Genomic DNA, 57671 nt, shown 5'->3' on the forward strand with positions numbered 1-57671 from the left:
CCTGGGCCTCCGGCTTTTTCAGGTCGAGGGTCAGACTGCGTTTGTTGGCGTTGATCGCCATGAAGGCCGGCGCCATGTTGCGGTCGACCCATTCCTGGCTGAGCTGGGCGCGTCGGTTGTCCTCGCCACCGATGGGCTCGATCTTGACCACGTCGGCGCCCAGCAGGGCGAACTGATAGGTCCCGAAGGGGCCTGCGAAGAACCGGGTGAAGTCGAGAACCTTGATCCCATCGAAGGGGCGGGGGCCCGGCGCGGTCATGCCGTCCCCCCGGCTGTGGCCTTCTTCAATTCCTTTTCCCGCAGTTCCTTGGCGACGATGCGGGCGTTTTCCGCCTCGGCGCGCAGCGCCGCGACCTCTTCGGGCGAGCGGCGGGCGATGTTGCAATAGTCGCCCTTCCAATCCGGATCGTCTGACCAGCGCAGCGGCGATTGCACCGTGGTGCGCGGGCCGGTGGCGCTTTCCAATACCCGCAGGCCCAGCTCCAGCGTCTCCGCCTGGGATTTCGGGTCGTGCGGCCGGCCGGCGGCGTTGCCCAGGGGAAAGTCACTGAACAGAAAACGCGGCACGCCGCAATATTCGACGATGTCCTTGGCGCAGCCCATGACCACCGTGGGGATGCCGTTGGCTTCCAGATGGCGGGCGATCAGGCAGAGGGTCTGGTGACAGATCGGGCAGTTGGGGATCAGGATCACCACGTCTGCGCCGTCTTCTTGGCAACGGTTGAGGATTTCCGGGCAGTCGAAATTGAGAGTGTGCTGCTGACTGCGGTTGGTCGGCGCACCGTGGAAGCGTTTCGTCAGGCCGCCGATCCGCCCGGTCGTCTGGGCGTCCCGCAATGCCGCCAAGGGGAACCAGGCGCGGGCGTCTTCCATGCTGGTATGGATCCGGTCGATGCCGACATGGGAAATGCGCAGGTCGTGTTCCGCCGCCGTGTCGCCGGAATAGACCTGATAGAACTTGGCGGCGGAGTTGTAGGGTGCTCCCGGTCCCTGCGGGCCCTTGTCCGGCTGATAGGGGGCCGCCGTGGTGATGAAGGTCACCTGCGATTGCGCCAGGGGCTTGGTCAGCGGCGTGAACGGCACGTCGATGTAGTGGGCCCAGACATAGGGGTTGTCGTAGCCCAGCGCGAGATACCATTCCCGCGTCCGCCGCATATAGGGGACGGGTTGATCCAGTTCCGGCGCGAAGGCCAATCCGCTGTCGCTCTTCGGCGCGGTCTTACTCGATGTCATCCTCATGCCTCGTGTCTTGGTCTCACGGGTCGGTCGGATCGCATGATCCGTTTGTTCTATTATATAGAACATCAATTCCATTAATCGGAAAGAATTTTATCGTCACCGCCGCACGCTTGCCCCGGCGTGTCCGCGATATACCCTACGGCGCCTTGGCCGAAACCCGGCACATGTAGCCCTTGAGGTTGGCGTGGTCCGACAGCGGGTCGCGCTGGGTCTCGTCGGTCAGATGGTTGACCGACGGCCAGGGGTGGAACGGCTGGGCCCGGTCCCAGCCGATGGGGATGAACACCGTGTCCAGGCGGATGCCCGCATGCAGCCAGGCCCGTGCCCGGATTTGGCCGTGGTCGGTTTCGACCGTGACCTCCCGACCGTCCTCGATACCCAGCGCCGCCGCCTTGGTCGGGTGGATCTGGACATACAGGTCCGGCCACATTTCCTGAGCCTGCCAGGAATAATGGGTCCAGGAATGGAAATGCGGGGCCGCCGGGCGGCCGGTGATCAGCTGCGTGTCGAAGCCCCGGGCCTTGAGGGCGCGGGCTGGGGAATCGGCCCCCGGCTGCACGATGCGGGACGTCACCGTATCGACCTGGCCTTTGGCGAAGGGGCTGCGGACGGTCGGGCCGGTGCCGTCGCCGCGCACCGCATAGGGCAGGTCGATGAGCTGCTCGCGGTCCGTATAGAATTCGGGCAGGGCGGAAAAGCCGAGAGCCTGGAACTTGGCTTCCTGCGCCTCGGTCCAGAATTCCAGTTTGCCGCTTTTGGTCGGGAAGCGGTGGCCTTCGGGGGAACCGAGCGCGGTCGTGCCTTCCAGGTGCAGGGTCTCGATTTCCTCGGCGTCTTCGTCGACCACGGGGACACGGACCCAGCGCCAGGGAACGGAATGCAGGCGTTTTTGCGTGCAGCCCTTCATCCAGGGATCGTTGATGCACATCTCGTCCCAGAACAGGGCGCTATCCTTGTACTTGTCCTGCAGCACGTCGTCGAAGCCGAACCGCTTGCCCAACTCGATCCAGATCCAGCCGTCGGCCTTGGCCTCGCCCGGCGGGTCGATCACCTTGTCGATCCAGACCACCCGGCGGTCCTCGCTGGCGCGGCTGATCTCGCCTTTCTCCACGCCTGTGGCGGCGGGCAGGACATAGTCCGCATAGGCGCTGGTTTCATTGGCGAACAGTTCGATGTGAACCAGCAGGTCGAGGGACTTGAAGGCTTCCCGCACCCGGTCCTGATGGGGCCAGGCCGACAGCGGATTGTTGCAGGTGATGAAGGCGCGGATCGGATAAGGGTCGGCGGTCTGCATGGCGTCGAGCCAGCGCGCCGGGTTGACCCCGGCCATGGGCTTTTCCGGATGGCGGATGCGGTCCGGCGGCGCGTTGGCGACCACCGGCGACGGCGTGCCGAAGTTGAAGAAAGCGCCGCCACGGCGCCCGATATTGGCGGTGATGGCGGCCAGGAACATCAGGGCGCGGTTGGTCTGTGTGCCGTTGGCGTGCTGGTTGACGCCACGCGCTGCGAAGATCACGCAGCCGTCGGCCCGGGCAATGTCCTCGGCCAATGCCCGGATCTGCGCCGCCTCGATGCCGGTGATCCCGGCGGCCCAGTCCGGCGAATAGCCCTTGGCCATCAGATAATCGCGCCAGGCGTCCCAGCCTTCGACCCAATTGTCGCAGAACCGCTGGTCCTGCAGATTGCGGTCGAACACGTGATGGGCGAGGGCCAGAGCCAGCGCCAGGTCCGTGCCGGGGCGGATGCCGAGCCATTGATCGGCCTTACTTGCCGTCACGGTCAGGCGCGGGTCGACCACCACCATGCGGGCCCCGTTCTTCAGCCGCCAGTCGTTGATCATGCCGAAATGGACGGGCCGGGATTCCGCCTGGTTGTCGCCGAAATAAACGTAGAGCGCGGCACTGCCCAGATCGCTCGGGGTATAGCTGTTGCCGCTGCCGAGCATGCCGATGGTCTGATCATAGGCGACGGCCTTGGCCTCGGAACAGAAGGGCTCCGTATCGGTGAAATTGGGCGTGCCCCACATCTGGGTGAACAGGCGGATGTATCCCTTGCGGGTCAGGGTGCCCGTGCGGGTGCCGGCGAACAGGGCCAGCGCTTCCGGCCCGTGTTTGGCGCGCACGACTTCCAGCTTGGCTGCGATCTCGTCGAGCGCCTGGTCCCAGCTGATGGGCTCGAACTTGCCTTCGCCCCGTTCGCCGACGCGCTTCAGCGGCTGGGTCAGGCGGTCCGGGCTGTTGTGAAGCTGCAGCAGAAACTGGGACTTGGGGCAGACCTTGCCCTTCCATTGCGGATCGTCCTCGTTGCCCGTCACGCGGATCACCTTGCCGTCCTTCAGGTGATACTGCGTCGGGCAGCAGTTGAAACAGATGGTGCAGCCGCCCGATACGATCTTGTCCGGGGCCCGTTCTTCGCGGGTCGAACGATAAGGAAAGGCCACGTCGTCCGGGCTCAGCGCCGGGCGCCGCTTCGGGTCGTCGATCACGGCCGGGCGGTGGCGGCCCGCCATCGTAAATCCCTCGGTGGCGGGGGCGCTGGCCTTGATGCGCTCGAGGAAGATGTTGGACGGGTCCAGAAGGAAGGCGTCGTGGTCGACGGCGCGGCGGCCGTCGGTTTCGATTTTTGCCAGGTGGTCGGCGCGGTCGCCGAAGGTGATGGCCTCGCCGGGGCAGACCGTGGCGCAGGCGGGGCGCAGGCCGACCGCGCGGCGGTCGTGGCACAGGTCGCATTTCACGGCGTGATGGTCGATGGCGTCATAGCCCATGGCGCCGTAGGGGCAGGCGATGACGCATTCGCCGCAGCCCGTGCAGCGGTCTTCGTTGATGCGCACGACGCCGGTGTCCGGGTCTTTGAAGATCGCCTTGGGTGCCACCGGGCAGGCACGCAGGCAGGCGGGCCGCTCACAGTGCTGGCAGGACAGGGTCAGGAAATCCAGGGCCGGTTGCGTGGTATCGCCGAGCCAGACCACGCGGTTGCGGTTTTCACCCGGGCCCAGGCCGTGTTCCGCCTTGCACGCTGCCTCGCAGCTTTTGCAGCCGATGCAGCGTTCCATGTCGATCATCAGGGACAGGCGGGACATCTCTGCGTTCTCCTACCAGGCCGCCAGATGCCACCAGTAAATGTCGCGCCCGTCGGCGACATATCCGGCGAAGAAGGTAACCAGGACGACGTGCAGGATCAGGCCCGCAAGGAACAGCCAGGCCAGCGCCATGTGGACCGGCCGCCACCAAGCCTGCAGCCAGGATACCGATCGACGGGCGCCGATCAGCCGTGCCTCTTCCCGGGCCAGTCGGGCATAGGCAAGTGATTTGACGGGGGCCCGCAGGAAATGCCGCAGGGTGGGTGAGAACAGGGCCTCGCTGGCCTGAGCATCAAGGTGCCGGAGCAGCGCTGCCTTCCTGTCGATAAGAGCCCGCAGCTTGGCCTTCAGACCCGGATCGGCGGCCTGGAACGGCGCCGATTTGCGCCCGAAGGTCGATGCCATGCGGGACGACACATGGACCCGCGCGACCACGCCGGTCAGGACCAACAGGACCAGGCACGCGACCAGGACGAGCGGCGGACCGGAAAATGCCGCGGCGGCATGGAGGGAGACCAGGAACATGCCGAGCAGGCTGGCCCCCACATGCAGGATGAACAGGCGGTTGGGAATTTGGCTGTGCCCGGCCCGTTTACCAAGGGAGAACAGGAAGGGTGCGAGCAGCAGGACCGCGCCGATCGCCGCCACGGGCTGCAGAATTTCCGTGCCCGGGCGCTGCCAGGGGGCCGGCAGGAACGGCTTGGCGATGAGAAAGCCGGCGATCGCCAGCACCAAGCTGGCGACCCAGATCAGCAGGCGCCGGTTCGACAGGTCGGGCCGCTTGGGCGATTTCGCCGGCGCGGGTGCGGCGGGGCTGGTGTGGAGATCCTGCGTGTTCGTGGTCATGTCCCCCAGGGTACGGCATCGTTCTTTATTGGGGAATATCCCCGGCGACGCTGCAGCGGATCATATGGCGATTTTCCGCCATGTCATAATCGGCGACCGCGCGGTGGCAGGTCGACCGATTGTCCCAGATCACCAGATCGCCGACCCCCCACATGTGGCGGTAGATGTATTGCGGCTGGTAGCAATGCTCGAACAGAAAATCGAGAACGCGGCGGCTTTCGCTAAAGGAAAGCTCGTTGATCCGACGGGTGAAACCGGGATTGACGTAGACCGTCTTCTTGCCCGTTTCCGGATGGGTTCGGATCACGGGATGGGTCACCGCCGGCACCTTGGCCCGTTCTTCCGCCGTCAAGGGCGGGCGGTCGGGCATATGGGCGAAGAAGGTGTCATAGGCGTTGGTGTAATCATGGATCGCGGTCAGGTCGCCGAGGAACGCCTGCATGGGTTCGGACAGATCGTCATAGGCCTGCGTCATGCTGCAGAACATGGTGTCACCGCCGTAGCTGGGAATTTCCTTGGAATGCAGGAATGACCCCTGGGTCGGGCGCGGCATGTAGGACAGGTCCGAATGCCAATACTGCCCGGCATAGATGGCGCCGATCGGCTTGCCGGCCTTCTTGACGTTGGAGATCAGAAGAACTTCCGGGTTTTCCTCCATGTTGAACTGCGTCAGCACGTGGGCTTCCAGCTGCCCGAATTTCTTCGACAACTCGACAAGCTGATCCGGTGTCAGGTTCTGGCCGCGCAGCACGATCACCTGATGATCGAGAAAAGCCTGGTACAGGGCCGGGAACAGGTTGTCGTAATTGTCGTCGGCAAGATTCAGGCCCTTGATTTCGGCCCCCCGGGCACCCGCCAGGCGTTTCACCTCGAGCCCGGATTGCATCGTGGTCATGGTTCCTTCCGGCATTGTTTGTTCCTTCGGCTCGTGCGTGTGTTTGAATTGCGGGGGAGTGTAGGGGCACCAGACTATGCCTGAGAAATACCTTTGATCGACCAAGATATGCTTAAATGATATATCAAGGTCTTCGATCATCGCCGGAGTGCATTTCTTGAACCTGAAGGCCCTGCAATACTTCCATGCCGCCGCCCGCTACGGCAGCATCGCCCAGGCGGCGGCCCATCTGCATGTCGCCCAGCCGGCCGTCAGCCGCCTGATCCGCAAATTGGAACAGGATCTGGGCGTGCGCCTTTTGACCCGCACGGCGCAGGGCGTATCCCTGACAGGAGAGGGCGATCATCTTCTCGCCCGCACGGCCCCGATCCTGAAACTGTTGGACCAGACACGGAACGAGGTCCGCAATTGGGGTCAGGAGCCGGCCGGGCCGGTGTCGCTGGCGCTGATGCCTGCCGTCGCCCCCCTGGTCGCGCCCTTATTGGTTCGCCGCGTGCGGGATCAGTATCCCAAGGTTCTGCTCAGCCTGTCGGAAGGGCTGGGCACCGTCATTTCCGATGGCGTGCTGACCGGCCAGTTCGACTTGGGCCTGTTCCATGCGGACCGGGAGGTGCCGTCGCTCGCGATCACCCATCTGTTGGATGAGCCCATGTTCCTGATCGGCCCGGAGGACGGAGCCGGCGGTGACCGGGAAGTGATCGACCTTGGCGAGCTTCCGAATTTCCCCCTGCTGCTGCCCGAAGCCCCCAACCCCATGCGCCGGATGATCGACGGGCTGACGGCGGACAGGGGGCTTGCCCTCGACATCCGCGAGACCGTTAATTCGACAGCCATGATCAAGGCCATGGTTGCGGCGGGGCTGGGCTATACGATCCAGAGCTACAGTTTTTTTCACGAGGAAACGCCGCAAGGCAGTCCCCGGTTTCGGGTCCGGAAGATCAAGGGGATGTCGCGCAACTGGTCGTTGGTCCGGCTTGAAGGCCGGCCCGCGGGCGGCGCCGTGCTTGCTGTCGCCGGGGTGCTGACCGGCATTGCCCGGGATTTCGCCGATGCCCATTACCGGCAGGCGCCGGCGGGGTGACGTTCAGGACTTGATGCGCGTGCCCAGGTCGAGAATGTAGGGCGAAGGCGGGATAAAGAAATCCTGATAATAGATCGGCCGGGTGTCGACGGAATAGGCCGTGACGTTGACCGTCGAGGCAAGGGCGCCGTCGGGCCAGGCACAGCCTTCGGTGACATAGGCCGGCGGCATTTCCACGCGCAGCCGCTGACGGATGTGGTGCACCGGCATGTGATGGTGTTCGGCCATGACTTCGTGGAAATTTGCGCCGTCGAGAGCGGAAAGCGGCGGGGTGACCAGTTCGGGATGACGGTCGGCCAGGGCGTAGAACACCGCGTAGATTTCCATCGCTGTGTCGATGGTGACGATGCGGTCGATCCGCACGACCTTGTCCCGGCCCTGTTCGAGGGCGGCGGACCAGGGTCCCTTGTCGCGGCTGACGCGGCGGTCGATCACGCGGGTATAGACGGGCAGCAGGTCATCGGGCCCGCCGTCTGCGGTGCGGAACAGAAAATGCCAGGGTTCCGCCACCTGATTTTGCAGCGAGGCGACAGTGGTGCCGCTGCCGCGCCGGCGGTGGATCAAGCCGTCGTCGACAAGGCTGCGCAGCGCCCGCTGCACGGTGCCGAGGGAACAGGGGGTTACTGCCGCCCATTCGCTTTCCGTCGGCAGGCGCGCCCCCGGAGTCCAGAAACCGTCGGCGATGGAGGCGGTGATCGCCTGGCGCAGGCGTTCGTGCTTCGGCATGTCGTCCTGCGCCGGCCAATACCGCCGGAGAAATTCTCCATATCCACCGGGCACGTCCGTCAGCATTCGCGCGAAATCTCCAAAATCATAACGGGTGTGATCGTGCCACATTTTTACGACGAGACGACCATCATGACCATCCCGCTTGACAATGCAATTAACTATATAGTTATTCGATTATCTCATCTCCAGCGCGCTTGCGCCAAGAAACCGGCGGGCTGATCGGATATCGGCCGCCAACACAGGAAACACTGCTTAGATGGAACCCAAAAATCTCATCATCCTGATGTCGGACGAGCATACCAAGGCGGTCACCGGCTGTTACGGGCATCCGTTCATTTCGACCCCCAATATCGACGCCCTGGCGGCCGGCGGCACGCGATTCGACGCGGCCTATACGGTTTGTCCGGTCTGCGTTCCGGCGCGGGCCAGCTTCGCCACGGGCAAATACGTTCATCAGATCGGCGCCTGGGACAACGCGACGCCCTTCGACGGTACGCAGGCCAACTGGCATGCGTTGTTGCGCGACCGGGGCCATCAGACGGTTTCCATCGGCAAGCTGCATTTCCGGTCGGGCGAGGACGACAACGGCTTCGCCGACGAGGAACTGGCCATGCACGTCATCGACGGCAAGGGCGACCTTTTGGGCCTGATCCGTGACGAAGACACGCCCAAGCGGGGGGCGTCATGGAAGATGGCCAAGCTGGCCGGCCCGGGCGAGAGCATGTACACGCGCTATGACCGCGACATCACGTCCCGTGCGCAATCCTGGCTGTACGAGGAAGCGCCCAAGCATACGGACAAGCCTTGGGTGCTGTTCGTGTCCTTCGTGGCCCCGCATTTCCCGCTGACGGCGCCCTCGGAACATTTCTACCGCTATTACAACCAGGATCTGGCGCCGCCCAAGCTTTATGACAAGCGCAATGCGCCGATCCATCCTTACATCGACGATTATCGGTCGATCTTCACCTATGACGAACATTTCACCACCATGGACATGGTAAAGCGCGCGCAGGCGGGCTATCTCGGCCTGATTTCCTTCATGGACGAACAGATCGGCCTGATCCTGTCCGCCATGGAAGACGCCGGCCTGTCTGCCGACACCAGGGTGCTCTACACCACCGACCACGGCGACAACATGGGCAATCGCGGCGCCTGGGGAAAATCGGTGATGTACGAGGAAGCGGCCGCCGTGCCGCTGATCCTCAGCGGGCCGGACATCCCGGCGGGCAAGGTCGTCAAGACGCCGGCGACCCATTGCGACATCTATCCCTTCATCATGGACTGCGTGGGCGCCGCCGATGGCGACACGCTGCCCGCGGACCTGCCGGGGACCAACCTGATGGACCTGACGGCGGGGGCGGAGCCCGATCGCGTCGCCTTTTCCGAATACCACGGCATGGGGTCCAAAACGGCGGCCTTCCTGGTCCGTAAGGGCGATTGGAAACTGGTCCATTACGAGGACTATCCGGACCAGTTGTTCAACCTGGCCAATGACCCCGAGGAACTTGAAGATCTGGCGGGTGATCCCGCCCACGCCACGGTGATGGCGGATCTTGCGGCCGAACTGCGGAAAATCTGCGATCCCGCCGCCGTGGACAGGGCCGCGCGCAAGACCCAGGCCCGTATGATCGTGGAAAACGGTGGCAAGGAAGCCATCATCAAGCGGGGCGACCTGGGCTTTTCCGTCCCGCCCGGCGTCCAGCCGATGTTTGATTAACACAGACGTGCCATCGTGGGTGCGGGTGCGCCCGCCCGAAGCTTTCGGGCAATATTTGACCAACCAGGAGACCGGAAATGACTGCCAATACCCCCTTCGCCATGGTGCCGCTGCCCGGCGTGCGATCCCAGAAACCCCGCAAGACCGGTCTGACTATGATGATGGACTGGGGGCTGCCCATGAACCGGGTGGCCGATTACATGGACCTGCTGGCCCCCTATGTGGATTTGGCGAAGATCGTGGTCGGCACGGCGCGGCTTTATCCCGAGGACTACCTGGTCAAGAAGCTCGCCCTTTATAAATCCTACGACGTGACGCCGTTCCTGGGTGGGCAGTTTTCCGAATATGTCTTCGCGACCCAGGGCTGGTCGGCCATGCAGGGATTCTTCGCCGAGGCCAAGCGCCTGGGCTTCGACGCGCTTGAGATTTCCGACAACTGCGTGCCGCTGGACGACAAAGAACGCGCCAAGATGATCAAGATGGCCATCGCCGAGGGCCTGGAAGTCCACGGCGAGGTCGGATCGAAGGTCGTCAACCAGACGCCCCAGGACCTGATCGATCAGACTCAGGTCTGTTTCGACGCGGGCTGCGAGATCGTCCTGGTCGAAGGGGCCGAACTGGTCACCGACGGTAAGGTCAACGAGGCCATGATGTCGGCCCTGAAGGACGGCCTGGATCTGAATCGCACGCTGCTGGAACTCACCGGTCCCTGGATCAAGGGCGTGACCCTTAACGACGTGTTCGAGTTGAAGAAGTTCCTGCTGGGCGAATTCGGGCCGGAGGTGAACTTGGCCAACGTCCAGCCCGATGATGTGATGGAGACCGAGGCCCAACGCTGCGGCCTGTCCGTGGTCGGACCCAAAACGCGGGCCGAAGCGGCGGAGTAGCCGCTTTTAATTGTATACAATTTACAGGCAGGGCATCTGCGCGGTATCGTCCTGTTCCAAGCACGAGTCCACGGACGATCTCCCATGTACAAAATCCACGGTTCCCACTGGGGAGCGTTCGAAGCCCGGGCCGAAGACAACCGCATCGTTGATGTCCGGCCCCTTGCCGGCGATCCCGACCCGTCGCCGATCCTGGGCGGTATGGCCGAAGGCGTACACCACGACTGCCGCGTCAAGGCGCCGGCCATCCGCGAAGGCTGGCTGAAGCATCGTGACCGGGCGCGGGGCGGCGGCCGCTTTGTCGAGGTGCCTTGGAACGAAGCGCTCGATATCGTCGCCGAAGAACTGCGGCGGGTGAAGGACGCCCACGGCAACGACGCGATCTTCGCCGGGTCCTACGGCTGGTCCAGCGCCGGGCGCTTCCATCACGCCAAAACCCAAATGCAGCGCTTCATGAACTGCTTCGGCGGCTATACGGCGCAGAAGCACAGCTATTCCCTGGCTGCCGGGTTGGCCATCCTGCCGCATATCGTGGGCGACCTGGCCCCGCTTCGCGGGCTGACGTCCTGGGCGTCGATCGCCGAGGCAACGGACACCCTGGTCGCCTTCGGCGGTATTCCTATCCGCAACACCCAGGTGGAGCCGGGCGGCACCGCATCCCATACAACCGTGCCCTGGCTGAAGAAACTCGCCGCGCGCGGCACGCATGTCGTCAGCATCACGCCCCTGCGGAACGACACGCCCGACTTCTTGAATCCCCAATGGATCGCCCCCCGGCCCAATACGGACGTGGCCCTGATGCTGGGCCTTGCCCATACCCTGATCGCGGAAGATCTCCACAATCCCCATTTCCTCGCGACCTATGCCGTCGGTGCCGACCAATTCCTGGCATATGTGATGGGCGATGGCGATGGTCAGGTGAAATCGGCCGATTGGGCATCGGAAATTTGCGACGTGCCGGCGGATACGATCCGCACGCTCGCCCGCCGCATGGCGGCCGGGCGCACCATGATCGCCACCAGCTATTCCCTGCAACGCGGCGACCATGGCGAACAGACCTTCTGGATGACCATGGCCCTGGCCTGCCTGCTGGGCCAGATCGGCCTGCCCGGCGGCGGCTTCGGCTTCGGTTACGGCAGCATGCACGGCCAGGGCAATCCCGTGCCCAAGATGCCGTCGCTGACCCATTCCGCCGGCACCAACCCGACGGGCAGCTTCATCCCCGTTGCGCGGGTCACGGACCTTTTGCTCAACCCCGGTGGGGAATACGATTTCGACGGCGAACGGCGGACCTATCCCGATACCAAACTGATCTACTGGTGTGGCGGCAATCCGTTCCACCATCATCAGGACCTGAACCGCCTGCTCGACGGCTGGCGGCGGCCGGATACGGTGATCGTCAATGAGCCCTGGTGGACGCCCACGGCCAAGCTGGCCGACATCGTGCTGCCTGCCACGACGACGCTGGAACGCAACGACATCGGCCATTCGTCCCGCGACCGCTTTCTGGTCGCCATGAAGCAGATCGTCCCGCCGCAGTTCGGCGCGCGCAACGACTTCGACATCTTCCGGGGCCTGGCCCAGCGCCTGAGCATTGAAGCGGCCTTTACCGAGGGCCGCGACGAGGACGCCTGGCTGCGCCACCTATACGACCAGGCCCGCGAGGGGGCCGGCCCGCTGGCCAACCGCATGCCCGATTTCGATGCGTTCTGGGAAGAGGGCATGCTGGAGCTGGAAGCACCCGAGAAGCCGCATGTGGTCTACGAGGCGTTTCGCGCCGACCCCGCCGCCAATCCCCTGCCGACGCCGTCGGGCAAGTTCGAAATCTTTTCCGAGGAAATTGCCGGCTTTGGCTATGACGACTGCCCGGGCCATCCCGTGTGGCGGGAACCGGCGGAATGGCTGGGCGGGACATCGGCAAAGACTTGGCCGCTGCACCTGATTTCCAACCAGCCCAGGCACAAGCTGCACTCCCAGCTTGATTTCGTCGGGCCGAGCCGCGCCGCCAAGCAGGACGGGCGGGAGCCCGTGTTCCTGTCGCCCGGCGACGCCCAGGCGCGGGGTATTCAGGATGGCGATTTGGTGCGGCTCTATAACGGCCGGGGGGAAACCCTGGCCGTGGCCGTGATCAGCGACGACGTGCGGGACGGCGTGGCGCAGCTGCCGACCGGGGCTTGGTTCGACCCGGTCGACTGGGCGGCGGCGGGTGCCCTGGAACGCCACGGCAACCCCAACGTCCTGACCCTGGACAAGGGCACGTCCAAGCTGGGCCAGGGGCCGATTTCGCATACCACGCTGGTCGAGGTCGAGAAATTCGAGGGCCTGGCGGAAGCGCCGGAGCCCTTCCGGTTGCCGGAAGTGCTGGTCCTGCCCGCCGCCGAATAGACGGAACTTAGAGCAGCTTCAGAACGCCCTTCAAATCCTTACCCTGGAAGGTCGGCCCCAGGGCCGGGTCCATGGGCAGGTCGCCCGTGCGGTTGGACCAGTAGCAGGTCATGCCGTAGGCGATGGCCCCGACCACGTCGCCCGCCCCGCCCGCGACATGCAGGATGTCCCGTGAACCGATGCCGAGCACGCGGGTCGGCAGTTCGTAGACCGAGGGATGGGGCTTGTAGAAACCCGCCGTTTCCGACGACAGCACATGGTCGAAGGCACCGGGGCCGAACACGCCGGCGACGCTGTCCAACTGATCCTGGTCGCCGTTGGACAGGATCGCCGTGGCGTAGCCCTTTTTCTTGATCGCCTGCATCACCGCCGGGGCCTCGGGCCAGGGCGACAGGGTGCCCCAGCCGGCGACCAGTTTCCGCTTCGTCGCTGCATCCACCTTCTTGCCGGACTTGCCGAGCGCATAGTCGAGACCGATGGACGTGCAGTCCTTGAACGGCATGCGGCCCTTGCCGAGGGAGTTGCTGGCTGCCGCGCGGCTCATCTGGACCTGGCGCCAGGTGCGGGAAAAGGCGGCCGCCTTGTCCTTCCGCATGCCCAGGGTCTGCTGCACGATGGCGGTCAGGCTCGATTGGATGTCGAGCAAGGCCGAAAAGACGTCGAAGGTGACGAGTTTGTAGGGCTGGGTCATGGCGGTCTCCTTAGTGTTCTTGCGGGGGCGTTGCGGGCAAAAAGATACCCTCTCCTCGGGCCGAGGAGAGGGTTTGAATGTTCACATATTCGCTATTGGGCTCGGTTGCTCTTAGACCGGGCGCGTGCCGCGGACGGTGGTCCGGTGCATGGAGCGTTCCTGGCTGAGGTCGTAATCCGTGGCCCGATGCATGGTGCAGCGGTTGTCCCACATCACGACGTCGCCTTGCTGCCATTTGTGGCGGTAGACGAACTGGTCCTGGGTCGAATGCTCGAACAGGTGTTCCAGAAGGTCGCGGCTTTCGTTGTCGCCCATGCCCTCAACGCGTGAGGTGAAGCCTTCGTTGACGAAGATGGCCTTCTTGCCCGTTTCCGGATGGGTGCGGGCGATCGGGTGGATGACATCCACCCACTGGGACAGTTCTTCCTCGGTCTTCACCGGACGCACGCCGGCGTTCATCATGGCTTCGTACCGGGTGCGGTAGGTATGAATGGCCTTGAGGCCCTCGATCTTCGCCTTGGTGGCGTCGTCGAGGGCATCATAGGCGGCCGTCATGTCAGCGTAGAGGGTGTCACCACCCTCCGGCGGGGTGATCAGGCCATGCAGGATGGAGCCCATGGGCGGGACGTCTTCGTAGGTGATGTCCGAATGCCAATAGGCGCCGCCGTTGTTGATGGGCTGCGCCCCGCCCCGGCCCCGGTTCGATAGAACCAGGATCTCGGGGAACTCGGGATGCAGGATTTCCTTCACCGTGTGGCGCTGCAGGTCCCCGAAACGGCGGGAATACTCCAGGTGCCGTTCCATGGTCAGGTTCTCCTGACCCCGGACCACGAGGACCGGATAGGCCATCCACGCCTTGTGCAGGTCGGCGATGGTTTGGTCGTCCAGGTCCATGTTGAGGTCGAGGCCCACAACTTCCGCCGCCAATGGATTGTCGAGCGGCTTCACGGGGATTTGGATGGTGATGGTCACGGGATGGTCTCCGAGGCTTGTTAGCGCTGCATACCCCAGCGGTTGATGGTCTTCAGCTCGATGTTGCGGAAGATCAGGTTTTCCACGGTGATCCCGATAAGGATGACCATGAACAAGCCGGCGAACACACCTTCGGTCTCGATGTTCTGCGAGGATTCGAAGATGTACCAGCCCAGCCCGCCGCCGCCCGACGAAGCACCGAACACAAGCTCGGCACCGATCAGGGTGCGCCAGGCAAAAGCCCAACCGACCTTCATCCCGGTCATGATCGCCGGCAAGGCGGCCGGAACCAGAATCTTGACCACGAAGGGCACGCCCTTGAGGCCATAGTTCTCGCCGATCATGCGCAGGGTCGAGGACACGTTCTTGAACCCAGAATGGGTATTCAGTGCCACGGCCCAAAGCACGGCGTGAACCAACACGAAGACCAGGCTGCCCGTACCGAGCCCGAACCACAGCATGGCCAAGGGCAGCATGGCGATGGAGGGCAGCGGGTTGAACATGGCGGTGGCCATGGAGATGAAATCACCACCGAGCCGGCTTGATGTGCCCCATAGGACCAGGATCGCGGCAATGGCCATGCCGGTGGCATAGCCGATCACCAGAACCTTGACCGAGAACCACACTTTGGCCAACAGCTCACCATCAACAAGATCGCTGACAAGCCGGTCCAGAGCGGACAGAAAGGTCGGGAACATCAGGGGCTCGACGTCCAGGAGGACCGTATAGGCCTGCCAGATCGCAACAAGGCTCAGCAGAATGAAGGCCTTGCGGACGCCGTTGATGTTCCAGACCTTTTCAAACACCGACAGTTTGACGGCAACGTCGCCCGTATGGGCAAGGGCGATGTTCTCGTTGATGAACTCGGGCCGGATGATGGGTTCGGGAAGCGTTTTTTGCGTGCTCATGATGACTGCATCCCCCAGCGCCGAACGGTGCGTGATTCGATTGTGGAGAAGATCAGGCTCTCGACCAGGACACCGACCAGGATGACGGTGAACAGACCCGCGAAGACGTAAGGAATTCGCAGATCCATCTGGTTTGCGAACACGAACCAGCCGAGTCCGCCGGACTGGGTGCCGGAGGTATCGGCAATCGCCCCGCCGAACACCAGTTCAGCCGCGATCAGCGTGCGCCAAGCATAGGCCCAGCCGACCTTCAGGCCCATCAGGATGGACGGGAAGGCTGCCGGGATCAGCAGTTTGGTCACATAGCTTACGCCCTTGAGGCCGTAGTTACGGCCGACCATGCGCTGGGTTTCGGAAACCCCCATGAAGCCCGTATGGGCGTTCAGCGCGACCGGCCAGATGACCGAATGCAACAGCGTGAACACCACGGAACTGGACCCCAGCCCAAACCACAGCAACGCCAGCGGCAACAGCGCGATGGCGGGCAGCGGGTTGAGCATGGCCGTCAGCGTCGACAGCACGTCGCTGCCGAACCGGGTCATGATGGCGGCCGTCGTCAGCAGCGTCGCGATGACCAGCCCGATGGCGTAACCGGTGAGCAGCACCGTCATCGAGTTTTTGATCATGAGCAGCAACTGATCGTTGAGCACGGCATCATAAAGTGCGACGGCCGTGTCCGAGAACTTGGGCAGGATGTATTCGGATACGCCCGAAAGCTGCGTGTAGAGTTCCCAAGCCAGCATGAGTGCGATGAGGATGGTCAGCTTGCGCACACCATCCATGTCGACGAGCTTTTCCCAAAGCGACAGCTTGCGGGCGACGTCGCCGTGGGAAGCTGCGGACAGGTCGCCGGCGTCGAATTCTGGCCGCACGACCGTTTGCGGAAGGGTACTCATCAACTTTCGGCCTCTGCCGCCGCCGCCAGTTCGTCTTCGAGAATACGGTCGGCGAACAGCATGTTGTGGATTTTGGTCTTCAGTTCCCCGAATTCGGGGTCACCGGTGCTGGCATGGGTCAGGTGGTGGGCGTTCAGTTCCGCCTTAACCTGGCCCGGATGCGGCGACAGCACCAGAATGCGGGAGCCGACGATCAGCGCTTCCTCGATGGAGTGGGTGACGAAAAGCACCGTGAAGTGGGTGTCCTCCCACAGCTGAAGCAACTCTTCCTGCATCTGCAGACGCGTCAGTGCGTCAAGCGCGGCGAAGGGTTCGTCCATCAACAGAATGTCCGGTTCCATGGCCATGCCACGGGCAATGGACACGCGCTGCTTCATGCCGCCGGACAGCATGTGCGGATAGGTGTCCTCGAACCGGTCGAGCTTCACCTTCTTGATGTACTCCATGGCGATGTCATTCGCCTCGGATTGGGTCTTGCAACGGCCGCCGTTCATAAGCGCGAAGGTGATGTTTTCCTTCACCGTCTTCCAGGGCAGAAGCTGATCGAATTCCTGGAACACCATGACCCGGTCAGGGCCCGGTTCCTTGATGTCGACCCCCTTCAGCCGCATGTTGCCTTCGACCGGCTTGAGATAGCCGGCGACCCCTTTCAGCAGGGTCGACTTGCCGCAGCCCGAAGGGCCGAGCAGGACAAAACGGTCAGCGGGATAAACCTTGAAGCCGACCCGGTAGGTCGCCGTGATCAAGTGTTCCTTGGTTTTATACTGAAGGGTGACGCCGTCGACATCCAAGAGGGGGTCAACGGCGGCCGCGGCGGGGGAGTTCCCCGCCGCGGTGTGGGCGCCTTGAGTCATGTTCTAGCTACCGCTCAGATCGTGGTTGTTTTCCCAGAAGTATTCTTTCCAGTCGGCAGGCATGTTCTTGATCGAGCCGATGGAATGCATGAACTTGGCAAATTCCATGGTCCGGCTGGGCGAGATGGAATAGTGCATTTCGCTCTTGTCTTTGATCATCGCCTTGACGTCTTCCAGCGGCAGCTTGGATTTGGTGAACCGATGGAACAGCGCAGCGGCGCGGTCAGTGTCTTCGTTGATCCACTTGGCGGCGGCGCGGTAAGAGTCGCTGACGCATTTAAACAGTTTGGGGTTGTCGTTCTTCCACTTCTCGGTGTTGTAAAGCAGAACCGTGGAATGCTCACCGCCCAAAACGTCATAAGAGGTCATGACCGTGCGGACCTTGCCGCTTTTCACTTCCTGATAGGACGTCGGCAGGGTGGCGAAATGGCTTTTCACAGCCTGTCCACCGGCCAAAAGGGCGGCGGCGGCGGACGGATGCTTCATGGACACGGTGATGTCATCCAGTTTGAATGCCTCTTCCGGGCCCCACTTCTTGGCTGCGGCCATCTGCAGGACCACCGCCTGGATCGACACCTTCACCGACGGCGTGGCGATCTTGTGATCGGTCAGGCCGACATAGTCTTCAAGCTTGTTGATCTTGGGATCGTTGGTGTTCAGCTTCAGCGGCATGGCCGACAAGGTCGCGATGGCCTTGACGTTGATGCGGCCTTTGGTCTTGTCCCACAGTTTGAGCAGCGGGCCGATGCCGCCGGCGGCGAAGTCGACGTTGTTGGACAGCAGCGCCTGGTTGACGGCGGCACCGCCCGAGAAGCGGTTCATGGTGACTTTGACGTCGCCCAGGCCGGCATCCTTGGCACAGGTTTCGATCATCTTGTGATCAAATACGACGTGCTGGGGCAGATACAGCAGGCCGAACTGCTGTGCGAAACGGATGGTGTCCGTTTCGGCCTTGGCCGAAGTGGCGCTGCCGGCCGTAAAGGCCAGTGCGACAGCGCCGCAGACGGCCGCGGTCGCGGCCTTGCGTGTAAAGCTTCTGTTAGTCATGGTATTCGTCCTCCCTAATGACGATGCGTGGTCTGTCATGAAACGGGTTTCGATGCCGCGTTATGCCCGCCGAACCTCGTTGTCCGGTCGGTAGGGACGTTCACTACCGTGCCTGATCGCGCATCCCAACCACCTGGGATTTGCGACGCAGAAGGGCGGAGTGTCTTGTTGTCTATTCGTCCCTAGCATCACAGGTATGAAGACTATCGGGAAAAAACCGATATTCCTATATAGTTTTTCGAAATTTCCCCCGATATAGTGCCTTCTCGAATTACGATATAGTTTTCATGGGTAGGTTGGCAATCACTTGCCGTGGCTCGTTTCACCAAACGACGCTAATTAAGACAAAACAATGGGACATAGGTCCAGGAGAGGACAAAATGCTCGACCAGCAGGATGACGGCGGACAGGGTGCGCTCAATTCAAGTTCAACCATCGAGGCGCCGATCGCGCCCGATGAACTCGGCCACGCGGTGCTGACGCCGTCCGGTGCATTTGAGGCCGGATCTTGGCAAACCTTCACGCTGGTTTATACCTGCGGCAAGTACGGGATGGATGACAGCGCCTCCATGCGCGTCTGTTTCCGTTTTGCCTCGGACCAGAGCCGCCCGCAGTTCGACGACCCCAAGTGGCGCAACTACACCACGGTCGTGGCTTCCAACAACGCCGTGCTGGAAACCCGCTACGATCCCAAGGGCAACGTGCGCCCGTGGGACCGGGCACTTTATATTAAGGTGGTTAAGGGCTTCATGAAGGAAGGTGACACCATCACCATTACCTTCGGCGAAACCTCGGGCGGGTCGCAGGGCATGCGCCTGCAAACCTTCTGCGAGGACAGCCTTGAATTCCGCGTCCTGGTCGATCCCATCGCCACCGCCAACTATCAGGCGCTGCCGGTTCAGCCGGTCATCCGCATTGTTCCGGGCAAGCCCGTGACCTTTGCCGCCGTGGTGCCGACCGCGCGTTGCCCCGGCGAGACCTTTGACCTGAAGATCAAGGGCGAGGACATCTGGGGCAATCCGTCGGATCTGTGCGATGTGACCTATAAGGTCAAAAGTTCCCGCCCGGTCAACGGCCTGCCTGACAGCGTGACTTTGGCGCCCGGCGCCTTCGCCACCATCGTCGAGGGATTGAGCGTCGATGCCCCGGGCCCGGTCGATATCTGGTTCGAGGATGCCTCTGGCACGGAAGTGTTCCGCGCCAACCCGCTGTGCATTCAAAAGGACCTGGAACTCAAACCCTATTGGGTCGATCTCCACGGCCAGTCCGAGGAAACCATCGGCACCGGTTCGGCGCGGGCTTTCTTCGAATTCGCCCGTGACCGCGCCTTCGTCGATGCCGCCGGCCACCAAGGCAACGATTTTCAGATCACTAAGGGTTTTTGGTCCCATCTGGACAAGCTGTGCGAGGAATTCGACGAACCCGGCAAGTTCCTGACGCCGCTTGGATATGAATGGTCGGGCAACACGGCCTTGGGCGGTGACCGCAATATGTTCTATCCGTCGAAGGACCGGGTCATTCGCCGCTCGTCCCATGCCCTGATCGAGGACAAGTCGGACCTGTCCACGGATTGCAACACGGCGGGCGAACTCTTTGAAGCCCTGGCCCGTGACGAGGAATGGGACGTCGTATCCTATGCTCATTGCGGCGGGCGCTATGCCGACGTGAAAATGGCCCATGACGGCCGGTTCGAAAAATCCATGGAGATCCATTCCTCCTGGGGGACGTTCGAATGGCTGGTCGAGGATGCCCTCGACATGGGCTATCGCACGGGCATTGTCGCCAATTCGGACGGTCACAAGGGCCGGCCGGGAGCCAGTTATCCCGGCGCGTCGCTGTTCGGCGCCGTCGGTGGCCTGACCTGCATGCTGATGCCTGACCTTTCGCGGGATTCCCTGTTCGATTGCATCCGCAAACGTCATCATTACGCCACCACCGGCGGCCACGGCGGGCGCATGGTGATCGACGTGAAGGCGCGGTTCGATGCGCCGGCGACGCTCTATCATGACGATCCGGCGCTTGATTATCCGACGCCGCCCAAGGGTCATGAAACCAGCGAGGCCATGATGGGCGACATCGTCCACCTGCCGGACGGTGGTGTGCGGCTGGATGTCGATATCCAGGGCGCCAGCCCGATTGAGCGGGTCGATATCTTCAACGGCCGAGAATTGATCGAAACCGTCCGGCCATACGGCCAGGAAGACTTGGGTGGTCGCATCCGCGTCCATTGGGAAGGGGCCGAATACCGCGGCCGCTTCCGCCAGGTTATCTGGGACGGCACGGCCCACGTCCAGGATAACGAGATCGTCCGCGCCCAGGCCTTCAACTTCTTCAACCCGGAAAAGGTGCTGGAGCAAACATCGGATACGGCGCTCAAATGGATGTCCTTGACCACGGGCAACTTCGCCGGTTTCGATGTTTGGCTGAAGGACGCCTGGGGCGGCACGCTCCAGATCGAGACGCCGCTGGTGCAATGCGGCGTGCCGCTGGAGGAAATCGGCCTGGAGGACGAGATGTTCGACAAGTCGGGCATCCTGCCCCGGTTCCTCAAGATCTTCCGCCTGCCGGAAGAGAACCCGCATCGCAAGATGTCGTTCTCGCGCAAGATCGACCTCAAGGACGATCGGGACAACGCCCTCTTTATCCGCCTGACGCAGGAAGACGGCACGCGGGCCTGGACATCGCCGATCTACGTCTGTCGCAAGCTGTAAATTCGGCGCAAGGTCTTGTAGCCTAGAGCCGCGGGCGGGAAGCCGTCCGCGGCGAGGCGTGTCTGCGTCCCGTCGATCCATCCAAGACCATCAATCAGAAATTTGAGGACCAATCTTGAAACCTTATAAATGGGATAGGGAAACGGACGTCATTGTCCTGGGCTTCGGCGGCGCCGGCGTGGCGGCGGCAGTGACGGCGCATGATCTGGGGGCGGAGGTCCTGATCCTGGAAAAGGCGCCGGAAGGACTTCACGGCGGCAACACGCGCATCGCGGCTCAGGGTTATCTGAATACGTCGGATGCGGACAAGGCCGCGACTTATCTGGAAGCCCTTTGCGGGCCTTATCCAGTGCCGGATGCAATGATCCGCACCTGGGCGCAGGAAATGTGCCTGAACAACGATTGGGTTCGTGACCTGGGCGGCGATCCCCAGGAACACCAGCATCAGCCGGAAGGCATCGAATACCCGGAGCTGCCGGGCGCCACCTGCGTCCACAAGTTCCACGATGGCCCGACCTACGGCTATTCCTTCACCTGGAAGCGGTTCGAAAGCTTCGTTGCGGAACGGGACATTCCGGTCCTTTACGAAACGCCGGGCCGGGAATTGATCCAGGACGGCGATACCCGGGAAATTCTGGGCGTGCGCGCGGAGAAAGACGGCAAGTCCGTGCTCATCAAGGCGCGGCGCGGCGTGGTTCTGACCTGCGGCGGGTTCGAGAACAATCAGGAAATGATCCGCAACTACTTGCCGGGCGTGTCCCATTGCTATCCGTCGGGGACCCCCTACAACGAAGGTGACGGCATCTCCATGGCACTCTCGGTCGGTGCCGACCTGTGGCATATGAACAACTTCGCGGGTCCGTCCATGGCCCTCAAGGTGCCGGAGTATCCCGCCACCTTCTCAATCCAGGCCCTGCATTTCGCCAAGGAATATCCCGGCGGCATGATCATCGTCGGTCCGGACGGTCGGCGGTTCTACGACGAGAAATTCAAGCATCGCCACGGCAAGGTGCCGATCAACGGCGTGTGGTCGCCGATGCATGTGCCGACACCCATGTTCATGGTGTTCGATCAGGACATGATGTCGGCCGCACCCCTCTACAACAAGAACCCCAACCGAGGCTGGACGCCGATCATCTCCCGCTATGACTGGAGCGACGATAACTCCGCCGAACTGGCAAAGGGCTGGATCAAGAAGGGCGAGACCATTGAGGAGCTTGCCCGGGTAATCGGTTTGGACACGGAGGCACTCGCCGCCACGGTGGCACGCTGGAACACACAGGTGGCGGCCGGGGAGGATGCGGATTTCGGGCGCAATCTGATGTTGTCACCGCTGGCCAAGGGACCCTTTTACGCAATGGAGTTGTCGCCTTCGATGATCAACACCCAGGGCGGCCCCCGGCGCAACGAGGAAGCCAAGATCCTGCGCCCGGACGGCACGCCCATTCCCCGGCTCTATAGCGCGGGCGAGTTGGGGTCGATCTACAGCTATCGATATCAGGGCACGGGTAATATCGGCGAATGCCTGGCCTTCGGGCGGATCGCCGGACGCAACGTCGCCGCCGAAACACCCCTGTCGTGACGGGCGTCAGGCGTCGGCCGGTTCGCTGACCGGCGCCACGTCCACGGCGACGGCGACCTTGTGTTCGCCACCGCCCAGCACCATGCCGTTGATCGGGCTGACGTCGCCGTAATCGCGGCCCCAGGCGACGGTGATGTGTTCGTCCTCCGGCATCAGGTTGTTGGTCGGGTCCAGGTCGACCCAGCCGTGTTCCGGCACCCAGACGGCCAGCCAGGCGTGCGACGCGTCGGCGCCGATCTTGCGTTCCTGGCCTTCCGGCGGATGGGTGCGCAGGTACCCTGAGACATACCGCGCCGGCAGGCCCATGGCCCGCAGGCAGGCGATCTGCAGATGGGCGAAGTCCTGGCACACGCCGCGCTTGTCGGCGAGCACCCGGTCGATCGGGGTCGAAATGTCGGTCACGCCACCTTCGTATTTGAAGCCCGTGAAGATGCGCGCCATCAGGTCCAGCGCCCCTTCCAGCACCGGGCGCCCCGGCGGAAAGGACCCCTGGGCAAAGGCTTCGGCCTGGGCCGACACGGTGAACGGGCTTTCGAACACATATTGGCTGGCGTCCAGGCAGACCGGATCCGATTGCTTGGTCAGGTATCCAGCGACGTCTTCCCAAGGCGGGGTATTGGCCGGGGCGGGGGCGGGCAGGGCATGGATTTCGACCTGGCAGGTCGACGTGATCGAAAGCTTGCGATGGGGCTCCTCGATCGTCAGATAGGTCGTCGGATTGCCGAAGAAATCCATATCGTTCTTGGACAGGGTCGGTGCCGGTTCGATGATCAGGGCGTGATGGTGAGTGACCTGATGGGGGCAGGGGCGCGGTGCCAGATGAAGCAGGTGCTGGGACAGCGCCACATCGAAAGCGTAGGTGATCGTCGTCTGATGGCTGATGTCGTAGATCACGGCCTGACACTCATGGCAGCATCCCCCCGGCGGAGGTGCTGCGGGTTGGCAGAACATGGCTGAAGTATTTGCGGGCAATCGCGTTTGACATTTCCAGAGTCTGATTGGCGATCTGGTCCAGGAACTGGGCCAGGTCGTTGCGCTGACCGCGTTTGTTACGCTGATTGCAGAGTTCCATCACGTCGGCCAAGCGAATCTGGCTGTACATGGACTGAACCAGATATTCCTCGCGCGGCAAGGTGGCGCTTTCCTCGTCATGGGGGAAATGCCGGATGTGTTCGCCCAGGGTCGCGACCTGGAAGGCGAGGGACCGGGGATTGGTATCGTCGGCCAACAGCAGGTCAACCACCGCCGGCAACTGCACGGTCGAAAGATAGCGTGTGCGGTAAGTCATGGAACTGTCGCCCAATTCGAGCAGCAGGTCCAGGCGGCCCTCCTCGGCCGGGTTGCCGTCGACCACCAGTTCGCGGATCAGCTTCGCCGTATGGGTCGTGCGGTCGACCCGCCGTCCTGTGTCCAGCAGCCGCCAGCCGAGCGAGCGCGTCATGTTTTCCATCTGCATGCCGCTGAAGGCCGAAAGCTCTTCCAGAATATGGTTGAGCAGTTCCAACGCCGCCGACACGTCGAGACGGATCATCGCGGCCTGACCCACGGCGCGCTGATGCAGGCCGTTCAGCACGCGCCAGGAATCCGTGGACAGCCGCTCGCGCACCAGCGACGCGGTGCGCTGCAGATTGCCCAGCAGATTCAACAGGCCGTTGGCCCGCCCCCGGTCGAACAGGATCATCGCCATCTCGCGCTCGACCGCGCGGATGCCGCCGGCCGCGGCTTTCTGCGCCGTGCGCCGATTCAGATAATCCAAATCGACCAAAATATTGGTCAGGCGCGTCAGGGTTTGTGGATCATCACCGGCGCCGGCTTCACCGGCGAAGCGCAGGATCAGGGCCCGCATCAGGCGGACCGAGCTTTCCGTGCGTTCCGCATAACGGCCGAGCCAGAACAGGTTGTCGGCCACCCGCGACGGCAGGTCCGAGCCCGAACGCCGGAGCGTCACCGCCTGGTCGGGCGCGGTCAATCGCGTGAAGGTCGAGACCGGGCCGTCGGACAGCACCCAGGTATCCTTCGACGCGTCGCCTTGCTGCATGGTCACGGCCTGGGCGGCGACACTGTCGGCTGTCCGCGTCAGGCCGCCGGGCATGACCCGGTAACTGTCGCCGTCGGCGCAGACGTAGACACGCAGCACGACCGGCCGGGGCTCGATCCCGGCATCGGACCAACCGGGGGTGGTCGAGAGCGTCAGGGTTTCCTGCCCGAAGTATTGATACCCACGGCGACCGAGCAGGTTGATGATCTCCTGCCGCCGCTCGCCCGAGGCCTGACCGGGCAGCAACGCGCCGTTGCGGTTGTTGAGGATCGAGGAATTGGAGAACGTCGGGCGCAACACCAGGTCATCCAGGTGTTGGCTGACGTATTCACGCTCTTGCTCCTGGCCGCACCACCATGTCGCCAGGGACGGGACCTTCAATTCCTCGCCCAGGAGTTCACGGCAGAGGCCCGGATAGAAGCTCATCAAGGCTTCGCATTCGACAACGCCTGACCCCAACGAGTTGGCCACGACCACGTTGCCGGCGCGCACGGCGGCAACCAAGCCGGCAACGCCGAGAAGGGAATCGTTGCGCAACTCCAGCGGGTCGCAGAAATCACTGTCGACGCGGCGCAGGATCAGGTCGACTCGCTTCAGGCCGTTCAGGGTCTTGAGAAAGACATGGTTGTCGCGCACGGTCAGGTCGGCGCCCTCGACCAGGGGAAAGCCCAGGTAACGCGCAAGATAGGCGTGTTCGAAATAGGTTTCGTTGTGCGGCCCCGGCGTCAATAGCACGGCAAGCGGGTCGTCCCGGCCCGACAGGTTGATCAGGTTGTCGCTCAATGCCTGGAAGAACCCGGCCAGGCGATGGACCTGTGCGGAGCGGAAGATGTCCGGCAGGGTGCGTGCCAGAACGATACGGTTTTCAAGGGCGTAGCCGGCGCCCGACGGGGCCTGGGTGCGGTCGCTTAAGACCCACCAGCGTTGATCGGCGGCGCGCGCCAGGTCGAAGGCCATGAAATGAAGATGCACGCCGCCCGGCGGATTGATGCCGCGCATGGGGCGCATGAACGCCGGGTTGCCGTAGACCAGCGACGACGGCAACAAATTGCGTTGCAACAGGGTCTGGTCGCCGTAGATGTCGTGGACGATGGCGTTCAGCAGTTTGGCGCGCTGGATCAGGCCGGCTTCCAAGGCCTTCCATTCCTCGGCTCCGATCAGGAAGGGGATCGGGTCCATGCGCCAGGGCCGGGTCGATTCCCCGGTGTCGTCGTAGATGTTGTAGGTGGTGCCGTTTTCCCGGACCAGGCGCTGCGCCGTGTCCCAGCGATCCTGCAGTTCCTGATCGCTAAACCGCCCCAGGCTTTCCAGGAAATTGCGCCAATGGGGGCGCACGCCCGCCTGGGCGTCCATCATCTCGTCATAGACGCCCGAAAGGGGGGCATAGTCGTCGGCCAGGAAAACGCCTGGCGAGGTGCCGTTCTTTGCCGGATTGCTGCCGCTCACGCGATGCTCCACGCCCGACCGGGCCCATACCCATATAGGAGGGGGGAGGATAGGAGATCGCCGCGCCCACCGCTAGTGCGTTGTTTGATCAAGATGAATCCAGTCTGAAAGGGAGGATTCCCGGTCTAGTGCACCGTTTTCGCGCGGCGCAGGTCGAGGGTCATGGGAAATTCATTATTGTCGCAGCGCTTTGGCGCGTGGGAAGGCCCGGCAGTATGGCCGATTTCCTCGAACCGGGCCAGGCGCCGGCTTTCCGCCTCATAGGCGTTGACCGGGAAATGTTCGAAGTTGCGCCCGCCGGGGTGCGCCACATGATAGGTGCAGCCGGCCACGGCGCGGCCGGTCCAGGTGTCGTAAAGGTCGAACACCAGGGGCGCGTCGACGTCCACGCCCGGATGCAGGGCCGATGCGGGTTTCCAGGCGCGGAACCGGACGCCGGCAAAGAACTCGCCCGCCTTGCCGGTGGATGTCAGGGGAACTTCATAGCCGTTGCAGGCGATGCGGTAACGCCCGCCGGTCATGCCGGTGATCCGCACCTGCAGGCGTTCGACCGATGAATCGACGAAGCGCACGGTGCCGCCGGCGGCCCCTTCCTCGCCCATCACGTGCCAGGGTTCCAGCGCCTGGCGCAGTTCGATCTCCATCTGCTCGTACTGCACGGCGCCGTAGCGCGGGAAACGGAATTCGAAATGGGGCGCGAACCAGGCGGCGTCGAACGCATAACCCTGGGTGTTCATGTCGGCGATGACGTTTTCGAAATCGGCCCAGACGGAATGGGGCAGCATGAAGCGGTCGTGCAACTGCGTGCCCCAACGCACCAGCGGCCCCGAATAGGGCGTGTCCCAGAACCGCGCGATCAGGGCGCGGAGCAAGAGTTGCTGGGTCAGGCTCATGCGCGCATGGGGCGGCATTTCGAAGGCGCGGAATTCAACTAGGCCCAGGCGGCCCGTGGGGCCGTCCGGGGAATACAGCTTGTCGATGCAGATTTCCGTGCGGTGGGTGTTGCCGGACACGTCGATCAAAAGGTTACGCAGGGTGCGGTCGATCAGCCAGGGCGGACATTCCGTGCCCTTTTCCGGAATTTGGGCGAGGGCGATCTCCAACTCGTACAGGCTGTCGTGGCGGGCTTCGTCGATGCGGGGCGCCTGGCTGGTCGGGCCGACGAACATGCCGGAAAACAGGTAACTGAGGCTGGGATGGTGCTGCCAGTAGGTGACCAGGCTTTTGAGCAGGTCGGGGCGGCGCAGGAACGGGCTGTCCTCGGCCGTCGGCCCGCCGGCGACCACGTGATTGCCGCCGCCGGTGCCCGTGTGGCGGCCGTCCAGCATGAATTTTTCCGTGCCCAGGCGGCTCAGGCGCGCTTCCTCGTAAAGCGTTTCCGTGCTCTCGACCATCTCGCGCCAGGTCTCGGCCGGCTTGATGTTGATTTCCAGGACCCCGGGGTCCGGCGTCACCTTGATGACGTTGAGGCGCGGATCGTTGGGCGGGGCATAGCCTTCGATATGCACGGGCATGCCGGTTTCCGCGGTCGCATCCTCGATGGCGGCGATCAGGTCCAGGTAATCCTCCAGCGTTTCCGTCGGCGGCATGAACACGCAAAGCCGGCCGTCGCGGGGTTCGATGGTCATGGCCGCGCGGACCCGGCCCTTGGCGCCGGTCACGGATTGTTCGGAAATGGTCTGGCGGCCGGTGCCCGGATGTTCCGATCCTTGCAGATAAGGCTGGCGCGCGGCGTCAGGTTCTGGCAATTCGCCGCGTTCGTCGAACGGGTCGGCGGGCACGATATAGGGGTAATCCACGGACCGGACATGGGGCAGGGAATCCAGCGGCAGGCGGTAGCCCACGGGAGAATCGCCCGGGATCAGCACCAGACGGTCCGTGCGTGTCGACCAGGGCTCACTGTACCAGCGCCGGTTGCTGGCCCGCGCGTTCCAGCGCTGCACCGGCAGGACATAGCCCGTCGGCTTCGACAGCCCGCGCGAGAACACCTTGCTCAGGCGTTCGCGCTCCAGCGGATCGTCGAGTTTGGAATCCTCCAGGGTCACGTTTTCCGGCAGGCGGCGTTCCTGCTCCATGAAATGCCAGGGGTCCTCATAGGCGGGGATTGCGGCGTCGGGTGAGACGTCCAGGCGTTCGGCGATGCCGCGGGCGAAGGTTTCGGCGGTCTTGATGTCGGGCTTGTGGTCGTCGACCTCCCGGGCGAAGGCGGATTGGTCGCGCCAGATCGGCACGCCGTCGCGGCGCCAGTAGAGGGCGAAGGCCCAGCGCGGCAGCGGCTCTCCCGGATACCATTTGCCCTGGCCGAAATGCAGCAGGCCGTCAGGCGCGTATTTGTCGCGCAGGCGGCGGATCAGGTCGTCGCCCAGGGGCCGCTTGGTCTTGCCCGTGGCGGCGGTGTTCCATTCGTCGGCGTCGACATGGTCGATGGACACGAAGGTCGGCTCCCCGCCGAGCGTCAGGCGGACGTCGCGCTTGATCAACTGCTTGTCGATCTCGTCGCCCAGCGCGTCGATCGCCTGCCACTGTTCTTCCGTGTAGGGTTTGGTCACCCTGGGGCTTTCGGCGATGCGGGTGATCAGCATGTCGAAATCGAAGTCGACCTCGCTCGGCCCCACGGCGCCCGAGATGGGGGCGGCGCTTCGGGGGCGCGGCGTCGCGGCCAACGGGATATGCCCCTCGCCGGTCAACAGGCCCGACGTGGGATCGAAGCCGATCCAGCCCGCACCCGGCAGGTAGACCTCGGTCCAGGCGTGCAGGTCGGTGAAATCGGTTTCCGCCCCCGACGGCCCGTCCAGGGACTTCACATCCGGTTTCAGCTGAATCAGGTAGCCCGACACGAAACGCGCGGCGAAGCCCATGTGGCGCAGGATTTCGACCAGCAGCCAGCCCGTGTCGCGGCACGACCCGCGGCCGCTGGACAGGGTTTCCTCGCAGGTCTGCACGCCCGGCTCCATGCGGATCAGGTACTCGATTTCCGTTTGCAGGCGTTGGTTCAGGGCGACCAGGTATTCGACCGTGCGGCCTTCCTGTTTGGGTAGTTTGTCCAGCCAGGCCCGCAGCAGCGGTCCGGCGGGCTCGGGCTTCAGGTAGGGTTCCAGCTCTTCCTTCAGCGCCGGATCGTAAGCGAAGGGCAGTTCCTCCGCCTCGGGCTCCAAAAAGAAGTCAAAGGGGTTCTGCACCGACATATCGGCGACCAGATCGACCGTGACCTCGAACTTCTCGACCGGGTCGGGATAAACGACGCGGGCTTGATAGTTGCCGTGGGGGTCCTGCTGCCAGTTGATGAAATAGCCCTCGGGCTCGATCTTGAGCGCATAGCTGAGGATCGGCGTGCGGGCATGGGGGGCAGGGCGCAGGCGGATCACCTGCGGACCCATCTCGACCTTGCGGTCGTAGATATAGGAAGTCCGGTGGTGCAGGGCGATATGAATGCTCATGGCCGGGATCGCACCTAGTCATCTGGAGGTTAAAGGTCCGCGCCGCCGCGAACCTGACGGATGTTATACCAACACGCGCCCATGTGCCCGTCAATCGTTCGCAGGCGCACAAAAAAAGCCCACCGGCCCCAAAGGGACCGGCGGGAAGTAGCAACAGGGAAGTTGATCTAGTTGCCTTGGTCTAATTATGACCGGAGTCTAATAGGACCTGGGCAACCCCAGCACATGCTGCGCGAGATAGCTGAGGATCAGGTTCGGCGATATAGGCGCCGTTCGGGCGAGTCGCGCCTCGCGCCATTTGCGTTCGATGTGATATTCGCGGGCAAAGGCAAAGCCGCCGTGCGTGGTGAAGCAGGCTTCGCCGGCATCCCAGGCCGATTGCGCCGACAGCAGTCGCGCCATGTTGGCTTCCGCGCCGCAAGGCAGGCCGGCGTCGAACATGGCCGTCGCCTTGCGCACCATCAGGTCGGCGGCTTCGATGTCCGCATAGGCCTTGGCGATGGGGAACTGGATGCCCTGGTTCTGCCCGATGGGCCGCTTGAACACGATGCGTTCGTTGGCGTAACCGACGGCCTTTTCGATGAAATAACGGCCGTTGCCGATGGCTTCCGACGCGGTCAGGCAGCGTTCGGCGTTCATCCCGTCCAGGATGTAGCGGAACCCCTTGCCTTCTTCGCCGATCAGGGAATCGCCCGGGATCGGGACGTTGTCGAAGAACACCTCGCAGGTGTTGTGGTTGACCATGGCGTCGATGGGACGGATTTCACAGCCGTGCTTCTGCGCTTCCTTGAGGTCGATCAGGAAGGTCGAGATGCCGTCCGTGCGCTTTTCCACCTTGTCGGCGGGGGTCGTGCGGGCCAGCAGCAGCATCAAGTCTGAATGGGCCGCGCGGGATGTCCAGACCTTCTGGCCGTTGATGACGTAACCGTTGCCCTGCTTGTCGGCGCGGGTTTTCAACTGCGTGGTGTCGGATCCGGTGGTCGGCTCCGTCACGCCGAACGCCTGCAGACGCAGTTCGCCGGTCGCGATCTTGGGCAGGAAGTGCTCTTTTTGCTCTTTCGAGCCGTGCCTGAGGATCGTGCCCATGGTGTACATCTGGGCATGGCCCGGCGAGGCCGAGCAGCCCGTCGCGTTGATGGTCTCCAGGATCACGGCACCGCCGCGTACGGGCAGGCCCGCGCCGCCGTATTCCTCGGGGATCAGGGCGGCGAGGTAGCCGGACGCGGTCAGCGCCTCGATGAATTCGGTCGGATAGCTGCCCGACGGCGGCTGGTCTTCCAGCTTGTGCCAGTATTCACCGGGAAAGTCGGCGCAGACCTTGGCGACCTGCTCGCGGATTTCCGGATAGTCGACCTCTAACGAGATGTTCAGTTCGGCGGTCATGTGTTCGTCCTTGAATGCAGGGTCAGGCGGCGTGCGAGGCGGGCGTGAAGCCCTTGGGCGGGCCGGCGTTGATGTAGGTGCCGTGCACGGGCTCGCCCTTCAGCTGGCGTTCCATGATTTCGCGGGCCTGCAACAGGCCGTCAAGATCGACGCCCGTCTTCATGCCTTGCGCTTCCAACATGAACACAAGGTCCTCGGTGACGATGTTGCCGCTGGCACCCGGTGCGTAGGGGCAGCCGCCCAGGCCGCCCAGGCAGGAATCGAATTCCCGCACCCCGGCGTCGAGCGCCGCGAACACGTTGGCCAAGCCGAGGCCCCGGGTGTCGTGGAAGTGGGCACCCACGGGCACGTCCTTGCCGACCGTGCGGTACAGTTCCGTGAACAGGTCGCGGACCTGCTTGGGATTGGCGTAGCCGACCGTGTCGGCGACGTTCAGGCGTTGGGCACCGCGTTCCATCAGGCCTTCGGCGACCTTCATGACGTCCTTGACCGGCACCGGGCCGGAGATCGTGCAGCCGAAGCAGGTTGCCATGCCGCCGGAGATGATCTGGTCCTTGTATTCCGGATGTTCGTTCCGATAGGCGACGATCTCGGCGAAGCCGTCGAGGGATTCCTGCACCGAGCGGCGGATGTTGGCTTGGTTGTGCTCCTCCGAGACCGACATGACGACGCCGATCTGATGGGCGCCGGCGGCCAGGCCGTTCACGGCACCCTTCATGTTGGGCACCAGGGCCGAGACGGTCAGGCCGTCGATCAGGATCGATTGGGCGACGATTTCCGCTGAATCCGCCATCTGCGGCAAAAGCTTCGGGTTGACGAAGGACCCGACCTGCATCTGCGGCACGCCGGCGGCGGCCTCGCTGCGGATCCATTCCATCTTGCCGTCGGTGGTGAAAACCGTCTGGATGCTCTGCAGACCGTCGCGGGGGCCGACTTCGCTGACCAGGACGTCGATATCGCGTTTCATGGTGGTCTCCTTATCTTCGTGCGGTGACTGTGTCAGGAGCCCTTGAACTGGGCCTTGCGTTTTTCGTTGAAGGCGGCGACGCCTTCCATGCGGTCGTCGGTGCCGACCAGGCGGTTGTAGGCCTGAAGTTCGAACTGATAGCCCGACATGCGGTCGACCTGCGTGGCGATCGAGGTCGAGCGTTTGGCGGCACGGATCGACAGCGGCGCGTTGCCGGCAATGCGTTCCGCTGTCGCGATGGTTTCCTCCATCAGCTTTTCCGGTTCGCACACCTTGTTGACCAGACCCCAGTCACAGGCTTGCTGGGCCGTGAACGGCAGGCCGGTCATGACGATTTCCTTGGCCCGACGCTCGCCGACCGCGTTGGGCAGGTTAATCGTGCCCATGGCCCCCGGCATGATGCCCAAGGTGACCTCGGTCAGGGCGAATTTGGCGTGGCTGGCGGCATAGACGAAATCGCAGGTCAGCGCCGTTTCGCAGCCGCCGCCGTAGGCGGCTCCGTTGACCGCGCCGATCACGGGCACCGGGCAACTGCGCATGGCCATCACCCCCTGTTCGAAGATGCGGTGCTGGACCTGCCATTCGTGGTTGGTCATGCCGTTGCGTTCTTTCAGGTCGCCGCCGGCGCAGAACGCCTTGTCGCCGCGCCCGGTGTAGATCACGACGCGCACGTCCTCGGTGTCGCGGTACAGGCCCTCGAAGATTTCGATCTGTTCCAGGCCCATCTTGGTGTTCTTGGCGTTGCGAACCTCGGGACGGTCCATCATGACGATTAGGATGTGCCCGTTCTCGCCGACGCGCTCCAGGCTATAAGTTTCGTAATCCATCCGCATCACTGGTTCTTCCTTTTTATGGCGTCGTTGTGTTGGCCGACGGTGGGCGCCGATTTCCGGATCGGCGGGCGTGTGCCGTCGAAACTGAGGGGTAGGCCGACCAGACGCGGGCCGCCGCCCATGGCCGTCTGCAGAATGCCGAGGGCTTCGGTCTGCGGGTCGGCCATCATTTCCAGGGTCTGCTGCACCGGGGCGGAGGGGATGCCGGCGTCGTCCAGGGCCTGCTGCCAGTCGGCGCGGGTTCGGGTGATGACCACGGGCTCGATCAGGGCGTTCAGTTCGGCCAGATTGGCGTAGCGGTTCTGATTGGTGTCGAAGCGCGGATCTTCCGGCCATTCGGGATGGCCCAGGACCTTGGACAGGCGTTCGAACAGGCGGTCGTTGGGGGCCGCGATGATCAGATAGCCGTCGGAACATTCATAGGCCTGATAGGGCGCCATGCCGCGGGCTCCGGAGCCTTCGCGGGCCGGGTTCTTGGGGTCGACGGCGGCCGAGGCGACGGCGTTATTCATCCAGCCGACGGCGGTTTCGTACAGGGACGCGTCGACCGTGCAGCCAGTACCCGTGTCGTCACGGCGTTTCAAGGCGCCCAGGATGCCGATGGCGCACCACATGCCGGTGCCCATGTCGATGATCGAGGTGCCGACGCGGATCGGCGGGCGGCCTTCCTCGCCGGTGATGGTCATCAGGCCGCCGTAGGCCTGCATCAGGGGGTCATAGCCGGGCTTGTCCTTCAAGGGGCCTTCGTTGCCGAACGCACCCAGGTTGCAATAGATCAAGTTGGGATTGCCGGCGCGCAGGGTCTCGGCGTCCAGGCCGTGCTTCTTGACCGTGCCCGGGCGCATATTCTGGATCACCACATCGGCTTCGGTGATGCAGTAATTGCGCAGCCAGTCGCGTTCCTCGGCGCTGCTCATATCCACGGTGATGGACTGCTTTTCCCGGTTCAGGGCGTGGAAGTAGGACCCGATGCCGTCGGGGAACATCTTCCCCCATTGGCGGGCATCGTCCCCGGGGCCGGGGCGTTCGATCTTCACGACTTCGGCGCCCATGGACCCGAGAATCCAGGCGGCGTAGGGGGCGGCCACGCTGGACCCCAGTTCAACGACACGAATGCCGGCCAAGCACTGCCAAGCCCCGACGTTGGGTTCGTTCACGATGTTCTCCCGGAATGCTTATCGGCGGCGGAGGGCTGCCGGTGCATCCTGTTTACATATTGATTTGACGGATCACACGCGTTGAAGAAAGTATCGCATTGTGATACATAGTTTCTGATTGTAAGATTACAACGCAATGCCCTGAGACTGTCAAGGGAGTCCAGATGCTCGATCTTGCTGACGATGTCCTTCCTTACCCTCCTTCCGAGGCGGACCCCGACCGGCGCGGCAAGCCCTTCGTGGCCTCCGTCGGCAAGTGTTTTCAGGTGTTGAAGGCATTTCGCCGGGGCCAGACGGAACTGCGTCAGCGCGATTTGGGTTTAAGCGAAATCTGCAAGCTGTCGGGTCTGGACAAAAGCGCGGCGCAGCGGTTTTCCGAAACCCTGGTGACGCTCGGCTATCTGGAAAAGGACCCGGGCACGCGACGCTATCGCCCCGGCATCGCGCTGATCGATTTCTACTACACCTTCATGGTGTCACACCGCCTGGCGCAGATCGCCATGCCGATCCTGATCGAGGCGTCCAAGGTTTACGATACCACCGTCAACCTGTGCGAGATGGAGGGCACCGACGCCATCTACACGGTGCGCATCCCCCAGGCCAAGGCCAGTTACGGCACCATGCTGGCCGGGCGCCGGGTGCCGGCGTTCTGTGCCTCGCCGGGGACGGTGATGCTGGCCCATATGCCGGAGGACGAGGCCGATGCCGTGCTCGCCGCCTCGGACCTGCGCAAGATCACCGAATATACCCTGACCGACATCGCCGACCTGAAAGCCCAGATGGCCGAGGCACGGCGGCTTGGCTATCACGTGTCCGATCAGCAGTCGCAAATCCACAACGTATCGACCGCCGCCCCCGTCCTGCGCATGGACGGCCGCGCCGTCGCCGCCGTGCACATTCCCGGCTACGCGCCGCAATGGAACCTTGAAAGCGTCCACGAAAAACTGGTGCCGCTGGCCGTCGACACGGCGCGGCGCATTTCCGATTCCCTGACCGAAGCCCTGTGACGGCCCGGCTGAACCAACAAAAGTATAAAGACAGACCATCCCAAGGAGGACCCCATGCCCGATACTCATCAGAACGCCCAGCAGGGTGGTACGACCGAAACGCCGACCCGTGACCTTGCCCAATGGATTGCCGAGGTCGCGTCTACTGAATTCACCGACCGCCCGCGCCGCTGGGCCAAGCACGCGATCCTCGATTGGTTCGGGGTGACCTTGGCCGGGGCGACGGACCCCTTGATCGGGATCCTGGCTGATGACGCCCTGGACGCGGGTGAGGGCGGCAATGCGCGCCTGGTCGGACGCAAGGAAAAGGTCACGCCGACCATCGCCGCGATGATCAACGGGGCGGCGTCCCATGCGCTTGATTACGACGACGTCAACAAGCGCCTGCACGGCCATCCGACCGTGCCTGTGGTGCCGGCCATTCTGGCGTTGGCGGAACAGAAGGGCCTTGCGGGCCGCGCCGTGGTCGACGCCTTCATCATCGGCTACGAGACCGAATGCCTGATCGGCGAGATGATGGGCATGAACCATTACGATCACGGCTGGCACGCCACGGCGACGGTCGGCACCTTCGGCGCAGCGGCGGGTTGTGCCCGTCTGCTGGGTCTGGATGCCGACAAGGCGGCCATGGCGCTCGGCATCGCCGCGACCCAGGCGGCGGGCTTGAAATCCATGTTCGGCACCATGTGCAAGCCGCTCCATGCGGGGAAGTCGGCCATGAACGGGCTGATGGCGGCACGCTGGGCGGCGCGGGGGTTCACCAGCCGCCCGGACGCCCTGGAATGCGCCCAGGGCTTTGGCAAGACCCAGTCGACGGAATTTCACGGCCTGCCCGTTCGGCCTGATGCCACGGCCCCCTTCGCGGTCGAGGAGAATTTGTTCAAGTACCATGCCGCCTGCTACCTGACCCATTCGTCGATCGAGGCGATCCGCGAATTGAAGCAGCATCATGAATTCACCGCCGATCAGGTGACCCGCGTGCGCACTTTCGTCGATGCCGGCCACCGCAAGGTCTGCGACATTCCGGAACCGGAAACGGGACTTCAGGTGAAATTCTCGATCCGCCACTGCATCGCCATGGCGCTGACGGGCATCGATACGGGCGACCGGGAAATCTACACGGACGCGACGGCGGCCCGCCCCGACCTGATGACCCTACGCCGCAAGGTCGAGGTCGAGGACAAGGTCCACGACAGCCGTCACGCGGCCGAGATCATCATCGACCTGGCCGACGGCCGCTCCCTGGTGCAGTTCTTCGACGTGGGCGTGCCCGCCGATGATTTGGACGCCCAGGAACAGCGCCTGATCGCCAAGTTTCATCGCCTGGCCGACCCGATCCTGGGGGCGGACAAGGCCAAGCGGATCAAGGATCTGGTGTTGGGGCTGGATGACGCCAAGGATGTCGGCGATCTGATGGCCACTGCGGGCTGACGGTTTAGGCGGGGTCGCCCTGGCGCAGTTTCCGGGTTTCGGCGGCGACGTTGAAAAACGCGCTGACCAGGCGCGAATCCCGCCGTTCCATCAGGCAGTTCACATGCGCCGTGGTGTGGATGTCGGCGTTTTCGATCTCGATGGTGCGCAGGTCCGGATGTTTGATGAACTCGATATCCGATACCACGCCGATGCCGATGCCGCGGGCGACGGCCAGCCATACGGCCTCGCGGCTGCCGATCTCCATGACCGGGTTGACGGTCACGCCATGGCGGGTGAGGGCAGCCTCCAGCGCCGGGCGGGTGGTCGACCCGCTTTCGCGCAAGACCATGCGGGCCCCCTCCAATTCTTCGATGCGGATGCTTTTACGCTTGGCCAGCGGATGCGATTTGTGGGCGAACACGATCACCTTATGGCGGCTGTAGGGCATGGCGAAGATGCGGGGATCGTCCTCGACATGAGCCAGCACGGCGACGTCGGCGGAATAGTCCAGCAGGCGCCTGACCATCTCGCTTGAATTGCCGACGGTGACGGCGAGGCGGATGCCCGGATAGGACTCGCTGAAGGCGCTGAGCATTTCCGTCGCATGGTAGGGGCCGACGGCGCCGACGTGCAGCGTGCCCGTGTGGAACCCACCGAAGGCGTTCAACAGATCCTGGGCCTGGCCTTCCAAATCCATGATCCGCCGGGTCACGGCAAGTAGGGCCCGCCCCGTCTCGGTCAATTCAACCCCGCGCCCGCGGCGGAGGAAAAGCTCGACCTTGAACATGTCCTCCAGCGCCTTGACCTGACTGGTCAAGGTCGGCTGACCCACGTTCAGCACCTTCGAGGCGGCGGTGAAGCCGTTCTCGGTGGCGACGGCGTGGAAGGATCTGAGCTGTGTAAATATCATCGGTTTTCCAAATAGATTATATACGATATTTGAATTTGCCCAATAGGTTTGAATTGCCGATTATGCATGTGACCGGTCGCCAAAAGACCGGCAACCCAGGCAGGGGGGGCTCGATGCAGGATCGGAATTCACATCATCCGTTCAACGAACGGTCGACCTGTTCGAGCGCGTTTACCTTCCTTGCCGATTCAGGGGCCGCTTTCGACCCCGCCATCCAAAACAGAATCCATACCGCCATCGAAGCGGGGATCCCCGGCGCGGCGCCGTTGCGCACGCCGGACACGGGAGTGCAACACGTCATGAGGAGACATCCAATGAACTTCGACCACAGGACACGACTGTCCGGTAAACGCCGCGCCGGAAATTTGCTCTCGGCCCTGGCCCTGAGCGCGGCCGTCACGGTCACCGGCGTTTCCACCGCCAAGGCGGCGGAATGCGAAAATCCCGACGCCTTGACCTTCGCCATCATTCCGACCGAGGAAACGGTGGCCGAACTGCAGCTCTACAAGCCGGTGACCGACCGCATGGCCAAGATGACGGGCAAGAAGATCCAATTCTTCATGCCCACGTCCTATGCCTCGGTGGTCGAAGGCCTGCTCAGCAAGTTCGTCGATGTTGCCGTGCTCGGCCCCTATACCTACGTGATCGCCAATTCCAAGGACCCCAACGTCGAGGTGTTTGCGACCTACGCCAAGAAGAAGGGGCACATGCAGGAAGAAGGGCCGGGCTACAAGGCGGCCTTGATCTCCAAGAAGGGATCCAAGTTCACCTCGATCGACAGCCTCAAGGGCTCGACCTTGGCATTGGCCGATCCGGGCAGCACGTCGGGCAACCTGATGCCGCGCGTCGTGTTCTCCAAGGTCGTCAACATGGACATCGACAAGTTCTTCGGCAAGGTCATCTATTCGGGCAGTCATGAGCTGTCGGCCGTCGCCGTCAACAAGGGCAAGGTCGATGCCGCCTTCGTCGCGACCCACCGCTTCGACAATGTGGTCAACAAGGGCGAAATCAAGCTGGATGACGTCAACATCCTTTGGGAATCCAAGCCGATCCCTCAGGATCCCTTCGTCTACCGCAAGCCGCTGTGTGAAGACATCAAGAAGAACATCCGCGAGACCTTCCTGGGCTTGGATAAGGAACCGGGTGCTCAGAAGTTCCTCGCCAACGTGAAGTCCAACAAGTTCGTCGCCATGACATCGGAAGACTACGACATCATTCGCGATCTGAAGGCCGCCAAGGACGCGCGCAAGAAGAAGTAAGGGTACACTGTACCCCGGCGGCGGCCGGGTTCCGCCGGTTACTCCCTGTCGGGGGCCGGCCGCCGCATACTCTTCCCGCAGAACCGGGCAAAAGAACCGGAATGCCTTTTCTATCAACGACCAGACCTGGATGACACATCATGGCCGTCTTGGAAGTAAGAGACCTGCGCGCGCGTTACAGCGCCCGTGGTCCGGAAATCCTCAAGGGAATATCCTTCGACGTCGAAGGCGATGATTTCTTCGCCATCATCGGCCCCAGCGGAGCCGGTAAATCAACCCTGATCCGCTGTATCAATCGGCTGGTCAATCCGACGTCCGGATCCATCGTGTTCAACGGACACGACGTGACCAAGATGTCGAGCAAGGACCTGCGCTTGGTGCGCCGCGACATCGGCATGATCTTTCAGGAATTCAACTTGATCGACCGCATGAGCGTGATGGATAACGTGCTGGCCGGGCGTCTTGGCTACACCGGCAATCTGCGCACCCTGTTTCGCATGTTCCCGCGCAAGGACATCGACCACGCCCTGCATCTGCTCGACCGGGTCGGCCTATCTGACCACGTGGACAAGCGCGCGGATGAGCTTTCAGGCGGTCAGCGTCAGCGCGTCGGCATCGCCCGCGCCCTGATGCAGGACCCCAAGCTGATGCTGCTGGACGAGCCGACTTCGGCGCTTGATCCCAAGATCTCGCGCGAGATCATGGCCCTGATCAAGGAAATGGCGCAGGAACTGAACGTGCCCTGCCTGTGCAACATCCACGACGTCAAGCTGGCCATGGAATTCTGCAACAAGATGATCGGCCTGCAGGACGGCATGACCATGTTTGCCGGCCCGACGGAACAGATGAACGAGGCGAAGCTCGACGAGATCTACGCCATGGAAGTTCTGTGAGGCGCGGGGAATGGACAACGTCACAGGATACCGTGTTATGGACATGAGAACCGACGAGATCCTGGCGCGCCGCACCCGGCGCCAGCGCAAGGCCGCTATCGTCGCGGCGGCGTTGTTCGGACTTGTCGTCTGGAGTGTCGACGTCACCGTGGTCCAGGATACGGACTGGGAACGCATCGGCAGCCTGGGCGAGGTCATGGAGGCCGCCGGGCAGTTTGCCGGGATCGATTTCTCCCTGTTCCCGAGCCTGATCGGCCCGACCCTGGAAACCCTGTTGATTGCCTGTCTTGGCACGGCGATGGGCGCAGTCCTCTGCGTGCCGGCGACCTGGTTCGGGGCCATGAACATCACGCCTTTCGCGCCGATTACATATCCCATCGCGCGCCTGATGATGACCCTCAGCCGCTCGGTCCATGAAATCGTCTGGGCCCTGTTCTTCGTCGCGGTGTTCGGGCTGGGTGCTATGGCCGGGGTGTTCGCCATCGCCATGCGCTCTATCGGCTTCATCGCCAAATTGTCGGCCGAGGCCATCGAGGACATTGATCCAGGCCCCGTCGAGGCCATGCGGGCGACCGGCGCCAATACGTTTCAGGTCATGCTCTATGCCATCCTGCCGCAGGTCCTGCCGCAGGTCATCGGCACGGTGATTTTCGAATGGGAAATCAATATCCGCCGCTCGGCCGTGCTTGGTCTGGTCGGCGCCGGGGGCCTTGGGCTGGTGTTTTTCCGCCAGATGAACACTTTCAACTTCCACGGCGTGACGTCGGTGATCATCGCCATTCTGGCCATCATTTTCCTGGGCGAGGCGATCTCTCACGCGATCCGCCGGCGCATGATTTAGGGGGCCGCCATGACATCCAACGCACCTTCAGCCGCCGTCCTTCCCAAAAAGTGGTCGCGCTTTAAATATCCGGACTCGTTCTACAGCTATGCCGGCTGGCTTATTGCCTTCACGGTCGTGGTGTTCAGTATCGAATATCTGAACATCCCGCTCGACCGTCTGTTCGGCATGTTCGGGCGCATGGGTGAGGTCGTTGCCCAGCGATACTATCCACCGGACATCGAATACATCATGGACCGGGATTACCTGGGCTATGTCGTCGAAACCATTCAGATGGCCTATTTGGGCGCCCTGTTCGGTCTTCTTATCACGATCCCCCTGGCCTGGTTCGCGGCCTACAACATGACGCCGTCCAAGTGGTTCGTATATCCGGGCGCACGCGTGTTCTCCATGTCCTGTCGGGCTGTGCACGAGACCATCTGGACCATCCTGTTCGTCTCGATCCTCGGCTACGGCATGTTGCCGGGCGTGCTGGCCCTGACCCTGTTCAGCGCCGGGTTCGCGGCCAAACTGTTCGCCGAAGAGATCGAGGCCATCGACATGGGCCAGGTCGAGGCCATGCGTGCGACCGGCGCCAACCTGTTCCAGGTCATGGTGTTCGGCGTGTTCCCGCAGGTCCGCGTCGCTTTCACCGGCATCGCCATCTACACCTGGGACGTGGCGTTCCGGGCGGCGACGGTGGTCGGCTTCTTCGGGGCCGGCGGCATGGGCTGGTACCTCAAGCGCAGCGTGCTGCAAATCGAGACGGAGCGCGTCGCGGCGATCATCTTGTCGATCATCGCACTGGTCCTGATTTCCGAACTTTTGTCCGCCTGGGCGCGTAACACCGTCATGAAGATGAAGTGACGGGCGCCGACATCTTGCCAATACCACCCGGCGCCCCAAGCGGCGCCATCCGATGAACGGAGATAACAGAATGCAGAAGAATGGCCGGGCCGTCGTCTACGATGCGCCGAACGCGCCCTTTGTCGTCCGCGAATTTCCCGTGCGTGACGTCCACCCGGACGAGGTTCTGGTGCGCATCACCATGTCGACCATCTGCCGGTCCGACATCCATTCCTACCAGGGTCATCGGCCTAATCCCTGTCCCGGTATCCTGGGTCACGAGATCGTCGGTGTGATCGAACAGCTGGGGGCTGAGCGAAAGGCCGACCTGCGCGGCGACAAGCTGGCCGTGGGCGACCGCGTGACCTGGACCGAGTTCTTCCACAACGGCGATTCCTATTACGCCGATGTCCACGACATGCCGCAAAAGGCCCATGGCCTGCGCAAATACGGCCACGATCTGGCCGAGGAAGACCCGCACTTTCTGGGCGGCTTTGCCGATTATTGCTACATCATGCCGGGCACGGGAATTCTCAAGCTGCCGGATGAAATCTCGGATGAGGAGGCGACGCCGCTCAACTGCGGGGCCGCGACCATGGTTTCCGTGACCGAGGCCGGTGAAATCGACGTCGGCGACACGGTCGTCGTCCAGGGACTGGGTCTATTAGGGCTGTACGGCTGCGCCATCGCCAAGGCACGCGGTGCGCGCAAGGTGATTGGCCTGGATGCTGTACCAGACCGCCTGGACCTGGCCGCCAAGTTCGGCTGCGACGTGACTTTCGATGTGTCCAAGCTGAGCGACGAACAACTGGTCGCCGCCGTGCGCGCGGAATGCCCGCCCGACGGGGCCGACGTCGGGATCGAGGTCTGCGGTCTGCCCAGCGTCATCCCGGCGGGACTGAAGATGCTTCGCGTCGGCGGGCGCTACGTACTGGGTGGGTTGGTCAATCCCAACGCCATGTTCACCGTCGACGGCAACGAAATTTTGCGCCGTTGGATCACCATCCGGGGGGTACACAACTACCACCCCCGGCATTTGATCCAGGCACTTGATTTCGTCATGGCCAACCGCGACCGATTCCCGTTCAAGGATCTGGTCGATTCCAAGTTCACCTTGGATCAATTGAACGAAGCCTTTGCCCGCGCGGCCGACCGGTCGGTCCTGCGCGCGGCGATCGTGCCCTAACCTGAACCTGAACGGACGGCCTGTTCGGGGCGATCAGCCCTCGAACAGGCTGCCCGTGGGCAGGGGCACCAGAAGCACCTCGCGGAACAGATAGAAAAAGCCCAGCACGATCGCGGTGCCGATCAGCGGATAGACCAGGATGCGAAAGCGTGTCCAGGGATCGTACATGGCGATCAGGGTCAGGGCCGCGAACACGGGCAGGGCCGCACCGATGAAGCCGACCACGGGCATCGCGATGGTGCCGCCCAGCATGACGGCGACCAGCAGCATGCGCCGTGCCGACGACCCGCCTTCCGGCGCCGCGCCGGCCTTGGCCCGGCCCAACAGCCACATCACGATATAGGCCAGAGAGGCCGCGATCAGGACGCCTGCGAAGGTGCGCGGGAACACGGCGGAATCCCTGTCCATGTAGCTTAGGGAATCCCAGATCACCAGGCAGGCGATGCCGATCATGACCGCCGAAATGATGGCGCCGCCGGTGTCTTTCCGATCGTCAGTCTGCATGGGCCTGGTCCTTGATCTTCTTCAGCCGAGCCAGCACGAAGGGGCTCAGCAGGGTGAACAGGGTGAATACGATGATGGCGATGGAGATCGGTCGCCCGAAGAACATGCCCATCTGGTTTTCCGTGGCGCGCCCGATGGTCCAGGCCTGCACGAAGCCTGATTCCGCGATCGGCCCCAGGATCAGGCCAAGCACGATGGGCGATGCTGTGAAGCCGAACCGTCCGATGATCCAGCCGAACCCACCGAGAACGATCATGATGATGACGTCGCTGATGTTGTTGCGGATGGCGTAGCTGCCGATGATCGTCATGAAGGCGATGGCCGGCACCAGCAGGGCCTTGGGCAGGGTGATGATGGTGCGATAGGCGTAACGTCCGATGAACAAGCCCGTGGGCAGCATCAGTATGGTCGCCAGGATCAGGCCCCAGATGAAGGTGTAGACGATCTCGCCCTGATTGGCGAACAGGCTGGGCCCGGTCCGCACACCCTGAACCAGGAGGGCGCCCAGGATCACCGCGTCCGGTGGCGTGCCGGGAATGCCCAGCACCAGGGTCGGGATGAAGCCCCCGCCGACGGTGGCGTTGTTGGCGGATTCAGAGGCGATGATGCCGCCCGGTTCGCCCTTGCCGTACTTCTGGCCCGGTTTCGCCGTGCGCTGGGCCTCGGAATAGGACACCAGGCTGGCGATGGAGCCGCCGGCACCCGGCAGAATGCCGACCACAGTGCCGATCACGGCCGAGCGGACGGCGTTGATTTTGTCGCCCCATAGGTAGCGCACGGCCTCGCCCAGGCGGAACCCGCGCGATCCGGAATCGACCTTCAGGTGGTGGCCCGGCTGCGCGACCAGGTCGATCAGCACGGGAATGCAGAACAGGCCGATCAGGGCGGCGACGATCTGGATTCCGCTGAGCATGGTCTGCGAGCCGAAGGTCAGGCGCACGTCGCCCGCGACTTCGGCGACCCCGATGCAGGACAAAAGCAGGCCGAGCGCGCCGCCGGCGACGCCCTTGATCAGGCTGCCCTCGGACAGGGCGGCGATCAGCGACAAGCCGAAGATGGCGAGCCAGAAGTATTCAACGGGGCCGAAGGCGAGCGCGACCTCGGACAGCGGCGGGGCCAGGGTCATCAAGGCCACGGCGCCGATCAGGCCGCCGATGACGCTGGCCAGGCAGGCGATGGTGATGGCGTAGTCACCGTCGCCTTTTTTGGCGAGCGGATAGCCGTCGAAAGTGGTCGCGATGGCGGACGGCGTGCCCGGTGTGTTGAGAAGGATCGCCGAATAGGCGCCGCCGTAGATGGCACCGGTGTAGATCGCGCCCATCAAAATAAGTGCCGATGAGGTCGGCATGGCGAAGGTGAGGGGTACCAGCACCGCCACCGACATGGTTGCGGTCAAGCCCGGAATGGCGCCGATCACCGTGCCGGCGACAACGCCGAACAGGGCGAAAGCCAGATTGAGCGGCGTCAGCGCGGTGAGCAGATGCTCAAACCCTGCCATGGAACGTCTCCGTGGAAATTGAATTGGGCCGATGAAGCGGCCCGGGGGAGGTAAGCAGTCACGGACCGGCTTGATCGGCCGGCCCGTGACGGTTTCGGCTGCTTACTTCAGCATACCCGCTTCCTTGGCGGCGGCGGTCACGTCCTCAGCGAACTTGGCGAGGAAGTCTTCCGCCGATTTGCCATAGGCGTAATCAACGGGGGCGAAGCCGCCTTCTTCCATCTTCTTGAGGAAGGCGGGGTCTTCGTTGACCGCCTTGATCATGGCCGTCAGCTTCTGGCGGATCGGTTCCGGCGTCGATTTCGGAACGGCGATGCCGCGATAGGCGCCGGACACGATGTCGATGCCCAGTTCCTTGAAGGTCGGCACGTCAGGGAAGCGGGGATGGCGCTTTTCCATGGCGACGGCCAAAAGGCGCGTCTTCTCATAGTTGGCGGCCACGGTGGTGAAGGCCATGGCGGCGGTCACCTGCTTGCCCATCAGGGCGGCGACGCTGGCACCTGTGCCCTTGAACGGAACATAGGTGGATTTCACGCCCGCCAGTTTGTCGAAGCGGACCTGTGCCAGATGCGGCGCGGTGCCCTTGCCCGAGCCGGAGAAGATCAGCTTGCCCGGGTTTTCCTTGGCGAACTTGATCAGATCCTGCAGCGTCTTGAAGGGGCTGTCGTCGGTGACCACGATGGCGTCCGGCGTGTAATGGAACCAGTACAGCATGGTGATTTCGTCGGTCTTGTAGCCGACGTCTTTCTGCTGCGGCTGCAGGACGATGTGCGGCAGGTTGACGCCCATCATGGTGTAGCCGTCGCCCTTTAGGGAATTCAGGCCGGACCAGCCCACGGCGCCGCCGGCACCCGGCTTGTAGGAAATGACCAGGTCCTGGTTGAACTTGTCCTTGAAGAAGGGCTGCTGCATGCGGGCGGTGATGTCGGATTCGCCGCCGGGGCCGAAGGGAATGATGTAGCTGATGGGCTTTTCCGGGTATTCGGCCTGGGCCGGCGCGGATTGGGCGGTCATGCCGATTCCTGCGGCAAGCGCCAGGGCTGCCCCCGTCAATACGAGAGAGCGTCGGGTGGTCTTCATCGTTGTTTCCTCCTGGTGGGGTTGGTAATCGAAGTTTGGTTTTTGCTCTTGTTGTTCTTGTCGTGTTGTCGTCGGCCGGGGTCGCCGGAGCGTTGAGCCCACCGGCCGATTTGCCCGCGCCGGGCGTCTATCCCATATCCCCGACCGAGGCCGGGGACAAGTCGATTTCAAGGCTGACCACGTCGCCGCGATAGGTGATCTCGGCGATGTATATACAGATGCCGGCACGGTCGCCGATCGTCCGGCGCACATTGGCGACAGGGGCGCCCAAGGGAAGGTCCAGGCGTTCTGCCGCTTCCTGGCCGGCGCCGTCGACGGTCAGAGTCTGGTGGACCTTGCCGATGGCAATGTCGGGCATGGCGGCCAATATGGGCACGACGATGTTGGTGCGGAACTGGTCGGGGGCGCGCAGGTAGATGTCGGCGGCCAGGTAGATGTCGATCAGGCAGAACGGTTCGTCGTCCCGGTAATGGACACGCTTGATGTGCTGGTAGGCGGTCGCCGGCTTGCCTTCGCCGTCCAGAATACGTGGTTGGCGTTCGGCGCTTTCGACCAGGATCAGCTTCGGCTGCAGGGGCTCGACCATGCGCACGAAGGAATTCCAGTCGGACGCCAACGGCAGCCAACGCTGCTCCCGCGGTTCGCACTCGACAAAGGTGCCGAGCCCGTGGCGGCGTTTGATCAGGCCCTCGGATTCCAAAACCCCGATGGCTTGACGCATTGTCGCGCGGGCCACGTTGAAGCGGGTGGCAAGGTCGTCGATGGCGGGAAGCTGTTGGCCCAGGGACCAGTGGCCGGCCTCGATCTCGCCGCGCAAGGTGTTCGCGACCTGGGCGTAGAGCGGCATGGTATGGCGACGGGCGCGGGGCGGCAGCATCATTGTCGATCCGGCGTTGCGGTTACGTTGTGCTGATAATATAGTCGTATGGACTTATGGATGTCTATCACTGAAGGAAAATTCATGGCAAAAACCGATCAGCCCGCGCCAGTGGCGGCGCGGCCCTTTCCCGCAGGAAATACGCGCCTGCGCCGCATCGATGCCTGGGCGCTGCGCGTCGCCATCCAGCGGCCCGTGGAAACATCCTTCGGCATCATGCGCGATCGCCCGGCCGTTTTCGTGCGGGTCGAGGATGCCTCGGGTGCCTTCGGATTTGGCGAAATCTGGTGCAATTTTCCCAGCTGCGGTGCCGAACACCGGGTGCGCATGGCCATTGACGAACTCGCCCCCCTGCTGGCCGGACGCGATTTCGCCGCCCCGGCCGATGCCTTCCGTCATATGTGGGAAAGGACCCGCGTGCGCGTGCTGCAGACGGCCGAACCGGGGCCCTATTCCCAGGCCATCGCCGGCCTCGACATCGCGCTTTGGGATTTGGCGGCGCGTCAGGCCGGCCGACCGCTGCGCCACTTCATTGCCGAGGACGCGGCGGACGACGTACCCGCCTATGCCAGCGGCATCCATATCGGCATCGCGTTGGACGTCGTGCCTGAGTTCCGCGCCACGGGATTCCACAATTTCAAGGTCAAGGTCGGGTTCGACACGGCGAAAGACATTGCCGGGGTCAAGGCGCTCACGGAAACGATCAAGCCGGGCGAGCGCCTGTTTTCCGATGCCAATCAGGCCTGGAACCTGAATCAGGCTCTTGAATTCGCCCAAGGGGCCCGGGGCCTGCTGGATTGGCTGGAAGAACCGCTTCGCGCCGATGCACCCGCCGAAGACTGGGAACGGCTGGCCAAGGAAGGCGGTATTCCGCTTGCCGCCGGAGAGAATTTCCTTGGCGCCGATGACTTCGACGCGGCCCTGGCCGCCGGATCGCTGACCTATATCCAGCCCGACATGGCGAAATGGGGCGGCGTCACCGGCTGCCTTCCCGTGGCCCAGGCCATTCGTGCGGGCGGGCGTACCTATTGCCCTCATTACCTGGGCGGCGGGATCGGGCTGCTGGCGTCGGCCAATCTGCTGGCCGCCGTCGGCGGCCCGGGGTTGCTTGAGGTCGATGCCAATCCGAACCCCCTGCGTTCGGACATTCCCGGCATGACCATGACGGACGGGCGGATCACTCTGGGGAACGCGCCGGGCTTGGGGATCGAGGCATTGCCAGAAGTCCTGCTGCCCCAGGTAACCCTGCACCAGTCCTGGTCGGCCTAAGCGCCCGGAACCACGGGCCGGGGTTTCCCCCCGGCCCGGAAAACTGGTAAATACACCGGAAGATTGGAAAATCACCGGGTAGGAATTCCAGGGTCCATGGCGCTCAATCCCAAGGTTATTTCGTTCTTCGACGACCGTACTTTCACCATTACCCATATCGTCATGTGCCCTGAAACGGGCCGAACCGCCGTGATCGATCCCGTGCTTGATTACGACGCGGCGGCAGGGCGGACATACCGGGAAAGTGCCGAGGCGGTGGTCAACCAGGTCGGCCAGGACGACCTGACCGTGGAATGGGTGCTGGAAACCCATGTCCATGCCGATCACCTGACAGCGGCACCCTTCGTGAAGGACAGCCTGGGCGGGCGCCTGGGCATCGGCGGCAAGGTCGGCCTGGTGCAATCGGCCTTCAAGAAGATCTTCAACGCCGAGGACAGCTTCGCCACCGACGGATCACAGTTCGATCATCTGTTCGCCGACGGCGAGGAATTCATGATCGGCAACCTGACGGCGCGGGTGATGCACACGCCGGGTCACACGCCGGCCTGCGTGACCTATGTGATCGGCGATGCGGCTTTTGTCGGAGATACCCTGTTCGCGCCCGATTACGGCACGGCGCGCTGTGATTTTCCCGGCGGCGATGCGCACCAGCTCTATAACTCGATCCAGAAGATCCTCGCCTTGCCCGATGATACCCGCATCTTCTTGTGCCACGACTACATGCCGGGCGGGCGCGACGTGATCATGCATACGTCCGTCGCCGCGCAGAAGGCGGGCAACGTTCATCTGAAGGACTGCAAGGACGCCGATGCTTTCGCCGCCATGCGCAACGGCCGCGATGCGAAGCTCAACATGCCGGTGCTGATCATTCCCTCCGTGCAGGTCAATATGCGCGGCGGCGCCCTGCCACCGGCGGAAAGCAACGGCGTTTCGTATCTGAAGACACCGATTAACCTGCTGTAAAAAAAGAATAAATTAAAACACCCATAAATAAGACCTTATTCATCCGTGACTTTGCTGTTGCTGCGCGTAATCATCAAACCCGCCTAACAATAAAAACAAATCGTGCTTTAGGCGGGAAGGGGGATTTCGGCTGCGGTAAAGGGGATAGGTGAATAATGAGGTTTCTAAACAACGTCAGAATCTTGACGAAAGTTTCGCTCGGCTTCGGTGTGGTCCTGGCGCTGCTTGTGGTGACCGGCATGACCGGTGGGGTGAACCTGAAAAACGGCGACGCCAATTTCGCGCGTTACCGAGGCATCGCCACTGAGACCAACCAGGCGGCCCGGGTTCAGGCCAGTCTTCTGGAAACCCAGTTGGAAATCCGCAAGTTCCTGAAAAGCGCGACCGAAGAGACCCTGGAAACCGTAAAAGATCGGGCTCAACTGACCATTCAATTGAATGACCAGCTGACCAAGATGATCAAGGAACCGCAGGAAAATGCCCTGGCCCAGGAAGTCGGGCGCAATCTTTCCAATTATATCTCCGCGTTCGATGAGGTGGCGGCCCGTCAGGCACGCATTGACGATCTGGTGCAGAACAGGATCGATGTGCTCAGCCGGGAAATGCGGGCCCTTATCGCGGGGATCAAGAAAAAGACCCAGGACGCGATCGACGTTACGGGCGCTTATAACGCGTCGACGGTGCAACGCGACCTTTTGCTGATGCTGTTGAACACGGCCACATTCCTTGTTTCCAACGATCAGGAATCTTTCGATAACGCGATCAAGGAATCGGCCGCCATGAAGGCCAGCCAATCCATTATGGTCGCCGACTTCCTGGAAGAAGACTGGCTCAAGATGACGGATGATCTGGCGGCCAAGCACGAGGCGTTCATCGCCGCCCTGCAGGACGTCTATGAGCATGTGAACGCCCGCAACACGGCGATTGAAACGCAGTTGGATACCATCGGCCCGGACGTGTCCGCCCAGATGGACGAACTGAAGCTGGGCTTCAAGACGGACCAGGACCTGTTGGGGGCGGACACCAGTGCGGCCATGCGCAAGGGGTTGATCACCATGGTCAGTGCCGCCGGTGTTGCCCTGGTTTTGGGGATCGCGGCCGCGTGGTTGATCGGCACGGGCATTTCCCGCCCGATCGGCGCCATCACGCGGGCCATGACGTCCTTGGCCCATGGCGACAAGAGCGTTGAAATTCCAGGCCGTGATCAGAAGGACGAGGTCGGCGATATGGCGCAGGCGGTCCTGGTCTTCAAGGAGAACATGATCAAGGCCGACGAACTGGCGGCCCGCGAGCAGGAAGAGGCGGCGCAGCGCGAGGAGCGGTCGCGCCGTCTGGTCGAGTTGACCGGCAATTTCGATGCCGACGTGACCGAATTGTTGCGCGCCCTTGGGGCCTCGGCGACGGAAATGGAGGCGACGGCCGCCACCATGTCGGAGATCGCAGGTAACACCAATACCCGTGCTGCAACGGTTGCGGGGGCCGCGGAACAGGCATCGGGCAACGTACAGACCGTGGCGACGGCGACCGAGGAGTTGTCCAGTTCGATCCAGGAGATCGGCCGGCAGGTCAGCCAGTCGACCGAAATCGCGGGCCGTGCGGTGAATCAGGCGTCGCAGACCGACCAGCAGGTTCAGGGCCTGGCCGATGCGGCGCAGAAGATCGGCGATGTCATCAGCCTGATCGCCGATATTGCCGAGCAGACAAACCTGTTGGCCCTCAACGCGACGATCGAAGCCGCCCGTGCCGGTGACGCGGGCAAGGGGTTTGCCGTGGTCGCCAGCGAGGTCAAGAATCTGGCCAATCAGACCGCCAAGGCGACCGGTGATATCGAGCAGCAGATCGGCGCGATTCAAACCGAGACGTTGGAAGCCGTCACCGCCATTCGATCCATCACCAATACCATCAAGTCGATGGATGAAATTGCCGCGGCCATTGCCGCCGCGGTCGAACAACAGGGAGCCGCAACGGGCGAAATCGCGCGCAATGTCGAACAGGCCGCCGTCGGCACGCAGGAAGTCACCTCGAACATCATTCAGGTGACCGCCGCCGCCGAGGAATCAGGAACATCCGCGACCGAGGTAAAGCATGTGGCGGCCGAGTTGAATCAGAAGGCAGAACTTCTGCGCAAGCAAGTGGAACGGTTTCTCACGGACGTCCGCGCGGCCTGATCCCTGATCGTACGGAATTGGGCGGAAACCGTTCTCTGGGAACGGTGCGACGAACCCTGTTCCCGCTATCACGATGGCGATACGACTTCGGTTTTATTTGTGTTACGGTTCGCGGGCGTAACACGTATTTCGGGTGAGGTTCCATGGCCGAGTTCAAGCCTCACGGCACGCGGCTCGTGTCGCTACCGCTGGAGGAGCTCAAATCCGACGATCTGCAGGCCGCCCTTGACCTGTGGCAGAGTTGGTGCGGCGACCGGGACGCGCCGCTGTGGGACGACGTCAATCTGTCCGCGTTTCCGCCCAAGCTTTTGCCCATGGCGACGGTGGTCGATGTTGTCGACGGCGGCAAGGACTTCAAATACCGCTATTGGGGGTCGGAGCTGTCGCGCCTGTTCAAGCGGGAGGAAACGGGCGTGCTGTTGTCCGAACATGTGGTCAATCAGTCGGGGCACATCCGCTTCAGCCAGTTCTGGGAAGTGGTTGTTCAAGTCCGCCCGTTGCTGTTCATGACGATCTTTGAGCGGATCGAAGGCGTGATGGCGGAAAAGATCAACCTGCGCCTGCCCGTGGTGGATGACACGGGGGCAGTGGACAAGATTATTTCGCTCAGTTCGATGGACCGCATCGGCATGCAGGATTTCGAGGACCTGAGCGACCATTGGCAGGCTGAGATCGCCGGCTGAGGGTCGTCAGCCGCCCTTGATGGCAGGGAACACGGTGACCTCGTCGCCCTCCGACAAAGGTACGTCTGCGCGCCCGGCAATGGGTACGGCATCCTCGTTCAGCATGGTCATATAGGCCTCGCCGATGCCGTCGGGCAGCTTCAACTGCGTGATCAGGTCTTCCAGGCTGGCGCCGTCCGCCAGGGTGAAGGCGCCGACCCCGTTGCTGTCGAACCCCGGTGGGGAAAACGGATCCATGGCGATCAGCTTGACCGTGACCTTCATGAAACGGTGCCGTTCATGCCAAGCCCAGGCGGCTGAGTGTCTGGGTCGTCGGCTCGCCATCGGGGGTCCAGCCGCGCAGTTCGTAATATTCCGGCAGCATCTTGGCCAATTCGGCGACATGGCCTTTGCCCGCACCGCCCTTGGCTGCTTCGGTCAACACCCGTTTCGGCAGGGTATCGTCCTTGGCGGTGAAGCCGGCGGCGTTGTTGAACAGGCGTTCCAGGTTGTAGATGCGCTCACCCAGTTCCAAAAGGCGCTCGACCGTCCAATCGCCCTCGCAGGCGGCGTCGATCTGGTCGGCGTAATCGGGCGCACCCCAGGCGGCCTTGGTGAAGGTGCAGAGGCCCGAGGAATCGATGGCCGCGATGTAATCCTGGCTGTCCTTGACGATCTTGGCCTTGCCGTCCGGCGTTACGCGCTGGAAATCGTCCTGGAACGGGGCCGCCTTCAGGTGGCAGCCCCCCCGGTTCGAGGTCGCATACCCCAGGGCCATGCCCTGCATGGCGCGGGGGTCGTAGCCGGGGAATTCCTGGCCCTTCACGACCATCGCGAATTCGGGATGGCCGTATTTTTCACAGAGCCGCAGGGCGCCCAGGCCAAGGTCCTTGCCGAAGCCCTGGGCCGTGCCGGTAACCTCGGCCGCCCAACAGAGCGCCTCCGCATTGCCGAAGGAAAAGTCGCGGCCTTCGGTTTGTTCCGTGGTGATCGCCCCTTCCATGAACAGTTCCATGGCGGCGGCAACCGTTGCGCCGAAGGAAATGGGGTCCATGCCGTGTTCGTTGCACAGGGCGGAGGCATAGGTCGCGGCCTCCACGTCCTGTACGCCGCACATGGGGCCGACGGCATAGGCGGATTCGTATTCCAGGCCGCCGGTCACGCCGGAATAGCGCGCCTTGCCCTTGATGGAGAAATGGTCCGGGTCGATCTTGGCCATGCGCCCGCAGCCGATGGAACAGGCGAAACAGGCCTTGTTGCCCTGATAGGGGGCCTCTCCGTCGGATTTGCGGACCGTGTGCTGTTTCTTCACGTTGACGTCGGCGATGTGTTCGAACTGGACCTCGCGGCAATTCAGGGTCGGCAGGGACCCATGGGCCTGGGTCACGTCCATCATGGCCATGGTCCCAAGCCCGGAATAGCGGGCGCGGGCCGGGCTGGGGTCCAGGATCTTCCGCTTTTCCCGGGTCACGTCCAGGAACCGTTTGGGATCGTTGACGGCGACGCCCGTGGTGCCGCGCACGGCGACGGCCTTCAGCAGTTTCGATCCCATCACCGCGCCGACGCCGGAGCGCCCGGCCGCGCGGTCGCGGTCGTTCATGATGCAGGCATAACGCGACAGCCCTTCGCCGGCGCCGCCGATGGAGGCGATGCGGATCAGGGGGTCCTGATGGCGCTTCTTGATGGCGTCTTCCGTGTCCCACACGGTTTCGCCCCAGATGAAGCCCTCGGCGTCGAGGAGTTCCGCCTGACCGTCGACGATCATCAGGTAGACCGGCTTGGCCGACTTGCCTTCGATGATGACCATATCCCAGCCGGCCTGCTTCAATTCGCCGCCGAACTGCCCGCCCGAGTTGGAGCAGGCGACGGTGCCGGTCAACGGGCCCTTGGTGACCACGGAATAGCGCCCGCCGGTGGAGGCACAGGTGCCGGTCAGCGGCCCGGTGACGAAGATCAGCTTGTTGTCGGGGCTCAAGGGATCGACCTTGGGGTCGATTTCCTCGAACAGGTACTTGGTGCCCAGGCCGCGCTGTCCCAGGTACAGCTTGACCCAGTCCATGTTGAGCGGTTCCGGGGTACAGGTCCCCTTGGTCAGGTTCACCCGAAGCAATTTGCCATGCCAAGCCACGGTCGGTCTCCGTCATCGATGTCAGGGGCGTTGTCTTTAAGGTGTAGGCAATCCGGGCACTTGTTTCCAGTGGCAAAAGCGCCGCGATGGAGATGACGTCGCATCAACCGCGGTAAATTGGGCCGGTCAGGGCGCTGCGGGCTGTCATGGACCAATGGACCGAAGGTTGTATATGGCGAAAGTCTGGTTGTTGATCTTCTGCAATCATTGTCACATGTTGCGACGATGTTGAGGATTGATTTCCAGGAAACCTGCCGTTTTTCGGGCGTTCCGTGCGGCTTGAGAACTTCACGGCATCTCGCGGCTGATCGTCAATGACGTGTGATTTATGACCTGTTTAAGCGAACGAATTTCGGCCGACCTGCGGTGCACAGGGAGGATGCATCACGCAATTAGGGTATCTGCTGCTCAATCATGACATCCCAGACAACCAAGGTTCTGACCTGGATCGCCAATTTGGTCGGCGCCTGCATGATCGCGGCGTTGATAGTGTTCGGTATTGTCGCGGTTGAAAAATTCCGCGTCGTCAATGATTACTGGCGCGAATTCAACGAGAAGTCGACGGTCACCGGTCAGTTTCTACTGAAGTTGAAATCCGAATTCGGGTACGGCGGGTTCATCCATAATTTCAAGAACTACATCCTGCGGGGAGACGATCGATACGCCTTCCTGGTGGCCGACGACATTGTCAAGGTGCGGGCAACGCTTGCCCAGCTGAGGGCGGTGCTTGTGACCGAGGAGGAAAAGGCGGCCTTGGCCAAGGTCGAGGTGGTTTTCCGCGCGTATACCGACAATCTGGAAGCCGCGGAACGGCTTATTCAGGCCGGCGGCACCCCGACGAATGTCGATGCCATCGTCAGGGTCGACGACAAGCCGGCAATCGAGGGGTTTGACGAAATCGCGGCATCCTTGCGCGCACGCAGCCGTATGACTGCGGCGAAGACGGAAGTCGAATTGAACGCCGCCATCGATTTCCTGGCCTTGGGCGGCGTGCTGATCGGGTTCATTATCCTGATTACGATCATGGTCAACCTGTTCCTGCGCCGGATCGTTTCCGACAACGCGAAAATTCAGGCCGCCGACCGGGCAAAATCCGAATTCCTCGCCAATATGAGCCACGAAATCCGCACGCCCCTGAACGCCATCGTCGGGCTGTCCGGTTTGGCACTGCGCACGGATCTCACGGAACAGCAGCGCGACTACTTGGACAAAGTGCAGACCTCGTCCCACTCCCTGTTGGGGATCATCAACGACATCCTCGATTTTTCCAAGATCGAGGCGGGCAAGCTTGATGTGGAGGAAATTGATTTTCAGCTCGACCGGGTGTTCGAGGATTTGTCCGATATCATGATTGCCCGGGCGTCGGACAAGCCGCTCGAAATGGCATTCCGTATCGACCCGGACACGCCGCTCGACCTGCGTGGTGACCCGTTGCGCCTGGGGCAGGTCCTGATCAACCTGACCAGCAACGCGATCAAGTTTACCGAGCACGGCGAGATTCTCGTCGAGGTCAAATTCCGGGGGCTTGAAGAAGACAAGGTGCGGCTACGGTTCGAAGTGTCCGATACCGGCATCGGCATGAACGAGGAACAGGTCGCCGGCCTGTTCCAGGCATTCAGCCAAGCCGATGAATCGACGACCCGGCGGTTCGGCGGCACAGGTCTTGGGCTTGCCATCAGCAAGACTCTGGTCGAACTCATGGGCGGCGAGATCGGCGTGAACAGCACGCCGGGGCAGGGCAGCACGTTCTGGTTCACGGTCACGGCCAGGCGTGCGGTCGCCCCTGTTCAACGGCGTCAGCCATCGCCCGACCTGCGCGGACTTCGGGTTCTGGTCGTCGATGACAACCAGACGGCGCGGACGATTCTGAGCGAAGCGCTACAGGCCATGTCGTTCGATGCGACGGCCGTTCATTCCGGCGAGGCGGCCTTGGCGGAACTGAGCCGCTCCGTGACCGACGGCGACCCGGCACCTTATCGGTTGGTGCTTATGGACTGGTCGATGCCTGGGTTCGACGGCATCGAGACGATGCGGGAGATCAAGAAAATCAAGGGGCTGGCAGCCTTGCCGACCGTCATCGTCGTCACCGCGTTTGGTCGGGAGCAAGTTCGGAATACAGCTCAGGAGGTTGGGGCCGAGGCGTTCCTCGTCAAGCCGGTCAACCAATCGACCCTGTTCGATACGATTATGAACATCTTCGGCAAAGAGCAGGCCGCGCCCGTGGCGGCGTTGGGCGGGCGTCGGACGGGGGCACAGGTCAGCTTAACGGGCAAACGAATTCTGCTGGCCGAGGATAACGAAATTAACCAGCTGGTTGCGATCGAAATCCTTCAGGCTGAGGGCATAATCGTAGACGTTGCCGGGAACGGTCGAGAGGCGCTGCAAATGGTCAAGGGACGGCATTATGACGCTGTTCTGATGGATATTCAGATGCCGGAGATGGACGGCTTCGAAGCAACCCAATTGATTCGCGAGGACCGGCGATTTCAACGGCTTCCGATCATCGCCATGACGGCCCATGCCATGGTCGAGGAACGGGCGAAATGTCTGGCGTCGGGTATGAACGACCATGTCGCCAAGCCGGTAGACCCTGATCTTCTGTTCGCGGCCCTGGCGAAATGGATCAGGCCTCCTGAACCATCGTCGGCGGTTGCTGATGAAGGGCAGAAGGTCAAACATCGACGCGAGGAAGATACCCCGGTCACTGTGCTGCCGGATCAGGTTGCCGGGTTTGATATGGCGGCGGCGCGCACGGCGCTTGGTAATAACGAAGCCTTGTTGGCGCGTCTGTTCGCGGATTTCCTGGCCAAGTACACGAGCTACGGAGACAAGATCGCCGAAGCCCTGGCCGTCGGTGATAGGGAGACCGCGGAACGCACCGCCCATTCCTTGAAGGGGGTCAGCGGCACCCTGTGCGCCACGCGGGTCTATGCGGCCGCCACCGCCGTGGATACCGCCTTGCGCGATGATCCGACGGGTGACGGAGTTCAGGATCTGCTGCGCGAATTGTCCGAAGCCCTTGACGAGGTCCGTCAATCGCTGACCGCGGTGACCGGCACGGATTGACCGCCGCTTTGCGGCAGCCTCACCAGGTCAGATCAGGCGGCGGCGGATCTGGGCGTCGACCACGGCCAGGGCGGCCATGTTGACGATGCCGCGCGCGGTCACGGCGCTGGTCAGCACATGGGCCGGCATGTCCGTTCCGATCAGGATGGGGCCGATGGGCAGGCCGTTGTCCAGCGACTTCAAAAGGTTGAAGGCGCTGTTGGCGGCTTCGCGGTCGGGAAACACCAGAAGATTGGCCATGCCCTTGAGCCGCGAATTGGGGAACACGCGATTGCGCACATCCTCGTTAATGGCGGCGTCGGCCTGCATTTCGCCCTCGACCTCCAGGTCGGGGGCCTGTTCACGAACCATGCGAAGCGCGTCCCGCATCTTGCGGGCGCAGGGTGAGTCGTCGGCGCCGAAGTTGGAATGGGACAACAGCGCGATCTTGGGCGTTTCGCCGAAGCTTTGCACGAACTCCGCCGACAGCAGGGTCATCTCCGCCAATTCCTCGGCCGAGGGATCGGGGGTCACCTGGGTATCGACCAGAAAGAACGTGCCCTTGGGCAGTAGAAGGACGCTGAGTGCCGAGACGTCGCGCACACCCGGGGCCTTGCCGACCACGTCCATCATATAGCGCAGGTGATAGTCGTAGCGCCCGATGACGCCACACAGCATGGCGTCGGCTTCGCCGCGTTTCAGCATGGTCGCCGCGATCACCGTGTTGTTGGTGCGCACGATCTGGCGCGCGGCCCCCGGCGACACGCCCTTGCGTTCCATCAGCGCGTGATAGCTGCGCCAATAGGCCTCGTAGCGGGGGTCATTCTCCGGATTGCAGATTTCGAAATCCTTCTCCGGCTGAATGCGCAGGCCTAAGCGCTCGATACGCATTTCGATCACGTCGGGCCGGCCGATCAGGATCGGCTTGGCGATGCCTTCGTCGACGAGAACCTGGGTCGCGCGCAGCACCCGGTGGCTTTCGCCCTCGGCCAGGACCAGGCGTTTGGGATCCTGCTTGGCGCGCTCGAAGATCGGCTTCATCAGCATGCCGGAGCGGAACACGAACTGTTCCAGCTTGTCGCGGTAGGCCTCGAAATCTGAAATCGGGTGCTTGGCGACGCCCGAATCCATGGCCGCCTTGGCGACGGCGGTGGCGACCTCGACGATCAAGCGCATGTCAAAAGGTTTGGGCAGCAGGTATTCGGGGCCGAATCGCAGGTCCTCGCCCGAATAGGTGCGGGCCACGGTTTCCGAGCTTTCGGCCATGGTCAGGTCGGCGATGGCCTTGACCGCCGCCAGCTTCATTTCCTCGTTGATGGTCGTCGCCCCGCAATCAAGGGCGCCCCGGAAGATGAAGGGGAAG

Annotated in this window: 45 protein-coding genes (2 of these 45 running past the window's edge); 18 read left to right on the top strand and 27 right to left on the bottom strand. The window is 62.8% G+C overall.

What is annotated here, in order from left to right; all coding sequences use genetic code 11:
- From KFF05_04910 to KFF05_04930, 5 genes are all read right to left on the bottom strand, one after another.
- Window positions 1–259, bottom strand: the 5' end (the start) of a protein-coding gene (locus KFF05_04910) for a CoA transferase (protein UTW52706.1). 950 nt of this gene lie to the left of the window's left edge; the window shows 259 of its 1209 coding nt (coding positions 1–259); its start codon is at window positions 257–259; its stop codon lies off the left edge, out of view.
- The gene (locus KFF05_04915) at window positions 256–1233 is read right to left on the bottom strand and encodes a glycine reductase (GenBank protein UTW52707.1); all 978 of its coding nucleotides are present in this window, start codon (window positions 1231–1233) and stop codon (window positions 256–258) included. Before KFF05_04915 ends, KFF05_04910 begins: the two co-directional genes overlap by 4 nt.
- A 142-nt stretch (window positions 1234–1375) precedes the next feature.
- Window positions 1376–4318 (bottom strand): molybdopterin-dependent oxidoreductase, encoded by a 2943-nt coding sequence (locus KFF05_04920; GenBank protein ID UTW52708.1) that lies wholly within the window; start codon window positions 4316–4318, stop codon window positions 1376–1378.
- A 12-nt stretch (window positions 4319–4330) separates the two neighbouring features.
- Entirely contained in the window at window positions 4331–5164 is an 834-nt protein-coding gene (locus KFF05_04925) for a hypothetical protein (protein UTW52709.1), read from the bottom strand.
- Window positions 5165–5189: 25 nt separating this feature from the next.
- Window positions 5190–6059 carry a TauD/TfdA family dioxygenase gene (locus tag KFF05_04930; protein UTW52710.1) on the bottom strand — a complete coding sequence of 290 codons (870 nt, stop codon included), beginning with the start codon at window positions 6057–6059 and terminating at the stop codon, window positions 5190–5192.
- Between the two features lie 157 nt (window positions 6060–6216).
- Here KFF05_04930 and KFF05_04935 point away from each other — a divergent pair, with 157 nt between their 5' ends.
- The gene (locus KFF05_04935) at window positions 6217–7140 is read left to right on the top strand and encodes a LysR family transcriptional regulator (GenBank protein ID UTW52711.1); all 924 of its coding nucleotides are present in this window, start codon (window positions 6217–6219) and stop codon (window positions 7138–7140) included.
- A gap of 3 nt (window positions 7141–7143) precedes the next feature.
- Here the strand turns inward: KFF05_04935 and KFF05_04940 are convergent, their stop codons facing one another.
- Window positions 7144–7932: a GntR family transcriptional regulator gene (locus KFF05_04940; protein ID UTW52712.1), complete on the bottom strand. Its 789-nt coding sequence runs from the start codon at window positions 7930–7932 to the stop codon at window positions 7144–7146.
- Window positions 7933–8125: 193 nt separating this feature from the next.
- Between KFF05_04940 and KFF05_04945 the strand changes: the two genes are divergently transcribed.
- From KFF05_04945 to KFF05_04955, 3 genes are all read left to right on the top strand, one after another.
- The gene (locus KFF05_04945; protein UTW52713.1) at window positions 8126–9586 is read left to right on the top strand and encodes a sulfatase-like hydrolase/transferase; all 1461 of its coding nucleotides are present in this window, start codon (window positions 8126–8128) and stop codon (window positions 9584–9586) included.
- A 77-nt stretch (window positions 9587–9663) separates the two neighbouring features.
- Complete coding sequence (locus KFF05_04950; protein ID UTW52714.1) at window positions 9664–10473, top strand: phosphosulfolactate synthase; 810 nt, start codon at window positions 9664–9666, stop codon at window positions 10471–10473.
- Window positions 10474–10557: 84 nt separating this feature from the next.
- The gene (locus KFF05_04955; protein ID UTW52715.1) at window positions 10558–12858 is read left to right on the top strand and encodes a molybdopterin-dependent oxidoreductase; all 2301 of its coding nucleotides are present in this window, start codon (window positions 10558–10560) and stop codon (window positions 12856–12858) included.
- Between the two features lie 7 nt (window positions 12859–12865).
- Here the strand turns inward: KFF05_04955 and KFF05_04960 are convergent, their stop codons facing one another.
- From KFF05_04960 to KFF05_04985, 6 genes are all read right to left on the bottom strand, one after another.
- Window positions 12866–13549, bottom strand: coding sequence for a haloacid dehalogenase type II (locus KFF05_04960; protein UTW52716.1), 684 nt, complete (start codon window positions 13547–13549; stop codon window positions 12866–12868).
- A 111-nt stretch (window positions 13550–13660) separates the two neighbouring features.
- Window positions 13661–14521, bottom strand: a complete 861-nt coding sequence (locus KFF05_04965; GenBank protein ID UTW52717.1) for a TauD/TfdA family dioxygenase — start codon at window positions 14519–14521, stop codon at window positions 13661–13663.
- Between the two features lie 20 nt (window positions 14522–14541).
- The gene (locus KFF05_04970) at window positions 14542–15429 is read right to left on the bottom strand and encodes an ABC transporter permease (protein UTW52718.1); all 888 of its coding nucleotides are present in this window, start codon (window positions 15427–15429) and stop codon (window positions 14542–14544) included.
- Window positions 15426–16325, bottom strand: coding sequence for an ABC transporter permease subunit (locus KFF05_04975; protein UTW52719.1), 900 nt, complete (start codon window positions 16323–16325; stop codon window positions 15426–15428). Before KFF05_04975 ends, KFF05_04970 begins: the two co-directional genes overlap by 4 nt.
- Entirely contained in the window at window positions 16325–17179 is an 855-nt protein-coding gene (locus tag KFF05_04980; protein UTW52720.1) for an ABC transporter ATP-binding protein, read from the bottom strand. Before KFF05_04980 ends, KFF05_04975 begins: the two co-directional genes overlap by 1 nt.
- Window positions 17180–17182: 3 nt before the next feature.
- Window positions 17183–18226, bottom strand: coding sequence for an ABC transporter substrate-binding protein (locus tag KFF05_04985; GenBank protein ID UTW52721.1), 1044 nt, complete (start codon window positions 18224–18226; stop codon window positions 17183–17185).
- Between the two features lie 434 nt (window positions 18227–18660).
- On the opposite strand from KFF05_04985, the gene KFF05_04990 reads away from it, so the two are divergent.
- Together KFF05_04990 and KFF05_04995 are read left to right on the top strand one after the other, a co-directional pair.
- Window positions 18661–20937 carry a DUF3604 domain-containing protein gene (locus KFF05_04990; protein ID UTW53590.1) on the top strand — a complete coding sequence of 759 codons (2277 nt, stop codon included), beginning with the start codon at window positions 18661–18663 and terminating at the stop codon, window positions 20935–20937.
- 115 nt (window positions 20938–21052) lie between these two features.
- Window positions 21053–22519: an FAD-binding protein gene (locus tag KFF05_04995; protein UTW52722.1), complete on the top strand. Its 1467-nt coding sequence runs from the start codon at window positions 21053–21055 to the stop codon at window positions 22517–22519.
- A gap of 6 nt (window positions 22520–22525) precedes the next feature.
- On the opposite strand, the gene KFF05_05000 is transcribed toward KFF05_04995, so the two are convergent.
- The 7 genes from KFF05_05000 to KFF05_05030 form a co-directional block, all read right to left on the bottom strand.
- The gene (locus tag KFF05_05000) at window positions 22526–23470 is read right to left on the bottom strand and encodes a transglutaminase family protein (protein ID UTW52723.1); all 945 of its coding nucleotides are present in this window, start codon (window positions 23468–23470) and stop codon (window positions 22526–22528) included.
- Complete coding sequence (locus KFF05_05005) at window positions 23424–26003, bottom strand: circularly permuted type 2 ATP-grasp protein (GenBank protein UTW52724.1); 2580 nt, start codon at window positions 26001–26003, stop codon at window positions 23424–23426. The genes KFF05_05000 and KFF05_05005 overlap by 47 nt, the downstream gene beginning before the upstream one ends.
- 125 nt (window positions 26004–26128) lie before the next feature.
- Complete coding sequence (locus KFF05_05010; protein UTW52725.1) at window positions 26129–29440, bottom strand: transglutaminase family protein; 3312 nt, start codon at window positions 29438–29440, stop codon at window positions 26129–26131.
- A 198-nt stretch (window positions 29441–29638) separates the two neighbouring features.
- Complete coding sequence (locus tag KFF05_05015; GenBank protein UTW52726.1) at window positions 29639–30823, bottom strand: acyl-CoA/acyl-ACP dehydrogenase; 1185 nt, start codon at window positions 30821–30823, stop codon at window positions 29639–29641.
- 22 nt (window positions 30824–30845) lie between these two features.
- Entirely contained in the window at window positions 30846–31790 is a 945-nt protein-coding gene (locus KFF05_05020; GenBank protein UTW52727.1) for a hydroxymethylglutaryl-CoA lyase, read from the bottom strand.
- Window positions 31791–31822: 32 nt separating this feature from the next.
- Window positions 31823–32623 (bottom strand): enoyl-CoA hydratase/isomerase family protein, encoded by an 801-nt coding sequence (locus KFF05_05025; GenBank protein ID UTW52728.1) that lies wholly within the window; start codon window positions 32621–32623, stop codon window positions 31823–31825.
- Window positions 32623–33747, bottom strand: a complete 1125-nt coding sequence (locus tag KFF05_05030; protein ID UTW53591.1) for a CoA transferase — start codon at window positions 33745–33747, stop codon at window positions 32623–32625. The genes KFF05_05025 and KFF05_05030 overlap by 1 nt, the downstream gene beginning before the upstream one ends.
- A gap of 197 nt (window positions 33748–33944) precedes the next feature.
- Between KFF05_05030 and KFF05_05035 the strand changes: the two genes are divergently transcribed.
- The gene (locus KFF05_05035; GenBank protein ID UTW52729.1) at window positions 33945–34787 is read left to right on the top strand and encodes a helix-turn-helix domain-containing protein; all 843 of its coding nucleotides are present in this window, start codon (window positions 33945–33947) and stop codon (window positions 34785–34787) included.
- A gap of 54 nt (window positions 34788–34841) precedes the next feature.
- Window positions 34842–36218 carry an MmgE/PrpD family protein gene (locus KFF05_05040; protein UTW52730.1) on the top strand — a complete coding sequence of 459 codons (1377 nt, stop codon included), beginning with the start codon at window positions 34842–34844 and terminating at the stop codon, window positions 36216–36218.
- Between the two features lie 4 nt (window positions 36219–36222).
- On the opposite strand, the gene KFF05_05045 is transcribed toward KFF05_05040, so the two are convergent.
- Window positions 36223–37110, bottom strand: coding sequence for a LysR family transcriptional regulator (locus KFF05_05045; protein ID UTW52731.1), 888 nt, complete (start codon window positions 37108–37110; stop codon window positions 36223–36225).
- Window positions 37111–37424: 314 nt separating this feature from the next.
- On the opposite strand from KFF05_05045, the gene KFF05_05050 reads away from it, so the two are divergent.
- From KFF05_05050 to KFF05_05070, 5 genes are all read left to right on the top strand, one after another.
- Entirely contained in the window at window positions 37425–38369 is a 945-nt protein-coding gene (locus KFF05_05050) for a phosphate/phosphite/phosphonate ABC transporter substrate-binding protein (protein ID UTW52732.1), read from the top strand.
- A 140-nt stretch (window positions 38370–38509) separates the two neighbouring features.
- Window positions 38510–39262 carry a phosphonate ABC transporter ATP-binding protein gene (gene phnC, locus KFF05_05055; GenBank protein UTW52733.1) on the top strand — a complete coding sequence of 251 codons (753 nt, stop codon included), beginning with the start codon at window positions 38510–38512 and terminating at the stop codon, window positions 39260–39262.
- Window positions 39263–39272: 10 nt separating this feature from the next.
- Window positions 39273–40103 (top strand): phosphonate ABC transporter, permease protein PhnE, encoded by an 831-nt coding sequence (gene phnE, locus KFF05_05060; GenBank protein UTW52734.1) that lies wholly within the window; start codon window positions 39273–39275, stop codon window positions 40101–40103.
- Between the two features lie 9 nt (window positions 40104–40112).
- Complete coding sequence (phnE, locus tag KFF05_05065) at window positions 40113–40949, top strand: phosphonate ABC transporter, permease protein PhnE (GenBank protein ID UTW52735.1); 837 nt, start codon at window positions 40113–40115, stop codon at window positions 40947–40949.
- 70 nt (window positions 40950–41019) lie between these two features.
- Window positions 41020–42114 (top strand): zinc-binding dehydrogenase, encoded by a 1095-nt coding sequence (locus KFF05_05070; protein UTW52736.1) that lies wholly within the window; start codon window positions 41020–41022, stop codon window positions 42112–42114.
- Between the two features lie 33 nt (window positions 42115–42147).
- Here the strand turns inward: KFF05_05070 and KFF05_05075 are convergent, their stop codons facing one another.
- The 4 genes from KFF05_05075 to KFF05_05090 all read right to left on the bottom strand — a co-directional run bounded on the left by KFF05_05075 (window position 42148) and on the right by KFF05_05090 (window position 46076).
- Window positions 42148–42618 (bottom strand): tripartite tricarboxylate transporter TctB family protein, encoded by a 471-nt coding sequence (locus KFF05_05075; GenBank protein UTW52737.1) that lies wholly within the window; start codon window positions 42616–42618, stop codon window positions 42148–42150.
- Window positions 42608–44116: a tripartite tricarboxylate transporter permease gene (locus KFF05_05080; GenBank protein UTW52738.1), complete on the bottom strand. Its 1509-nt coding sequence runs from the start codon at window positions 44114–44116 to the stop codon at window positions 42608–42610. The genes KFF05_05075 and KFF05_05080 overlap by 11 nt, the downstream gene beginning before the upstream one ends.
- Before the next feature lie 102 nt (window positions 44117–44218).
- A complete protein-coding gene (locus KFF05_05085) occupies window positions 44219–45196 on the bottom strand; it encodes a tripartite tricarboxylate transporter substrate binding protein (GenBank protein ID UTW52739.1) in 978 nt (325 codons plus the stop codon).
- Window positions 45197–45323: 127 nt separating this feature from the next.
- Window positions 45324–46076: a GntR family transcriptional regulator gene (locus tag KFF05_05090; protein UTW52740.1), complete on the bottom strand. Its 753-nt coding sequence runs from the start codon at window positions 46074–46076 to the stop codon at window positions 45324–45326.
- Between the two features lie 81 nt (window positions 46077–46157).
- On the opposite strand from KFF05_05090, the gene KFF05_05095 reads away from it, so the two are divergent.
- The 4 genes from KFF05_05095 to KFF05_05110 all read left to right on the top strand — a co-directional run bounded on the left by KFF05_05095 (window position 46158) and on the right by KFF05_05110 (window position 51156).
- Entirely contained in the window at window positions 46158–47342 is a 1185-nt protein-coding gene (locus tag KFF05_05095; GenBank protein UTW52741.1) for a mandelate racemase/muconate lactonizing enzyme family protein, read from the top strand.
- Window positions 47343–47438: 96 nt separating this feature from the next.
- On the top strand, window positions 47439–48305 hold the full coding sequence (locus KFF05_05100; GenBank protein UTW52742.1) for an MBL fold metallo-hydrolase: 867 nt from the start codon (window positions 47439–47441) through the stop codon (window positions 48303–48305).
- 602 nt (window positions 48306–48907) lie between these two features.
- On the top strand, window positions 48908–50473 hold the full coding sequence (locus tag KFF05_05105; GenBank protein UTW53592.1) for a methyl-accepting chemotaxis protein: 1566 nt from the start codon (window positions 48908–48910) through the stop codon (window positions 50471–50473).
- Between the two features lie 143 nt (window positions 50474–50616).
- Window positions 50617–51156 carry a hypothetical protein gene (locus KFF05_05110; protein UTW52743.1) on the top strand — a complete coding sequence of 180 codons (540 nt, stop codon included), beginning with the start codon at window positions 50617–50619 and terminating at the stop codon, window positions 51154–51156.
- 6 nt (window positions 51157–51162) lie between these two features.
- On the opposite strand, the gene KFF05_05115 is transcribed toward KFF05_05110, so the two are convergent.
- Together KFF05_05115 and KFF05_05120 are read right to left on the bottom strand one after the other, a co-directional pair.
- Window positions 51163–51420 (bottom strand): MoaD/ThiS family protein, encoded by a 258-nt coding sequence (locus tag KFF05_05115; protein ID UTW52744.1) that lies wholly within the window; start codon window positions 51418–51420, stop codon window positions 51163–51165.
- Window positions 51421–51433: 13 nt separating this feature from the next.
- The gene (locus tag KFF05_05120) at window positions 51434–53263 is read right to left on the bottom strand and encodes an aldehyde ferredoxin oxidoreductase family protein (GenBank protein ID UTW52745.1); all 1830 of its coding nucleotides are present in this window, start codon (window positions 53261–53263) and stop codon (window positions 51434–51436) included.
- Between the two features lie 414 nt (window positions 53264–53677).
- Here KFF05_05120 and KFF05_05125 point away from each other — a divergent pair, with 414 nt between their 5' ends.
- Complete coding sequence (locus KFF05_05125; GenBank protein ID UTW52746.1) at window positions 53678–56329, top strand: response regulator; 2652 nt, start codon at window positions 53678–53680, stop codon at window positions 56327–56329.
- 27 nt (window positions 56330–56356) lie between these two features.
- Here the strand turns inward: KFF05_05125 and KFF05_05130 are convergent, their stop codons facing one another.
- On the bottom strand, window positions 56357–57671 hold the 3' portion of the coding sequence (locus KFF05_05130; protein UTW52747.1) for an NADP-dependent malic enzyme. It continues 965 nt past the right edge of the window; the window shows 1315 of its 2280 coding nt (coding positions 966–2280); its start codon lies off the right edge, out of view — the gene reads right to left on this strand; its stop codon occupies window positions 56357–56359.

The sequence above is a fragment of the bacterium SCSIO 12827 genome, assembly GCA_024397995.1.
Classification (GTDB): Bacteria; Pseudomonadota; Alphaproteobacteria; order Rhodospirillales; family Casp-alpha2; genus UBA1479.

Coding starts and splice junctions, on each gene's coding strand:
- KFF05_05010 (UTW52725.1), bottom strand. CDS start 29,440: ATGAGCATTCATATCGCCCTGCACCACCGGACTTCCTATATCTACGAC.
- KFF05_04950 (UTW52714.1), top strand. CDS start 9,664: ATGACTGCCAATACCCCCTTCGCCATGGTGCCGCTGCCCGGCGTGCGA.
- KFF05_05075 (UTW52737.1), bottom strand. CDS start 42,618: ATGCAGACTGACGATCGGAAAGACACCGGCGGCGCCATCATTTCGGCG.
- KFF05_04980 (UTW52720.1), bottom strand. CDS start 17,179: ATGACTCAAGGCGCCCACACCGCGGCGGGGAACTCCCCCGCCGCGGCC.
- KFF05_04955 (UTW52715.1), top strand. CDS start 10,558: ATGTACAAAATCCACGGTTCCCACTGGGGAGCGTTCGAAGCCCGGGCC.
- KFF05_05070 (UTW52736.1), top strand. CDS start 41,020: ATGCAGAAGAATGGCCGGGCCGTCGTCTACGATGCGCCGAACGCGCCC.
- KFF05_04975 (UTW52719.1), bottom strand. CDS start 16,325: ATGAGTACCCTTCCGCAAACGGTCGTGCGGCCAGAATTCGACGCCGGC.
- KFF05_04945 (UTW52713.1), top strand. CDS start 8,126: ATGGAACCCAAAAATCTCATCATCCTGATGTCGGACGAGCATACCAAG.
- KFF05_04960 (UTW52716.1), bottom strand. CDS start 13,549: ATGACCCAGCCCTACAAACTCGTCACCTTCGACGTCTTTTCGGCCTTG.
- KFF05_04920 (UTW52708.1), bottom strand. CDS start 4,318: ATGTCCCGCCTGTCCCTGATGATCGACATGGAACGCTGCATCGGCTGC.
- KFF05_05080 (UTW52738.1), bottom strand. CDS start 44,116: ATGGCAGGGTTTGAGCATCTGCTCACCGCGCTGACGCCGCTCAATCTG.
- KFF05_04930 (UTW52710.1), bottom strand. CDS start 6,059: ATGACCACGATGCAATCCGGGCTCGAGGTGAAACGCCTGGCGGGTGCC.
- KFF05_05105 (UTW53592.1), top strand. CDS start 48,908: ATGCGGGCCCTTATCGCGGGGATCAAGAAAAAGACCCAGGACGCGATC.
- KFF05_05015 (UTW52726.1), bottom strand. CDS start 30,823: ATGACCGCCGAACTGAACATCTCGTTAGAGGTCGACTATCCGGAAATC.
- KFF05_05085 (UTW52739.1), bottom strand. CDS start 45,196: ATGAAGACCACCCGACGCTCTCTCGTATTGACGGGGGCAGCCCTGGCG.
- KFF05_05020 (UTW52727.1), bottom strand. CDS start 31,790: ATGAAACGCGATATCGACGTCCTGGTCAGCGAAGTCGGCCCCCGCGAC.
- phnE (UTW52734.1), top strand. CDS start 39,273: ATGGACAACGTCACAGGATACCGTGTTATGGACATGAGAACCGACGAG.
- KFF05_04985 (UTW52721.1), bottom strand. CDS start 18,226: ATGACTAACAGAAGCTTTACACGCAAGGCCGCGACCGCGGCCGTCTGC.
- KFF05_05025 (UTW52728.1), bottom strand. CDS start 32,623: ATGCGGATGGATTACGAAACTTATAGCCTGGAGCGCGTCGGCGAGAAC.
- KFF05_05040 (UTW52730.1), top strand. CDS start 34,842: ATGCCCGATACTCATCAGAACGCCCAGCAGGGTGGTACGACCGAAACG.
- KFF05_05090 (UTW52740.1), bottom strand. CDS start 46,076: ATGATGCTGCCGCCCCGCGCCCGTCGCCATACCATGCCGCTCTACGCC.
- KFF05_04970 (UTW52718.1), bottom strand. CDS start 15,429: ATGAGCACGCAAAAAACGCTTCCCGAACCCATCATCCGGCCCGAGTTC.
- KFF05_05035 (UTW52729.1), top strand. CDS start 33,945: ATGCTCGATCTTGCTGACGATGTCCTTCCTTACCCTCCTTCCGAGGCG.
- phnE (UTW52735.1), top strand. CDS start 40,113: ATGACATCCAACGCACCTTCAGCCGCCGTCCTTCCCAAAAAGTGGTCG.
- phnC (UTW52733.1), top strand. CDS start 38,510: ATGGCCGTCTTGGAAGTAAGAGACCTGCGCGCGCGTTACAGCGCCCGT.
- KFF05_05095 (UTW52741.1), top strand. CDS start 46,158: ATGGCAAAAACCGATCAGCCCGCGCCAGTGGCGGCGCGGCCCTTTCCC.
- KFF05_05110 (UTW52743.1), top strand. CDS start 50,617: ATGGCCGAGTTCAAGCCTCACGGCACGCGGCTCGTGTCGCTACCGCTG.
- KFF05_05050 (UTW52732.1), top strand. CDS start 37,425: ATGAACTTCGACCACAGGACACGACTGTCCGGTAAACGCCGCGCCGGA.
- KFF05_05045 (UTW52731.1), bottom strand. CDS start 37,110: ATGATATTTACACAGCTCAGATCCTTCCACGCCGTCGCCACCGAGAAC.
- KFF05_05115 (UTW52744.1), bottom strand. CDS start 51,420: ATGAAGGTCACGGTCAAGCTGATCGCCATGGATCCGTTTTCCCCACCG.
- KFF05_05000 (UTW52723.1), bottom strand. CDS start 23,470: ATGTTCTGCCAACCCGCAGCACCTCCGCCGGGGGGATGCTGCCATGAG.
- KFF05_05125 (UTW52746.1), top strand. CDS start 53,678: ATGACATCCCAGACAACCAAGGTTCTGACCTGGATCGCCAATTTGGTC.
- KFF05_04940 (UTW52712.1), bottom strand. CDS start 7,932: ATGCTGACGGACGTGCCCGGTGGATATGGAGAATTTCTCCGGCGGTAT.
- KFF05_04925 (UTW52709.1), bottom strand. CDS start 5,164: ATGACCACGAACACGCAGGATCTCCACACCAGCCCCGCCGCACCCGCG.
- KFF05_05100 (UTW52742.1), top strand. CDS start 47,439: ATGGCGCTCAATCCCAAGGTTATTTCGTTCTTCGACGACCGTACTTTC.
- KFF05_04915 (UTW52707.1), bottom strand. CDS start 1,233: ATGACATCGAGTAAGACCGCGCCGAAGAGCGACAGCGGATTGGCCTTC.